This is a genomic window from Anoxynatronum sibiricum, assembly GCF_039414295.1.
Lineage (GTDB): Bacteria > Bacillota > Clostridia > Peptostreptococcales > Tindalliaceae > Anoxynatronum > Anoxynatronum sibiricum.
On record NZ_JBCITM010000016.1, the window covers coordinates 1 to 57,671 of the forward strand.

53 protein-coding genes, 5 tRNA genes, 1 pseudogene and 1 riboswitch (1 of these 60 running past the window's edge) are annotated in these 57,671 nt (G+C 49.1%); of the genes and pseudogenes, 17 read left to right on the top strand and 42 right to left on the bottom strand.

What is annotated here, in order from left to right; translation table 11 throughout:
* Window positions 1-101 precede the first annotated feature (101 nt).
* The 3 genes from AAIG11_RS13280 to AAIG11_RS13290 all read right to left on the bottom strand — a co-directional run bounded on the left by AAIG11_RS13280 (window position 102) and on the right by AAIG11_RS13290 (window position 2,263).
* Window positions 102-866 carry a DUF6997 domain-containing protein gene (locus AAIG11_RS13280; RefSeq protein WP_343186719.1) on the bottom strand — a complete coding sequence of 255 codons (765 nt, stop codon included), beginning with the start codon at window positions 864-866 and terminating at the stop codon, window positions 102-104.
* An 85-nt stretch (window positions 867-951) separates the two neighbouring features.
* Window positions 952-2,067: an HNH endonuclease domain-containing protein gene (locus AAIG11_RS13285; protein ID WP_343186720.1), complete on the bottom strand. Its 1,116-nt coding sequence runs from the start codon at window positions 2,065-2,067 to the stop codon at window positions 952-954.
* Window positions 2,039-2,263 (bottom strand): hypothetical protein, encoded by a 225-nt coding sequence (locus tag AAIG11_RS13290; RefSeq protein ID WP_343186721.1) that lies wholly within the window; start codon window positions 2,261-2,263, stop codon window positions 2,039-2,041. Before AAIG11_RS13290 ends, AAIG11_RS13285 begins: the two co-directional genes overlap by 29 nt.
* Before the next feature lie 304 nt (window positions 2,264-2,567).
* Window positions 2,568-2,656, top strand: a riboswitch (cyclic di-GMP riboswitch).
* 153 nt (window positions 2,657-2,809) lie between these two features.
* Here AAIG11_RS13290 and AAIG11_RS13295 point away from each other — a divergent pair.
* Window positions 2,810-4,345 (top strand): stalk domain-containing protein, encoded by a 1,536-nt coding sequence (locus tag AAIG11_RS13295; protein WP_343186722.1) that lies wholly within the window; start codon window positions 2,810-2,812, stop codon window positions 4,343-4,345.
* 118 nt (window positions 4,346-4,463) lie between these two features.
* Here the strand turns inward: AAIG11_RS13295 and AAIG11_RS13300 are convergent, their stop codons facing one another.
* The 12 genes and pseudogenes from AAIG11_RS13300 to AAIG11_RS13350 all read right to left on the bottom strand — a co-directional run bounded on the left by AAIG11_RS13300 (window position 4,464) and on the right by AAIG11_RS13350 (window position 19,704).
* A complete protein-coding gene (locus AAIG11_RS13300) occupies window positions 4,464-5,264 on the bottom strand; it encodes a DUF4412 domain-containing protein (RefSeq protein ID WP_343186723.1) in 801 nt (266 codons plus the stop codon).
* Between the two features lie 152 nt (window positions 5,265-5,416).
* Window positions 5,417-5,962 carry a CZB domain-containing protein gene (locus AAIG11_RS18185; RefSeq protein WP_425499425.1) on the bottom strand — a complete coding sequence of 182 codons (546 nt, stop codon included), beginning with the start codon at window positions 5,960-5,962 and terminating at the stop codon, window positions 5,417-5,419.
* Window positions 5,945-6,802: pseudogene (locus AAIG11_RS18190) on the bottom strand (methyl-accepting chemotaxis protein); the annotation flags it as partial. The pseudogene AAIG11_RS18190 and the gene AAIG11_RS18185, both read right to left, overlap by 18 nt.
* 308 nt (window positions 6,803-7,110) lie before the next feature.
* Window positions 7,111-7,752, bottom strand: coding sequence for a cyclase family protein (locus AAIG11_RS13310; protein ID WP_343186725.1), 642 nt, complete (start codon window positions 7,750-7,752; stop codon window positions 7,111-7,113).
* Between the two features lie 53 nt (window positions 7,753-7,805).
* Window positions 7,806-9,278, bottom strand: coding sequence for an APC family permease (locus AAIG11_RS13315; RefSeq protein ID WP_343186726.1), 1,473 nt, complete (start codon window positions 9,276-9,278; stop codon window positions 7,806-7,808).
* 98 nt (window positions 9,279-9,376) lie between these two features.
* Complete coding sequence (locus AAIG11_RS13320; protein ID WP_343186727.1) at window positions 9,377-10,603, bottom strand: M20 family metallopeptidase; 1,227 nt, start codon at window positions 10,601-10,603, stop codon at window positions 9,377-9,379.
* A gap of 82 nt (window positions 10,604-10,685) precedes the next feature.
* Window positions 10,686-11,420, bottom strand: a complete 735-nt coding sequence (locus tag AAIG11_RS13325; protein ID WP_343186728.1) for a YczE/YyaS/YitT family protein — start codon at window positions 11,418-11,420, stop codon at window positions 10,686-10,688.
* A gap of 149 nt (window positions 11,421-11,569) precedes the next feature.
* The gene (locus tag AAIG11_RS13330; RefSeq protein WP_343186729.1) at window positions 11,570-14,308 is read right to left on the bottom strand and encodes a PAS domain-containing hybrid sensor histidine kinase/response regulator; all 2,739 of its coding nucleotides are present in this window, start codon (window positions 14,306-14,308) and stop codon (window positions 11,570-11,572) included.
* Window positions 14,309-14,322: 14 nt separating this feature from the next.
* Complete coding sequence (locus AAIG11_RS13335; RefSeq protein ID WP_343186730.1) at window positions 14,323-15,501, bottom strand: HD domain-containing phosphohydrolase; 1,179 nt, start codon at window positions 15,499-15,501, stop codon at window positions 14,323-14,325.
* Between the two features lie 142 nt (window positions 15,502-15,643).
* Window positions 15,644-16,828 carry a sugar ABC transporter permease gene (locus tag AAIG11_RS13340; RefSeq protein ID WP_343186731.1) on the bottom strand — a complete coding sequence of 395 codons (1,185 nt, stop codon included), beginning with the start codon at window positions 16,826-16,828 and terminating at the stop codon, window positions 15,644-15,646.
* A 28-nt stretch (window positions 16,829-16,856) separates the two neighbouring features.
* The gene (locus tag AAIG11_RS13345; RefSeq protein ID WP_343186732.1) at window positions 16,857-18,395 is read right to left on the bottom strand and encodes an ATP-binding cassette domain-containing protein; all 1,539 of its coding nucleotides are present in this window, start codon (window positions 18,393-18,395) and stop codon (window positions 16,857-16,859) included.
* Between the two features lie 130 nt (window positions 18,396-18,525).
* The gene (locus AAIG11_RS13350; protein WP_343186733.1) at window positions 18,526-19,704 is read right to left on the bottom strand and encodes a sugar ABC transporter substrate-binding protein; all 1,179 of its coding nucleotides are present in this window, start codon (window positions 19,702-19,704) and stop codon (window positions 18,526-18,528) included.
* Window positions 19,705-20,117: 413 nt separating this feature from the next.
* On the opposite strand from AAIG11_RS13350, the gene AAIG11_RS13355 reads away from it, so the two are divergent.
* The 3 genes from AAIG11_RS13355 (at window position 20,118) to AAIG11_RS13365 (ending at window position 22,669) form a co-directional block, all read left to right on the top strand.
* A complete protein-coding gene (locus AAIG11_RS13355) occupies window positions 20,118-21,155 on the top strand; it encodes an oxidoreductase (RefSeq protein WP_343186734.1) in 1,038 nt (345 codons plus the stop codon).
* 14 nt (window positions 21,156-21,169) lie between these two features.
* Window positions 21,170-21,559 carry a large-conductance mechanosensitive channel protein MscL gene (gene mscL / locus AAIG11_RS13360; RefSeq protein WP_343186735.1) on the top strand — a complete coding sequence of 130 codons (390 nt, stop codon included), beginning with the start codon at window positions 21,170-21,172 and terminating at the stop codon, window positions 21,557-21,559.
* A 93-nt stretch (window positions 21,560-21,652) separates the two neighbouring features.
* Window positions 21,653-22,669, top strand: coding sequence for a pirin family protein (locus AAIG11_RS13365; RefSeq protein ID WP_343186736.1), 1,017 nt, complete (start codon window positions 21,653-21,655; stop codon window positions 22,667-22,669).
* Window positions 22,670-22,703: 34 nt separating this feature from the next.
* On the opposite strand, the gene AAIG11_RS13370 is transcribed toward AAIG11_RS13365, so the two are convergent.
* From AAIG11_RS13370 to AAIG11_RS13415, 10 genes are all read right to left on the bottom strand, one after another.
* Window positions 22,704-25,385: a cation-translocating P-type ATPase gene (locus AAIG11_RS13370; RefSeq protein ID WP_343186737.1), complete on the bottom strand. Its 2,682-nt coding sequence runs from the start codon at window positions 25,383-25,385 to the stop codon at window positions 22,704-22,706.
* Between the two features lie 147 nt (window positions 25,386-25,532).
* Window positions 25,533-25,898 carry a hypothetical protein gene (locus tag AAIG11_RS13375; protein WP_343186738.1) on the bottom strand — a complete coding sequence of 122 codons (366 nt, stop codon included), beginning with the start codon at window positions 25,896-25,898 and terminating at the stop codon, window positions 25,533-25,535.
* Window positions 25,899-25,960: 62 nt separating this feature from the next.
* The gene (locus tag AAIG11_RS13380; RefSeq protein WP_343186739.1) at window positions 25,961-27,409 is read right to left on the bottom strand and encodes a Sapep family Mn(2+)-dependent dipeptidase; all 1,449 of its coding nucleotides are present in this window, start codon (window positions 27,407-27,409) and stop codon (window positions 25,961-25,963) included.
* Window positions 27,402-28,418, bottom strand: a complete 1,017-nt coding sequence (locus AAIG11_RS13385; RefSeq protein ID WP_343186740.1) for an ABC transporter ATP-binding protein — start codon at window positions 28,416-28,418, stop codon at window positions 27,402-27,404. The genes AAIG11_RS13380 and AAIG11_RS13385 overlap by 8 nt, the downstream gene beginning before the upstream one ends.
* Entirely contained in the window at window positions 28,411-29,376 is a 966-nt protein-coding gene (locus AAIG11_RS13390) for an ABC transporter ATP-binding protein (protein ID WP_343186741.1), read from the bottom strand. Before AAIG11_RS13390 ends, AAIG11_RS13385 begins: the two co-directional genes overlap by 8 nt.
* Before the next feature lie 3 nt (window positions 29,377-29,379).
* A complete protein-coding gene (locus AAIG11_RS13395; protein WP_343186742.1) occupies window positions 29,380-30,258 on the bottom strand; it encodes an ABC transporter permease in 879 nt (292 codons plus the stop codon).
* Window positions 30,259-30,269: 11 nt separating this feature from the next.
* On the bottom strand, window positions 30,270-31,238 hold the full coding sequence (locus AAIG11_RS13400) for an ABC transporter permease (protein WP_343186743.1): 969 nt from the start codon (window positions 31,236-31,238) through the stop codon (window positions 30,270-30,272).
* Window positions 31,239-31,358: 120 nt separating this feature from the next.
* The gene (locus AAIG11_RS13405; protein ID WP_343186744.1) at window positions 31,359-33,110 is read right to left on the bottom strand and encodes an ABC transporter substrate-binding protein; all 1,752 of its coding nucleotides are present in this window, start codon (window positions 33,108-33,110) and stop codon (window positions 31,359-31,361) included.
* 76 nt (window positions 33,111-33,186) lie between these two features.
* Entirely contained in the window at window positions 33,187-34,134 is a 948-nt protein-coding gene (locus AAIG11_RS13410) for a S66 peptidase family protein (protein WP_343186745.1), read from the bottom strand.
* A gap of 211 nt (window positions 34,135-34,345) precedes the next feature.
* On the bottom strand, window positions 34,346-38,509 hold the full coding sequence (locus AAIG11_RS13415) for a PAS domain S-box protein (protein WP_343186746.1): 4,164 nt from the start codon (window positions 38,507-38,509) through the stop codon (window positions 34,346-34,348).
* 474 nt (window positions 38,510-38,983) lie between these two features.
* Here AAIG11_RS13415 and AAIG11_RS13420 point away from each other — a divergent pair, with 474 nt between their 5' ends.
* Entirely contained in the window at window positions 38,984-39,307 is a 324-nt protein-coding gene (locus AAIG11_RS13420) for a hypothetical protein (protein ID WP_343186747.1), read from the top strand.
* A 29-nt stretch (window positions 39,308-39,336) separates the two neighbouring features.
* Here the strand turns inward: AAIG11_RS13420 and AAIG11_RS13425 are convergent, their stop codons facing one another.
* Complete coding sequence (locus AAIG11_RS13425) at window positions 39,337-39,969, bottom strand: stalk domain-containing protein (protein ID WP_343186748.1); 633 nt, start codon at window positions 39,967-39,969, stop codon at window positions 39,337-39,339.
* A gap of 714 nt (window positions 39,970-40,683) precedes the next feature.
* A complete protein-coding gene (locus AAIG11_RS13430; protein WP_343186749.1) occupies window positions 40,684-41,487 on the bottom strand; it encodes a hypothetical protein in 804 nt (267 codons plus the stop codon).
* Between the two features lie 136 nt (window positions 41,488-41,623).
* On the opposite strand from AAIG11_RS13430, the gene AAIG11_RS13435 reads away from it, so the two are divergent.
* From AAIG11_RS13435 to AAIG11_RS13475, 9 genes are all read left to right on the top strand, one after another.
* Complete coding sequence (locus AAIG11_RS13435) at window positions 41,624-41,791, top strand: helix-turn-helix domain-containing protein (RefSeq protein ID WP_343186750.1); 168 nt, start codon at window positions 41,624-41,626, stop codon at window positions 41,789-41,791.
* 115 nt (window positions 41,792-41,906) lie between these two features.
* Entirely contained in the window at window positions 41,907-44,162 is a 2,256-nt protein-coding gene (locus AAIG11_RS13440) for a DUF3987 domain-containing protein (protein WP_343186751.1), read from the top strand.
* Window positions 44,163-44,457: 295 nt separating this feature from the next.
* Window positions 44,458-44,646 (top strand): hypothetical protein, encoded by a 189-nt coding sequence (locus AAIG11_RS13445; RefSeq protein ID WP_343186752.1) that lies wholly within the window; start codon window positions 44,458-44,460, stop codon window positions 44,644-44,646.
* 112 nt (window positions 44,647-44,758) lie between these two features.
* On the top strand, window positions 44,759-45,271 hold the full coding sequence (locus AAIG11_RS13450) for a BAR domain-containing protein (protein WP_343186753.1): 513 nt from the start codon (window positions 44,759-44,761) through the stop codon (window positions 45,269-45,271).
* Window positions 45,272-45,290: 19 nt separating this feature from the next.
* Window positions 45,291-45,467: a hypothetical protein gene (locus AAIG11_RS13455; RefSeq protein ID WP_343186754.1), complete on the top strand. Its 177-nt coding sequence runs from the start codon at window positions 45,291-45,293 to the stop codon at window positions 45,465-45,467.
* A gap of 94 nt (window positions 45,468-45,561) precedes the next feature.
* Window positions 45,562-45,789, top strand: coding sequence for a hypothetical protein (locus AAIG11_RS13460; protein ID WP_343186755.1), 228 nt, complete (start codon window positions 45,562-45,564; stop codon window positions 45,787-45,789).
* Between the two features lies 1 nt (window position 45,790).
* Entirely contained in the window at window positions 45,791-45,943 is a 153-nt protein-coding gene (locus AAIG11_RS13465; RefSeq protein ID WP_343186756.1) for a hypothetical protein, read from the top strand.
* Complete coding sequence (locus AAIG11_RS13470; protein WP_343186757.1) at window positions 45,936-46,109, top strand: hypothetical protein; 174 nt, start codon at window positions 45,936-45,938, stop codon at window positions 46,107-46,109. The genes AAIG11_RS13465 and AAIG11_RS13470 overlap by 8 nt, the downstream gene beginning before the upstream one ends.
* A 9-nt stretch (window positions 46,110-46,118) precedes the next feature.
* On the top strand, window positions 46,119-46,460 hold the full coding sequence (locus AAIG11_RS13475) for a hypothetical protein (RefSeq protein WP_343186758.1): 342 nt from the start codon (window positions 46,119-46,121) through the stop codon (window positions 46,458-46,460).
* A 229-nt stretch (window positions 46,461-46,689) separates the two neighbouring features.
* On the opposite strand, the gene AAIG11_RS13480 is transcribed toward AAIG11_RS13475, so the two are convergent.
* Window positions 46,690-46,896 (bottom strand): helix-turn-helix domain-containing protein, encoded by a 207-nt coding sequence (locus AAIG11_RS13480; protein WP_343186759.1) that lies wholly within the window; start codon window positions 46,894-46,896, stop codon window positions 46,690-46,692.
* A gap of 226 nt (window positions 46,897-47,122) precedes the next feature.
* Between AAIG11_RS13480 and AAIG11_RS13485 the strand changes: the two genes are divergently transcribed.
* From AAIG11_RS13485 to AAIG11_RS13495, 3 genes are read left to right on the top strand one after another with little or no spacing between them, the layout of a single operon-like run.
* A complete protein-coding gene (locus tag AAIG11_RS13485) occupies window positions 47,123-48,397 on the top strand; it encodes a tyrosine-type recombinase/integrase (RefSeq protein WP_343186760.1) in 1,275 nt (424 codons plus the stop codon).
* Window positions 48,398-48,411: 14 nt separating this feature from the next.
* Window positions 48,412-48,672 (top strand): hypothetical protein, encoded by a 261-nt coding sequence (locus AAIG11_RS13490; protein WP_343186761.1) that lies wholly within the window; start codon window positions 48,412-48,414, stop codon window positions 48,670-48,672.
* Window positions 48,673-48,691: 19 nt separating this feature from the next.
* On the top strand, window positions 48,692-48,829 hold the full coding sequence (locus AAIG11_RS13495; protein ID WP_343186762.1) for a hypothetical protein: 138 nt from the start codon (window positions 48,692-48,694) through the stop codon (window positions 48,827-48,829).
* Between the two features lie 435 nt (window positions 48,830-49,264).
* On the opposite strand, the gene AAIG11_RS13500 is transcribed toward AAIG11_RS13495, so the two are convergent.
* The 14 genes from AAIG11_RS13500 to AAIG11_RS13565 form a co-directional block, all read right to left on the bottom strand.
* Window positions 49,265-49,341, bottom strand: a tRNA-Arg gene (locus AAIG11_RS13500).
* Window positions 49,342-49,351: 10 nt separating this feature from the next.
* A tRNA-Gly gene (locus tag AAIG11_RS13505) sits at window positions 49,352-49,426 on the bottom strand.
* Between the two features lie 30 nt (window positions 49,427-49,456).
* Window positions 49,457-49,532: transfer RNA gene (locus AAIG11_RS13510), tRNA-Gln, on the bottom strand.
* 4 nt (window positions 49,533-49,536) lie between these two features.
* Window positions 49,537-49,612, bottom strand: a tRNA-His gene (locus AAIG11_RS13515).
* 64 nt (window positions 49,613-49,676) lie between these two features.
* Window positions 49,677-49,750, bottom strand: a tRNA-Gly gene (locus AAIG11_RS13520).
* Between the two features lie 68 nt (window positions 49,751-49,818).
* Window positions 49,819-50,328, bottom strand: coding sequence for a YfcE family phosphodiesterase (locus AAIG11_RS13525; RefSeq protein WP_343186763.1), 510 nt, complete (start codon window positions 50,326-50,328; stop codon window positions 49,819-49,821).
* 18 nt (window positions 50,329-50,346) lie between these two features.
* Window positions 50,347-50,961: an XTP/dITP diphosphatase gene (locus AAIG11_RS13530; protein WP_343186764.1), complete on the bottom strand. Its 615-nt coding sequence runs from the start codon at window positions 50,959-50,961 to the stop codon at window positions 50,347-50,349.
* The gene (gene rph, locus AAIG11_RS13535; protein ID WP_343186765.1) at window positions 50,958-51,719 is read right to left on the bottom strand and encodes a ribonuclease PH; all 762 of its coding nucleotides are present in this window, start codon (window positions 51,717-51,719) and stop codon (window positions 50,958-50,960) included. Before rph ends, AAIG11_RS13530 begins: the two co-directional genes overlap by 4 nt.
* A gap of 40 nt (window positions 51,720-51,759) precedes the next feature.
* Entirely contained in the window at window positions 51,760-52,281 is a 522-nt protein-coding gene (locus AAIG11_RS13540; RefSeq protein WP_343186766.1) for a DUF2179 domain-containing protein, read from the bottom strand.
* A gap of 45 nt (window positions 52,282-52,326) precedes the next feature.
* Window positions 52,327-54,552 carry an N-acetylmuramoyl-L-alanine amidase family protein gene (locus AAIG11_RS13545; protein ID WP_343186767.1) on the bottom strand — a complete coding sequence of 742 codons (2,226 nt, stop codon included), beginning with the start codon at window positions 54,550-54,552 and terminating at the stop codon, window positions 52,327-52,329.
* 138 nt (window positions 54,553-54,690) lie between these two features.
* Complete coding sequence (locus AAIG11_RS13550; protein WP_343186768.1) at window positions 54,691-55,677, bottom strand: AIR synthase family protein; 987 nt, start codon at window positions 55,675-55,677, stop codon at window positions 54,691-54,693.
* Window positions 55,674-56,369, bottom strand: a complete 696-nt coding sequence (locus tag AAIG11_RS13555) for a TIGR01906 family membrane protein (RefSeq protein ID WP_343186769.1) — start codon at window positions 56,367-56,369, stop codon at window positions 55,674-55,676. The genes AAIG11_RS13550 and AAIG11_RS13555 overlap by 4 nt, the downstream gene beginning before the upstream one ends.
* 37 nt (window positions 56,370-56,406) lie before the next feature.
* Window positions 56,407-57,336 (bottom strand): ketopantoate reductase family protein, encoded by a 930-nt coding sequence (locus tag AAIG11_RS13560; RefSeq protein WP_343186770.1) that lies wholly within the window; start codon window positions 57,334-57,336, stop codon window positions 56,407-56,409.
* A gap of 41 nt (window positions 57,337-57,377) precedes the next feature.
* A protein-coding gene (locus AAIG11_RS13565; RefSeq protein ID WP_343186771.1) for an ABC transporter ATP-binding protein crosses the window boundary here: on the bottom strand, window positions 57,378-57,671 show its 3' portion. It continues 459 nt past the right edge of the window; 294 of the gene's 753 nt are visible here — the last part of the coding sequence; its start codon lies off the right edge, out of view; it ends in the stop codon at window positions 57,378-57,380.

Consider the following 57,671-nt stretch of genomic DNA (forward strand, 5'->3'; position numbering starts at 1 on the left):
GATCAGATTATGAATGTATTCTTAAATGCAGTTCCCGATACGCTAAGATGTAGGTTATTTGCAAGTACATAACTTTCAGCCGATTTCGGACGGATTATCTGTCAAAAACTGGTGGGAAAGTTGAGTATATTATAAAAATACTCATCTCTTTCTTTAAACACCTGCATATATATGGGCACAATGTCCACATGTGGCGAAACATGTGATGCAACCGAAAGAATGGGGTAGACTAACTTATGTTTAGACAACGATCTTATGGTTGCCCCACTTTTTGCTTCAATAATAAAGAGTGTATCTCTTCCCTTTCTTTTTTCTACAAACAGAGCGTCAATCTCAACCTGCCCATTGCGGTGTTCAAATACTTGTTTGATTAACGAGTGGACTTTAAATTTAAAAGAAAACGTCGATTTTCCAGTAGTTGGAGCCCCAGGAACCATCTTCACATCAAAGCTTAATGCTTCGCTCAACAAACCACTGGTAAGCGCTAAATTGACCAGTGATGTTTCTGATAAAACAGGCATAATTTTGTAACCTTTCAATGAGTTGAGATTTTTTTTAGGATGAAAGATGTCGGGTTGACTCATCCTAAAAACTTCATCGTTTACGAGAAAAAAATCTTTCAAGCGATCTTTTACCTTCGCTAAGATAAACTGTGTACCCGTACCATGATTAGATGCTCCCAATCGGAGAACCATTGTATCATTGTCTCTTAATTGCTTAGGCAGTTTCTCATAGCAGTCGATTGAAATTGAGGGCGCAGTCGGTTTTCTTCCCAGCTTATTTCGCAACAAGTAATCTTGGAATGATTCTGGCCCATAAGTTCCAACATTGCAATCAGTTAAGTGAATTAGCGCATGTGACCACATATTTTGTTGCACTCCTCAATTATTTCATTGATTCAAGACAATGGATTTGCTTTAATTTATATCCAGTGTTTCAGAGTTTAAATCATTAATCATCAATATACTCCCATTCTAAGAAACCTTGGTTAGTGGCAATTTGAACTTGCGGTTCAATCGTCCGCTTAAGAGCAGCAATAAAATCTTTCTTCTCAAAATTACTTCTTCTTGTTAACATTTCAACCATTTTTTGATCAACAGTGTAGTAATCCTCCAAATATTTATGCATCCCAGTATTAATCATGCAGTTAACTGCCTTATACTGAACAATGCAGAAATCATCCAAATACTTATTCAGATTTGGGACATGATTACTTTTCATACTGTTAATTCGCTTGAATGTTGGAATCAAATTCCAAACCAGGTCATGTTGCACAAAGCTCCAGGGTACAAAATGATCAATACTAATTTCGCCAAGTTCTAGAGTGTGTTGTGAAGTCATTGGTCTCTTGGTATAGATATCCATTAGTTCAACATTCTCTTGAACAAGCCCCCAAAATCGTTTAGCTTTTGATAGATCACGCTTCATTGGTGGAAAGATCTTTAAAGGTATCGCTGGCACATTCGGATTTCTTCGTTGCAAATAGTTTATGAGAACGTGATCAGACCAGCCGCTAATTACTTGGCGGTTTTTCTGAATAAACGTTGCCCATCGATCATTAATATACAGACTTGTACCCTTACTACTAATTCTGTATAGTGCGTCTTGGTCTCCTTGACTAAGTTCTTGGATTTTTCTGTTTTTATCATGATCAGACAACCCACGAAGTTGTTCGGCATAAAATGGAGTTAAAAGTCTGAAAGTAACATATCTTGCTAAACGGTTAATTTTCGATCTAAAGTCTGCTGCTCCAAAAGATTTGATCGTATCAGCTAAATCATCTTTATTTCTGATAGCTGCCCCGGGATCCCTCTTTAAAACTTCACCAATGATCTCCTCTATTTTATCTAATTTCCCCAATGATAACTTATACTGTGTTACTGGATACCATGCTTCACTGATCATCTTGATCACATTATCTTCGATGTTAACTACTGTTTTTCCTTCTATCGCAGAATCAATTATCCCTCTGAGCCAAAATATTTTGTAGCTATTTGTCATACTCTTATCTGCAAGCATCTGCACCAGTTTAATGGCTTCAAAGGATTGCAGTGGAAGTATTTCCATTGTTTCGCCCTCCTAATAAAGTGTCAGTCAATAAATCAACCCAAATCAACCGACTATTTCCGTAGATGTCGGTGAAGGGATACTGGATGTAAATGTGCTGGGATTTTTCGGGACCAAAGGTGTCACAGAAGAGCTCCATGAAAAGGTCTTCTGCCAGGCTGTTCAGCGTTCCCGTAGAGGTGGCGGCTGGTGTCATCCGGTGGTCACTCCCGTCATTGGCGTTCAGGTGATCTTCTCTCTGCTCTGATGCTCGTGATTAATTCATTTCTTCCATTATATAATAGCTATTCGACCTGTGAAGGCATTTTTCTCTCTTTTTTTGTTTTTTCTGAACTTTTTTCATCAATTGACTTGCCGATGCGGTTTAAAGCAGCAGATTTGGGTAAAATTATCACATATCGAGAATGATTATCACACTCAAATACATATGCATGATTGCACCCTGTGACGCTTTCTCCCGCTCAATGTGAACGTCGGTATTTTGTAAGGATGAGTGAGCCAGTACCTTTGGGCAAACCAATCGAAAGATTGGGACGCAAAGTTTGGAGTCTGCCGTATCATCAGATGCAATGATTGTCCAGCTGCCCCGAGAGGAATGCTGGGCTTTTTTGCGTTTGACGGCTTTTTCTGCAGCGGGAGACAAAAAGGAATCAGAACTAATTGGTTTGAAATGGGAAAGGGGCGTGTTTGTGGCAATAACAAGCTGAGAGGCAACTGTGGATTTGAGTAAGGAGGAGAACTATTGAAAAGACGTATGATCGGATTCATCACGATTTTGCTGCTGGTGCTTATGTCAGTGAGCGGCAGTGTCACCGCCAATGATCTGCAGCTGGCACCGCTGTCTTATGTCAATCTAACTTCACCAACAGGCGGCGAGAGCTTTCAGGTAGGGGGTAACCACACCATTACCTGGCAAAAATCTGCTGCCGGGGGAAACACGCAAATCTATTTTTCTGCCAATGGCGGCGCCAACTGGACTTACATCACCTCGGTTTTAGGAACCAGCTACAACTGGACAGTGCCCGACCAGGTGACAAACCAGGGAAGAATTCGGGTGCGATGGTCGCCCAACAATGATACCTGGTACACCAGTAACAGCGCCAACTTTACTATATTCAAGGCGTTGGATCCCCAGGATTTAAACCTGATTTTGGTGCCACCGGCTCCCACTGATTTGTCGGCAAGCGCTGTTTCAGCTTCTTCCATCAGTCTCACCTGGAAAGACAATGCAGGCAATGAGACTGGCTACAAAGTGGAACGAAGAGTGACCAATCAGGCTGGCGGTTTTAATGAAATTGCTGTGCTGGATGCCAACACCACTCAGTTTGCAGATACCGGCCTGAGCGCCATGACCAACTACACGTACCGGGTCAGGGCGTATAATGGCATGGGGAACTCTGGCTATTCCAATGAAGCAGCTGCTACTACCCAGGCCTTGGGGCTGGCACCACCGCCGGCCAACGCGCCTGCTGCTCCCACTGATTTGATGGCAACGGCCATTGATGGTCCGGCTTTTTCACTGAGCTGGACAGATAATGCCGGCAATGAACAGGCCTTTCACATTGAAAGGCAGGCCAATGGCGGTGCCTTTAGTGAAATTGGTGAAGTGGGCGCCAACGTCACCGTTTTTGTGGACGAAAATGTCGCCGTAGACACGCTGTACCTTTACCGGGTAAGGGCGCGAAATGCCAATGGTTTTTCTGCTTACAGCAATGAAACCGGCGGTATCATTGAGCAGGATGCTGATCTTGAAGAGGAAGAACTGGAAGGACTGGAGGTTCCCGAGGTCTTAGAGGAGCCGGAAGTGCCTGTTGAACCGGAAACGCCGCCAGAATCGCCTGCCCTGCCGCCTTCAACACCTTCGACACCATCGGGTGACGGCGTTGTGATTCGATTCTTCATAAACCAGTCTGATTACTTTGTCAACGATTCGCTGAGAACCATGGATACGTCCCCCATTATCAGCGGCGGCAGAACACTATTACCCATTCGTTATGTGGCAGAGGCCCTGGGTGCCACGGTGGGCTGGGATGCCGGCGATCAGCGGGTGACCATTGAGTTCGGTGAAACCACCATTGATCTGTGGATTAACCGGAACAGTGCCCGGGTAAACGGTGTGATGCAACAGATTGATGCCAACAATGCCCAGGTGACGCCGGTGATTATTCCTCCCGGCAGAACCATGCTGCCGCTTCGCTTTGTTGCTGAGAATCTTGGCAGCAGTGTTGACTGGGAGCCTGTGGGTCAGGAGGTTATCATCGTTTACCCTGCACCTTAGCGCCTTTTTCGGTAAACTGTTTCAGTTAGAACTGTGACTGAATAAATAAGAGCTGTGCCCAGTGACAATGTCATCAGGCGCAGCTCTTTGATTGCAACGATTGAATTGACCGGCTTGTTCAGGAACCGGGTATGGCAGGCAGCCCCTGGAACATTTCGCTGAAGTCCATGATTTCATAATCGGAGGGAACGACGAAAAGATCGTTGGAGATGCCACCGGTTTGGAAGTTGGTGACCTCCATCAAAAACTGGTCTTCAGGATTGTTCCCCTGACCTTCCATCTTCATGGGGAATCCGTAATCGGTATGCAGCCACATTTTCATCTGAACGCCACTCTCACTGTCGGTGGTTTGCACCACATGGCATTGGATGCCGTTGACCATTTCTGTTCCCAGGTATTCCATGGTTTCGGTGTCTACGTCTTCTGTCAGGTCCTCTGCCGTGATGGGCTCCATGGTGCCATCCATTCCCATGTCAACGGGCATTTTCATGGCAGTTTTCTCCTGGGGATCAAGGGTGTAAACTGCTTCAGTGTCGTAGATCATGATGAAGTTAACGCCCATGGCTTCACTTTCACTGCGCATCCGCTCGCCTTTCAGCCAGATGCGGGTTTTCATGGTATCCATGGTGGGGCCGCTGATGTTCATTTCGTAGGAGACTTCGCTCATTTCCCTGCCGCCGCTGAAGAGGGCAGCAATTTGGCTTTCGTTCATGGTTTCGCCGGAGGAGACGGGGGTCTCTGGATCGGTTTCAGGCTCTTGGGAGGGTTCTGTTTCTGAGACCTGGGCAGGGGGTGCCTCTGCTTCGCCGGTTTCGGCCGGTGCAGAACCGCCGCCGCAGGCTGTCAGCAATAGCATCATTGCAAGTAGAAAGGTGGCCATCCATAGGGGGTGCCGGTGGTTGATGTGCTTTCTTTTCATCATCCTCATCTTCTTTCTTTTGTATTTGCTGCTTATTGTGCCTATTCCCGTTTCAGCCCCGGTTAAATCAGGGGATTTGGACCCGAATCTGCAGACAGCAAAAAAGCCCCGGAGGGCTTTTGATGGTTCGTGTGGATTAATTGTTTTAGCTGTTATTTTTTATGAAAAGCACCGCGCATTTCATCAAGGCAACGGAAGACTTCCTTGGAGTATTCATCCATTTTGAACAGGCAGCTCTCTGCTTCTTTGGTGTCGCCCGCCTTGTAAGCATCGGAGGCTTTTTTAGCCACCTGGTGAAGATGCATGTGGGGTGATTCCATGCCCTTAAAGGCAGGATGCTTTTTCAGCGTCTCATCACCCACGCTGTAATACCATTTACCCAAGCGACAGTCATGGTAATTGCCGATCATTTTTTCGTCTACCTGTTCGTAACCCAAGAGCATGTTGTATACCCGCCAGCGCCACAGCAGGTGGTCTGTTTTATAGATTTCGATGAGTTCGGTGTCGGTGAGGCAGCTGCTGTGATGCAGCAGAGCAAGGCGCAAGGCGTCCATTTTTTTGCTGGCATTGAAAATGGCTCGTCCGGTGTGATCACAGGTGCCTGCCAGAAAATCGGATGCCTGAGAAATCTGGGACATATTTTCATTAAGGGTTTCTGTGACGGCAGACTGCTCTTGCATGTTGGCTGCCACCTGCATGGTATGATCGTTCACCAAAGTGACTGAATCGCTGATGTCACTGATGGATCTAACGGCTTCTTCAACGATCTGCTTGCCGCTGTCCAGCTTGGAGGCAGTGAGGGTCATGCTTTTGGAGGTGTCATCGATGTGATGTTGTAGCTCGGAAATGCTCATTTGAACTTTTCCCACTGAGTCTTTGGTGTGCTCGGCCAGTTTGCGCACTTCATCGGCCACCACAGCAAAGCCCCGCCCCTGTTCTCCCGCCCGGGCGGCTTCGATGGCGGCATTCAGCGCCAGCAGGTTGGTTTGCTCGGCAATGCCCTTCACAATATCTATGATTTGATCAATATCCTGTGTTTTCAGTTTTACCTGCTGTATTTCGCCATCAATGCGTTTCACCTCTTCAAAAGACTGGGTGACAAATTCCATGGACTGGTTCATTTGAGCAACACTCTCCTGAACCTTGGCATTGGTGGCACTGGTCTGGTCGGAAACTTCGCTTGATATGTTGGCGACTTCTTCAATGGAGGCGCCCAGCTCTTCGCTGTTGGCCAACATGGTATGGAGGGAATCGGTTTGCTGGGTGACGCTCTGAATCATTTCCCGCACTGAATCCATGCGGGTAACTTCCTGCACCAGGTTGTTCACCTGCAATACCGCTGCCTGACGCTCTTTTGAAATGGTATCCATAAACGTGTTCCAGAGATCTGCCAATTCTTTTGAACCACAGTCTTCCGGATTAATTTTGACGCACTGCCCACTTGTGGCAGCCTTCAAGGCCTCTTCCATTGCTTTTGTGGATGATGCTTTTGGCGATACGCCTGTTGTTGCTGCAGATTTCTTCTCTTTAAAAAACATATTCGGCACCTCCCTTTGAACTATTAAAGCCTTATGCGACCAGTATGATCTGATCTATCATGTCATTTTTTGGAACCTTATTATTGAAGCGTTAGTTTATCCTAACTATTTATTGACTCTATTTTAACTTGATTTATTCTCATTGGCAAGCATTATTTTGGTAGGCCTAACTCTTAATTGCCATTTGATGACAGAGCAAAACCGCCTCGGGCGGGTTTTCAGTGGATAGGTGATAAAGAATAGTGGATAGAAAAGCAAAGCCATAAAAAAAACCCCCAGAAAGGGAGCCATGGGAGCGATCAAGGGAATCAGGGTTGCAGGAACACAGCTCGCAGGGGCGACCCGTCGGCACCTTTCAGCTTGAGCGGCAGGAATGCGTACAGGCCGCGGGTTGCCTTTACCTGATCCAACCCACAAAGGTTTTCAACAATCAGGCAGTCGTTTTTCATGAAAACTTCATGGGCAGGATATATTTCTTTCAACGTGGGATCCACATTCAGGGCGTCGATGGCAATTAGTGAAATCTGTTTCTCCACTATTCCTTGTGCCGCCTCCGGTGTGAGGTAGGGGTGCTGCTGGTAGTGATCGTGATGATGAAAATATTGGTCCCACCCGGTGTGGATGATGAGAAAATCGCCGGGATGTAGCTGTTCAAGGGCCGGTGACATCATGGCTGTGGTGATGGGTGTTTCTGGCTTTAAGCCAGTTAAACTCACTTTGACACCCATGCCTACAAAGCGGTGAATGGGAATGGTGTCAATAGGGTCACCCAAAGGGTCGATGTGATAGGGAGCATCGATGTGGGTGCCGGTGTGGCTTCCCATCAGGAGCCGGTTGACATGAAAGCTGTCTTTTTCGTGGGTGAAGGCGCTTTCTATGGATGGTTCCGGGTCTCCGGGAAAAATGGGCATGCCCTTTTCAATGAGATGGGACAAATCGATGACCTTCATGGCGTTGACTCCTTTGCTGGTTGAAGTGATGTTCACTGTGATAATCGCTGTGTTTATCCCGAAACAGCCTCTCTCTCAGCAGCCTGGAGAACGGCTCCTTCTTGGTTTAGGGAAGCTCGGGCGTATTTTTCACCAAAAATAAGGTACTCCCGGTCTTGATCTGAAACATCCGGGTAGCTTCTCTTGGCCCAAAGAGCCAGCACAAATCCGATGAGTGCCCAACCGAATATCATCATCCATTCATGGGGCCAGGCCAGGGAGCCAGGACCGATGGGTAGGTACAGGGTGATAAAGAGGCCAGAGGTGATCACAGCGAGAATCCCCATGAGTTTTCCTTTCTTGATCAAGAAGGGGCGTTCAAGATTGGGTTCTTTTTTTCGAATCATCATAAAGGAGATGGATACCATAAAGTAGGCCACCACCGTTCCAAAGGCACTGGCATTCACAAACCAGACGAGGGCGTTGCGCCCCAGAAAAGGCGCCAGGCAGCAGATGCCGCCGGATAACAGGATGGCTGCAGTGGGAGTTTTGTAGATGGGATGCAGGCTGCCGAAGATCTGAGGCAGCATTTTGGCCCGCCCCATGGCGAAGAGAACCCGGGTGCCGCCAACGATAAAACCGTTCCAGCTGGAGAGAATACCGCACATGGCTCCCAAAATCAGCATTTTTCCAAAGAGGGGGGAGCCGTAGGCATAGGTCATGGCATCAGCCACTGGAACGGAAGCCGCTTCACGCACTGCCTGCGGTGCTGCCATGCTGATGCCCACAATCATGATGATGTACCACCCCGCTGCCATCACAATGGAGATGACCAAAATGCCGGCTATCTGATTCAGTGGAATTTTCATTTCTTCTGCTGACTGGGGAATCACATCAAACCCGACAAACATGGCCGGGGCCATGAGGAGCACAGAAATGACGCCGGCGCCGCCGGTGAATACCGGCACCATGTAGGCTGTGTTGCCGAAGGAGACGCTGCCAAAGAAGAAGGCGATGCCTGACAGCAGGAGCCCGGTGGTGGCCATGATCTGAAAAATGGCGGAAGGTTTCGTGCCAACATAGTTGAGGTAGTGGAGGGCAATGGCAAAAACAATGCCGACGATGGCCCATGACAGATGAACATCGTACCCTGCCACAGTCCACAGATAGCCTGTTTCAGGCAGGGGGTACAGGTAATTAATGGCTGTTGAAATGGCTATTCCCTCCCAGGCGGCCACGCCAAGATAAGCCAGGCAAATGGCCCAGGCAGTCACCCACCCCCATTTGTATCCCAGCCCCCGATAGGCGAACACCATCTCTCCGCCGGCCAGGGGCAAGGCGGGGGTCAGCTCTGCATAGGTAAGACCCACCAAAATACACATGGTGGTTCCCAGAACAAATGCCAGAATAGCCCCTGCGATGCCTGCTTCTGCCACCCAGTAGCCGGCCAGCATCACCCAACCCCAGCCGATCATCGTACCAAAGGCCAATGCCAGCACGTCGGTTCGTGAGAGTACCTTGCTTAAACTGTACCGCTGCTCATTCATCTGAATCCTCCCGCCATTGATTCCTTTTCAGCTCTTCCGGTTAGCTGTCTTAAGATGAATGCCCTAATTAGTGTCATGATCAGCGTCATGATCCATGGCTATTTTTTAGTTACCACGCTTTGAAACTCATCCATGGCCGCTTCCCGTATTTCGGGCACTGCCAGAACTTCCCAGCCTGTGAGGGTAAGGGCAGCGATACTTTTCAACATGGCATCGTCGCCTCGGGGAGAGGCACTGGCAGCGGCAAACTCCCGGGTGTGACCTGCCACATCTGCTCCCACAATGGCCACATAGGGGTGAATGGTGGGCATGGCCCGGGAAACGTTGCCCACATCGGAGGAGCCGGTGGGTTCAAGGGGGTCGGCATAGGCCATGGTGATTCCCTCAGCAGCCAGATGCAGTTTGAACCGTTCTTCCAGCACCATGTTGGGGTACCGTTCGCTGTAAGGTTCGTCGTGATCAGAATGGAAGGTGGCCCCGATTTTGGCTGCTTCTTCTGCTGCCACCTGGTTCAACTCTTCCATCACCATCACCACTTCTTCCCGGGTTTCGCCGCGAATGAGAAACTTGCCGCAGGCATCGTCGACAATCACATTGGAAGCCGTGCCGCCGGCGGTGATAATGCCGTTGACTTTCACTTTTGAGGGCCACTTGGCTTGTCGATCGTCGATGGCGTTGAACACCTGAATAAGGGGACGCAGGGCGTTGATCCCCTGTTCCGGTTTGGATGAATGGGCCGTTTGGCCGCCAAAGGTCATCACCAGTTCACAGCAGGCAGTGCTGCCGCGACCAATGACTGACTGGTTGGAGGGGTGCATCATGAGAGAAAAATCAATGTCGTCAAAGGCACCAGCCTTCAGCAACAGGATTTTGCCGCCGCCGCCCTCCTCTGCCGGGGTTCCCATGAGCACCACCCTGCCACCGGTTTCAGGGACCAGGCGGCTGAGTACCAGAGCTGCTCCTATGGCACTGGCGGCAATGAGGTTATGCCCGCAGGCATGGCCGATTTCAGGAAGAGCATCATATTCTGCCAGAAATGCCAGGGTGGGGCCGGGTTTTCCGCTGTCGTACACTGCCTTGAGTGCCGTTGCCATGCCTCCCACTCCCCGGGTGACCTGAAAACCTTCCTGTTCCAGCAGCTGGGCGGCGCTTTCTGATGCCTGGTGTTCCTGGAAGGCCAGCTCTGGTGTTTCGTGGATGGTATGGCTGAGACTCACCAGTTGATCACGGTATGTCTTCAGCAGTTCTGCCACCTTCTGCCGGGGGGCCTTTGTTTCCCGGGGTGCTGTTGTGTCATTCATTTCAAGGGGTAATGTGCGGTCCATATGAGTTCTCCTTTTGACGGTCGTTTTTTTGACTGTTGATTTTTTGCCTGCATGGTTTATTGTTGCCTGATCCTATTTGATACTACTTGATGTTCTGAGCTGTGCCGTTTTTTCCGTGACAAAATGTCATTAGCGCGGGGCGGAACCACCTGGAAAAGAGACCAATCACCCGGCCGATGCCCAGGGCCGCTATAAGGGTGCCTTCCCGAACGCCCATCATGCCGTTGCCTGACAGGAATGAAAGCATTAAGGCAGCAGAAACGATGACACAGTCAAAAATAACTTTAACACTGGAAAAGGGCCGGTTAATTTTGGTGGCAATGGTCATTACCAGGCCTTCCGGCGGCTGGGGCACCAAATCACCCACCAGGTAGAACAGGATGCCCAGCCCAATGAGAATCAGGCTGACACCCAGCAGAGCCAGCTGCACTAGATAGCTTTCAGGGGCGGGGAACACCAGCAGCCGGTTGGTAAAGGAGACAAAGGTGCCAAACATGCTGGCCACCAGTACCTGAAACAGGTTTTTCAGCCTGAAGTTTCGGCGCAGCAGCAAGATTTGAATGACCACATAGCTGGAAAAAATCAGGGTGGTGATGATGCCCATATCCACGTTGATGATGCGGCTGATGACATAGGGCAATGAGTTCATGGGAGAAACTCCCAGGCTGGATTTAATGGAGAAGGATACTCCCAGGGCCAGCAGAAACATGCCCAGCACGTAAATGCTGATGCGCCGCACCCAGAGGTGGACCCCCGGAGTGGCCACAGGTACTGCCATTTCAGCGGCTAATGGTGGTGTTTTTTCCTGAACTGCCATAGACTCGTTCCTTTCTACTGTAAAGTGAGAGATGCGTTGGTATCTTTCGCCTGTTTTTCATTGTATCATTTTCCCTGATTTTTGCCTATGAAACCCGAAAAAACAGTCTTCGACAGACTGAAGACTGTTTTCATAAGATTTTTGTGTCACTACAGCCTGTGTTGCTTAAGCGAATGCAACATTCGTTCCACCAGCACTTGTGCCTCTTCAAAATCAAAGGCTTCCAGGTATGTGTGTGTTTGATGGAGCATGTCACCATCAATATCATTTTCAGTAAACAGATACGGCTTGACTTCATTGTATTTTTGAAGTGAACATGTGCTGCTTTGCCTGATGAGTTCCAACAGCTCTTCCATTTTCTTTTCAATCCATTCGCTGTCAACTGGCTGTGGAGCCACTGTGGTGGAGACATCTTCGGTTTCCAGTAATGGCCGAAGGGTCTGGACTGTCTTTTTCAGTTCTTCCATGAACAGCCGTGTGTGCTGCTTCCATTCGTGAGGGTCGGTGTGGGTGCGCATGTAGTGCTCCAAGTCTTGTGCCCTTTGATGTAAGGCTTCCAGTCCCAGTGTGCCTGCGCTTCCTTTATAGGCGTGTACCATTTGAAGAACCTCCGTGAACCGGTTTTCATCCAGATTCGACCTCAGAACGGTCACGTCTCTGGTCCCCTGTTCCACAAATTGTGTCAACAGTTTCATATACATCTGCCGGTCTCCGCCAACCATTTTGACTCCCCGTTGGAACTCCAAATCGGCCACCATCATTGATTTTGCCGGTTTTTCAGGGACAGAGGTTTGCGTTTTAGGCTGCTCTTCCCGGTTGGTAGTGGCTTCGGGTTGCTTCGGCAGCCATTTCAGCAGCATTTGATACAAGTCTTCAGGATCAACCGGTTTTGCCAGATGATCGTTCATGCCTGCTTCCAAGCATTTTTTCACGTCACTTTCAAAGGCACTGGCAGTCATGGCAATGATGGGAAGCTCCCGAAGGGTATCGTTCTGACGGATGCGTTGCGTGGCTTCCAGTCCGTCCATTAAGGGCATTTGAATATCCATGAGAATCAGGTCGAAATGCTCTGAGAGGGCCGTCTTCACCGCCTCTTCTCCATTCTCCACCGCCTTGTAGCTTAAAGCAGCATTTGTGATGAGCTGCATGTTGATTTCACGGATCAGGGGATTGTCTTCCACAATGAGGATGTGTCTGTTCCTGAATTTTTGCCGCAGTATGCCTTCGAAGCTTCCGGGCTGACCAGTCATGGTTCTGTCTTTTTTGAGATCTCCGGTGGTGTGAAAGAGTTGCGAAAGGGCATCATACAGACGTGAAGGGGTAATGGGCTTCAGCAACACATGGTCGATCTTTGCCCGATGCAGCTCCTGTTCTCTGATTTCGTGACCATAGGCTGTTATCATCAACAACTGGGGCGGCTTGATCAACTGGTGGGATTGGGCCAGCAATACTGTATCAATCCCATCCAGGCCCGGCATCTTCAAATCAACCACCATCAGCTGAAAGGGCTCACTTTTACCATCAGCCCGAACAAGCTTTTCCATGCCATGGTATCCGGTTTCAGCTGTTTCCACCACCATTTCCAAGTCTTCCAGCATGCTGGTGATGATCTCTCTTGCTTCTGCGGAGTCGTCAATCACCAGGGTTTTAACGCCTGCCAGATGCCGGTAATGGACATCTGCTTGATGGTGCATACCGTATTTTTCAAAGGGAATCTCCACCCAAAAGAGACTGCCCTGGCCAGGCACGCTGGATGCACCTATTTTTCCACCCATCAGATCTGTCAATTTTTGACTGATTGCCAGACCAAGCCCGGTGCCTCCATAGTTTCGTGTGGTGGTATCATCTGCCTGCTGAAACTCACTGAACAATCGTTTCATCTGGTCGTCTGTGATGCCGATGCCACTGTCTTCCACCTCAAATCGAAGCCAGACTTTCTCATTTTCTTCTTCAGCGAATCGACTTCTTATTCTAACGCTCCCTGAGTCTGTGAACTTAACGGCATTGCTGGTCAGATTCAGCAGAATCTGGCCCAGTCTGACGCCGTCTCCCCGCAGCCTGAAAGGAATATGGTCGAGATCAACAAAGAAATCCAGCTTCTTCTTTTCAATTTGTTCGTTAATCATGCTGCAGACATTATCTATCATTCTGGCTGGTTCAAAGTCATGGATGTCCAGTGACAGTTTATTGGCTTCAATTTTTGACAGGTCAAGGACATCGTTGATGATTTGCAACAGATTTTTGGCGGCAATGGTCAGCTTGTCAATCTGATCCATTTGTCTGTCTGTCAGCGGATCTCGCCTAATCAGGTGGGCATAGCCCACAATGGCATTCATGGGTGTTCTGATTTCATGACTCATGTTGGACAAGAAGGCACTTTTTGCCTGGTTGGCTTTTTCTGCTGCCTGTTTCGCTTCTTCCAGTTCCTTTGTCCGTTGCTCCACCATCTCAACCAGATGGGCCCGGTATTCTTCCAGTTCCTGTGCAATCATTTGTTTTTCTGTGATATCCTGAACGGTTCCCACCGCAAAAGCCGGATGGCCTTCCGCGTCAAGCTCGATTTCTCCTCTTGCTTCAAGCCATTTAGTCTTTCCATGAATGATGACCCGGTGAATGATTTTGTAGGAACGCCCCTGTCTGCCACGTGCGATGGCTTCATCCACAAGTTCTTGATCATCTGGATGGATGGCATTGGCAAAAATGTCCATGGTGATGGGCGCCTCTGGATGGATCCCATAGATACGACGGGTTTCTTCCGACCATTCCATTTGCCCGGTCTTCATGTCAGAACGCCAGTGACCGGTGCCTGAAAGCCGCTGTGCCCTGATGAGATTGGCTTCGCTTTGCTGCAGTTTTTTCAGCATTTGGTGATGATCTGTTTCAGTCATTGTGGCGGCCTCCTTCACCCTTCGTCTGTGATTTCCCGCAGCACCTTTTGGAACGAGTCCTGTTCTGTCTGAAATGCTTCCACCACATCAGGGTCAAAGTGTTTTCCTTTTTGCCTGATGATCATTTCAGATGCCTGGCGCATGGTCCAGATACTTTTATAGACCCGGGGGGTTGTCACGGCATCAAAGACATCTGCCAGAGCCATCAGCCGGGCGGCCAGTGGTATTTCTTCGCCCTTCAGTCCCGATGGATAACCGGTACCATCCCATTTTTCATGATGAAAACGGGCAATGGTTTCTGCCTCTTCCAAAAAGAGCAGTGACAATGGCTTAAACTCTTCTCTCACCAGATCATTCACTTCCATCACCTGCTTGATGGCGTTGCGGATGGCGTCTCCTCCGATGATCACATGGTGCTTCATGGTCTCGAACTCCTGCTCTGTCAGCTTGCCTGGTTTGAGAAGAATGTGGTCGGGGATTCCGATTTTCCCAATGTCGTGCAACGGTGCCGCCTTCACCATGCGCCGGATGGTTTTTTCCTGCAGAAAGTCTGTATATTTTGGAATTTGTTTCATTCGTTCTGCTAAAATCTTCATGTATGCCTGTGTTCGCGTGATATGGTGTGCTGTATCGGCATCACGGGTCTCAGCCAGCTGGGAAATCATGCTGAGGGTGATATCCTGAATGATGGTGTTCTCACGAACACGACGGGCCACTTCCTGTTCCAGCCATTCATTTTGACTGACCAGTTGATCCCTTGCCTTTTTCAGGTCCAAGTGAACCTTCACCCGCTTCAGAACGATGGCTGCGACAAATGGCTTTGTGATATAGTCCACTGCGCCCAACTGGAACCCTTTCTCCTCATCAAGACTGCTGTCAAGGCCTGAGATGAAGATCACGGGAATCTCTTTTGCGACTGGGTTTTGTTTGATCTGTTCAAGAGTTTCATACCCGTCCATTCCCGGCATGAGAATATCCAGCAGAATGAGATCAGGGATTGGCTCAATGGCTATGTTTCGAAGGGCAGCTTCACCGCTTTTACAGGCACGCATGGCATAATGAGGGCTAAGAAGTTCATTGAGCATGGTCAGGTTTACGGTATGATCATCCACAATCAGAATAGTTGGATTCTCCATCATTTCACCTCTTTCAGTTCGGCGACTTCCTTGATTTTCAGTTCTGAGTCTTAACATCTGGTTAGTATGTCATATACCTCCATCTCGCCTTCTGAATCGCTCCAATGATAATTTGTGTGAAAAAAAACCGATTCCAACTTCGAATCGGTTTTTGCTTCCAGCAACCACCAGTTCATTCGCAAGTTAAACAGGCTTCATCTCAGTGGCCGCCGGCAAAACGGTTGCGGGTCATCACATCAAAGATGACGGCGATGACCAGAATGCCACCCCTGATCATGTACTGGTAGCTGATTCCCACACCCATGAGGTTCATGCCGCTGGTGAGGGAAGCCATCACCAGGGCGCCGATGATGGAGCCGGTGACTTTTCCCACGCCACCGGCAGCGGAAACCCCGCCCACATAGGCGGCCGCAATTGCGTCCAGCTCAAAGAGGGTGCCGGCAGTGGTGGTGGCCGACTGGAGCCGGGAAGTGTAGAGTATGCCAGACAACGCCGCCAGCATGCTCATGGAGGCGAAAACAAAATAGGTGATTTTATTGACATCGATCCCCGAAAGGGCTGCTGCCTCCGGGTTGCCTCCCACGGCGTAGATGTACCGGCCCAATACCGTTCTGTTGGTGATGAAGTGATAAATGGTTACCACGATCAGCACGATCACCACTGTCCATGAAAGCCCGTTGTACATGGCCAGAATGCGGGTGACATAGCCAATGAGAAAAGAAATGAACAGCAGCTTTGCCACAAAAATGGGCAGGGAAGGAATTTCAAAATTGTACCGGATTTTGGTGTTTCGGTTGCGGATTTCCATCAGTACAAAGGCGGCAATGGCCAGGGCGCCAACAAGCAAGGTGACAAAATGATAGCCCGGCAGCATATTGATGTCGGGAATAAACCCGTTGCCAATGGCGTTGAACTGGCGGCTGGGAACAATGATGGTGCCTGTACGGCTGGTGACCTGTAGCAAGGCTCCCCGAAAGATCATCATGCCGGCCAGCCCCACCACAAAGGCGGGAATGTTAAGCCGCGCCACCAGAAACCCGTTCACCAGACCTACCAGACTGCCCAGCAGCAAGACTGCCATAATCACCAGGGGAAGGGGGAGACTGGTGCGGGTAATGAGAATGGCTGCCACTGCGCCCAGAAACCCGGCCAAAAATCCCACAGAAAGGTCGATGTGTCGAATGACTATGACCAGGGTCATGCCCACCGCCAGCACGGCGATGTATCCCATGGAGTTGATCAGGTTACTGATGTTGCGGGGTGACATGAAGACCCCGTCAGTGAGGATTGAAAAGGTGAACATAATGACAAAGAGTGCAATGAACATCCCGTAGGTACGGATGTTTTTATTCAAAATCGTTTTCAGTTCATTAAAGAAGTTCATAGGCAACCTCCTACCCCGAAATCAACCACTACATGGTGGCCAGTTCCATGATTTTGTCCTGGGTGGCTTCAGCGGCATTCATTTCACCGGTGATGCGCCCTTCTGACACCACATAGATTCTGTCACTCATGCTCAGCACCTCCGGCAGTTCCGATGAAATCATGATAATGCTCAAGCCCTGGTCTATCAGTTTGTTCATGATGGTGTAGATTTCGTACTTGGCACCCACATCAATGCCTCTGGTGGGTTCGTCGAGAATCAGTATTTTAGGCTCTGTGAAGAGCCATTTTCCAATGGAAACCTTTTGCTGATTGCCGCCGCTGAGGTTGCCGATGGTTTGTTCCAGCGAGGGAGTTTTGATGGTCAGGGCATCTTTATAGTAAACCGCTGTGTTGATTTCATCGTTTTCATTAACAACTCCCCTTTGGGAAAGCTTTTTAAGATTGGCAAGTGAAAGGTTGTTTTTCACGTCCTGTATGAGAATCAGGCCTTCCCGCTTTCGGTCTTCGGTGACATAGGCCAGCCCTGCCTGAATGGCATCCCGGGGCTGGCGGAAAGTCACCGCCTGGCCATACATGTACAGCTCGCCGCTGATCTGGTAATGGCGGGGATTGCCAAAAAGGCTGTATGCCAGCTCGGTGCGCCCGGCACCAATGAGCCCGGCGACTCCCACCACCTCGCCTTTATGAACCCTTAAATTCATCTCTTTCAAGATGGAACGGCCTGCCGCCGGATCATATGCATTCCAGTTTTTCACTTCCAGCACCACTTCACCGCGCTCTTTGGGAGCGCGTTTGGGAAAGATATCGTGGATGGCCCGCCCCACCATATTGCGAATCAGTGCCTGTTCTGTTACTTCGCCGGCAGCGGCATCAAGGGAGCAAATGGTCTGGCCGTCCCGAATCACCGTCACCGTATCAGCAATTTTAATGACTTCCCGCAGCTTGTGAGAGATCATAATGGAAGTGATGCCTTCGGCTTTCAGTTCCTTCAGTAACATCATCAGGTTTTCTGAGTCATCGTCGTTGAGGGCAGCGGTGGGTTCGTCGAGAATCAGCAGGTCAATGTTTTTGCTGAAGGCTTTGGCAATTTCCACCAGTTGCTGTTTGCCCACTCCCAGCTCTTTGACTTTCACTTCGGGATTCACTTTCAGGCGCACCCGCTCCAGCAGTTCCCCTGATTTAATGATGGTTTCGTTCCAGTCAACCAGACCCCTTTTGTGAATCTCATGACCCAGGAATATATTCTCATACACTGATAATTCCGGAATGAGGGCCAGTTCCTGGTAAATAATGGCGATGCCTGCCCTTTCGCTGTCCTGGGTATGATAAAAGGTTTGCACGCCGCCGTTCAGGAGAATGTCACCACGATAACTGCCATGGGGCCATACCCCCGACAAGACTTTCATCAACGTGGATTTTCCTGCGCCGTTTTCTCCCACCAGGCAGTGAATTTCGCCTCTTTTGACTCTGAAGTTAACCTTGTCGAGGGCTTTCACTCCTGGAAATTCCTTGGTGATGTCTTTCATTTCAAGTATATAGGGGGATTGTTGGGTTGTCTTGTCCATCTTCACTCACCTCTGCTGATCAGTGGTCTTTCACCAATGACATAAGAGAATAGTGAAAGCAGTATGCCTCCACTATTCTCTTGATCACTGCCATGGGCAAAGCTTTTCACTTTAGCCCGAAAGCCGCTCTTTACAACCCGGTAAACTGGGAAGCTTCGTAGTAGCCGGAATCAATCAATGCTGCCTGCACATTATCCTGGTCAACCACAATGACCTCTGTCTGTTTGGCGGGCACATCGGTAACGCCATTGTCATAGCTGCCGGTGGTGTCAGGTGTCTGGCCATCCAGTACTGCCAGGGCCATATCAATGGAATCTTTTACCAATGACCGCACATCCTTGAAAACAGTCATGGACTGGCGCCCATCGATGATGTACTGAACGGAAGCAACTTCAGCATCCTGCCCGGTTACCACAAAATTGGTCACATCGCCGTCGGTGGCGAAGGTGTCGGCAATGGAGCGGGCGGTACCGTCATTGGGTGCCAGAATGTAGACGTCGCCTTTATCAGCAGCACCGGCTGAAGTCAAGTGAGATTCTGCTTTATTGCGGGCTTCGTTAAAGTCCCAGTTGGTGGTGACCTGGTTGATGATGCGGCCCATTTCATCTCGGGTAAGGATGGCCTTGTCTTGAAGATTAACAGCCTCAGAGGAGTTGATGATACGGAAGGTACCGTCTGCCACTTTGGGTTGCAGCACACTCCACGCGCCTTCAAAGAATAAGAAGGCATTGTTGTCGGAAGCTGCACCAGCGTAAAGATACAGCGGATTGTCAGTTCCCTGGGCCTGATCCACCAGGTATTGTCCCTGGGCGGCTCCCACAGCAATGGAGTCAAAGGTGACATAGTAGTCAACTGATTCAGTTCCGGTAATGAGGCGGTCATAGGAAATAACCGTTACCCCTTCGGCCCGGGCAGCGTCTGCTGCTGCTGCCGCCGCATCGCCGTCATGGGGGCAAATGATTAGCACTTTAATGCCTTTGGTCAGCAAGGACTCCACGTTTTGCAGTTCATTGGAGGAAGAACCCTGGCTGAAGAGAATTTCCACAGAGTAATCACTGTCTGCCAATGCTTCATTAAACCGGGTTTCATCCTGCACCCAACGGGGTTCATCTCTGGTGGGGAGAACAATGCCCACCTCAGGACCAGTACTGGCAGACGGCTCACTGGGAGTCGCAGGCTCTGCCGGTTCTGCAGGTTCCGCCGGTTCGCTGGGAGCTGCCGGTTCGCTGGCCGGCGCACAACCTGAGAGGAGCGTCAAACCCAAAAGAAATGCAACCAAAACCGCCATTATTTTTCTGTTTGTATACATACATCTAACCCCTTCCTTAGACACTATCCGTTAAAACGTTCAGGTTAAATCGGAATATTCCGACTTTTTAAGCCGTCAAAGGACTATCCCTTTGTATTCCTCTGCTCAGGTTATGGCGCCAAACGAACCACCTCCAATGGTGTCCTGTTTCCGGCGAACCAGCGTTACGATTCCTCAGCTGTTAATTTTTGAACTTTTGAGATTCCACGATCTTTTTGAGTTTCCACCATCATCATACCCGCTTCCATTGATTTTATTCATCATTTTATTGGCTGATGTGTCTACCAGTGATTCTATCAGTCATTTCAGGGTAATGAACGAATGACTATCATATCTACTTAAGAGCTTATGAACTTAAAGATTAATGGCTTAGGAGCTCAAGATTTAAAATTAATGTAAGTGAGGCGATGCGGATGATTCAGGTGGGTATTGTAGGATACGGGCTATCTGGTCAGATTTTTCACGGAGCATTGTTGGAGACGCTTCCCGCCTTTCAGGTTCAGGGAATTGTCACCAGCGACGCCGCCAAACAAGCAGTGGCTGCCAGGCACTACCCTTCTGCCACAGTGTTTTCTGATCCTGATCAGCTTATTTCACTGGAAACCATTGATCTGGTGGTCATTGCCACTCCCAATCGATTTCACCACGACCTGGCCAGGAAGGCCCTCTTGGCCGGCAAGCATGTGGTGGTGGAAAAGCCCTTTACCGTTTCTGTTGCAGAGGCTATTGATCTGATGGAAACAGCCCAGCGGACTGGACGTTTGCTGACGGTTTACCACAACCGGCGGTTTGACGGTGATTTTTTGACTTTGAAGGAAGTGCTTTCCAGTGGTGCTTTGGGGGAAATTCGGCTGTTTGAAGCTGCCTATGACCGGTTTCGACCAGATGTGAATCCTGATGCCTGGCGGGAGCAGCCCCACCCAGGTGCCGGCATTCTTTACGACCTGGGCTCACATCTCATTGATCAGGCCCTGGCACTCTTCGGAATGCCAGAGAGTCTCTATGCCGACATTCGTTCCCTGCGAAGCGGGCAGGCTGACGACCATTTTGAAATCATTCTTGACTATCCTCAAATGAAGGCCACGCTGTTGTCACGCCCCCTGGTGAAGGAACCCCTGCCCCGATTCGCCGTGCATGGCACACGCGGGTCTTATGTGAAATATGGTCTGGACGTGCAAGAGGCGGATTTACGGGCGGGCCGACGCAAAGAAAACGACTCCTGGGGACTGGAACCGGAAGACCGATGGGGCATACTGCATACCATTGATGAGCGCCGACGGGTTACCGCCCTGCCTGGAAATTATTACGCCTTTTATGAAGCCCTGGCGGCAGCCATCACCCAGGGAGCTCCCCTGCCCGTCACGGCCCGGGAGGGCCTGCAGGTGATTCAACTCATCGAGCATGCCCGGGAAAGCCATGACAAAGGGTGCCGGGTGAAGGTATCCAACTAATTTGGAGGTGGACCATGAAAAACTTTTTTGCCGAGTTTAAAGCCTTTGCCGTGAAAGGAAATGTGATTGACCTGGCGGTGGCTGTGATTATCGCCGGTGCCTTCGGGAAGATTGTCGCGTCCTTTGTCAACGATTTAGTGATGCCTCTGATCGCCGCTGTTTTTGGGATTCCCAATTTTTCAGAGCTAACAGCCACCATTAACGGCAGTGAAATCATGGTTGGTCTCTTTATTCAAACCGTGGTGGATTTTGTTGTTGTTGCTTTTGTGATTTTTGTCGCCGTTCGCCAGATTAACCGCCTCAAAAGGAAGGAAGAGGCCGCACCTGCACCTGCACCGGTAGCATCTCCCGAAGAAATACTGCTTTCAGAAATACGTGATCTTTTGAAGGAAGATCGCCAGTAATCCAGTGCATCTGAGAGTGTACCTTGTTCAAATGCTGTGTATCTGTTATGTGTATCCGTTAATGGAATAAACTTTCTGAAAAGAGGTGTTGCTTTGAGTAGTAAAGTCGTACGAATCAATGAGTTCAAATTTCGTGAAGATGTGGGAGATCCCTATCTTGCCCGGATGCACCATTTGGATTATTTCACCAAAGGCAACGGACAGCAGGGGGTGCCCCCTGAATTGCTGAAGAATAAGCCGGCGGGCGAAGATTTTGACTTATCAAGTGACTGGAAAATGTATTACGGCAAGGATGTTCCCGGATTCCCTGTGCATCCTCACCGGGGATTTGAAACGGTAACCATTGTGTTGCAGGGTTTTGTGGATCATTCTGACTCAAATGGATTAACCGGTCGGTATGGTGCCGGCGATGTGCAGTGGATGACAGCCGGCAGTGGGATGCAGCATGCCGAGATGTTTCCCCTGGTCCATGATGACCGGGAAAACACCATGGAACTCTTTCAGGTCTGGCTGAACCTGCCGGCTAGAAATAAATTTGTTCCACCTTCCTATAAAATGCTCTGGGACCAGCAAATTCCAACGGTTGTGGAAGAGACCAAAACCGGCAGCCGTGCCTTTATCAATGTCATTGCCGGCGCTTACAAAGATACCCTGAGCCTGGACCCCAACCCAGACTCCTGGGCGTTTGAACGGGAGCATCATGTGGGAATACTAACCATTAAAATGGAGCCGGAAGCACAGTTTTCACTGCCACCCGTTTCCGCCACCCTAAACCGAAACCTCTACCATTACCGGGGCGACAGTATTTTTGTGGAAGAAACCCGCATCAACGGCAACAGCAGCATCAAGCTGCGGGGAGACGTCGGTATTACCATCACAAACGGCCCTGCTGAAAGCTTTCTGATCTTGCTGGAAGGGGAACCCATCAATGAACCCGTGGTCAATTATGGCCCCTTTGTGATGAATACCATGGAGGAAATTAAGCAGGCTTATCAGGATTATGAGACCACCCAATTCGGCGGATGGCCCTGGGACCGGAAAGACCCGGTGAACCCCAAAGACAGCGGCCGGTTTGCCCGGTATGGACCAAACGAAATTGACCGTCCATGAATTTTAATATCTGATATGGATAAGATTTCAGTTTTCAGTTATTCATTACCCTGCGGATCAATTTATATATTTCACTGACAAGCAAAGGAACGACAGCAAATAATATGACCAGTGCCCAATCGAAACCAGAGAGCATCTGCACCTGAAACGCCCTGGCCAGAAATGGCACGGAAACAACCATCAACTGCAGTGCAAAACCGGTGAGCATGGCGCCAATGAGGTAAGGGTTGGACAACAGGCCAATTTGGAAAATGGACCTTGTTTTACTTCTCACTGCCAGGGCATAAAACAGCTGCGTGCCGGCCAACACCATAAATGCCATTGTTCGGGCATAGGTCATGACCTCCACTGGTATGTTTCGGGCACCCACCCGATACCCATGTTCGGATAATCCGTAGTAAAAAGCCGCCAGAGTCAAAGTGCCAATCATCAATCCGCCAAATAATACGCGAAATCCTGCGCCACCGGCAAAGATGCTTTCTTCGGGTGGCCGGGGTTTTTTTTGCATCAGCTCTGGTTCTTCCGGATCCAACCCCAGGGCAATAGCCGGGAGACTGTCTGTAATCAGATTGATCCATAGAATCTGGGTTGGCAGTAGCGGCACCGGCCACGAAATCAGAATCGCCACAAAAATAGCAACGACCTCACCCAGATTGCAGGACAAGAGAAACAGAACGGATTTTCGAATGTTGTCGTAGATAGTTCGCCCTTCCCGCACAGCACGAATGATGGTTGAAAAATTATCATCTGTCAGCACCATGTCACTGGCACCCTTTGAAACGTCAGTGCCGGTGATCCCCATGGCGACACCAATATCAGCCGCTTTTAAAGATGGCGCATCGTTCACACCGTCTCCTGTCATGGAGACAACATGCCCGTGTGCCTGAAACGCCTGCACAATCTTCACTTTATGTTCCGGTGAAACACGGGCGAAAACACGGTATTGATGAATGTTCTGATTAAACTCCTCCACTGTCATTTGATCAATTTCTCTACCAGTGATGCTCTGGTCAAGTGATGCGGCAATTCCCAGTTCTTTACCTATTGCAACCGCTGTGTTCTGATGGTCGCCGGTGATCATCACCGGTGTGATGCCGGCGGCTTTTGCTTCGTTGATGGAATCCATTACCTCTGGTCGCGGCGGGTCAATCATGCCCACAAAACCAAGCAGCACTAAATCCTGCTCCATCTCTTCTGGAGCAATCTGTGTTTCCACGTCTTTGTAGGCCGCTCCCAGCACCCGCAGTGCTTCATTGGACATCTTTTCCATCATGGCTTCAAACTCTTTTTGAATCTCCATGGTCAGTGGAATAATTCTTTCGCCGCTGCGGACAAACTTTGAGATTTTAAGCAGATTGTCCATCGCACCTTTGGTGTGCACCCTGTACCCCTCACCTTCACGGTTCAGGGTAGACATGAGTTTTCGCTCTGAATCAAACGGTTTTTCTGAAACCCGCTCATGCGCTTCTGTCAACAATTTCCATGAAATGTTGTTTTTGCCGGCCCATACCAGACCGGCTGCTTCGGTGGGATCACCTGTCATTGTGCCGTTCTCCCATGTGGCATCTGCGCAAAGTACAAGGGTTTTCATCAGTTCTGTGTCAGCAGCTGCCATGGGCGTTTTGCCTTGTTCCTTTGTCTCCATTGGGTCGATTAGTTCATTGGTTGCCCTTTTTGACATTTCATCGGTGTAGTATTGGGTTACTGTCATCCGGTTCTGTGTCAGGGTTCCTGTCTTATCTGTACAGACAACGCTCACGGACCCTAACGTTTCCACCGCTGGCAACTTTCGTACAATTGCATTGGCTTTTGACATTCGGGTGACTCCCAGTGCCAGTACGATCGCCACGATGGCGGGTAACCCTTCTGGAATGGCCGCCACCGCCAGGCTGATGGCCGTCAGAAACATCTCAAAAATATCCCGTCCCTGGAACACTGAGATAGCCAGAATCAGCGAACAAATACCGACAGCCAGAAATCCAAGTGTCCGCCCCAGCTCCTCCAACCGTTTCTGGAGGGGGGTCAATGGCTCATGATCTTCATGGAGCATGCCCGCAATTTTTCCGATTTCTGTTTCCATGCCTGTTCTCACAACAATGCCTTCACCCCGGCCATAGGTCACTGTGGTGGACATAAAAGCCATGTTTCTCAGATCACCAAGGGATGGGTTGGTTTCTGCTTCAATCATATCAACCGTTTTTTCTGTGGCAACCGATTCACCTGTTAGCGCCGACTCATCAATCTGCAGGTTAATGCTCTTTAACAAGCGCAGATCTGCCGGAACCAGCCGTCCGGCTTCCAATATCACCAGATCTCCCGGCACCAGTTCTGCTGCGCTGATTTCCTTCACTTCGCCGTCACGCCTGACCAGTGTTTTTCCCTCTGTCATTCTTTTCAATGATTGGATGGCTTCTTCCGCTTTATGTGCCTGAAACACGCCAATTCCTGCGTTGAGGATTACGACCAGGAGAATAATCACCGCATCCACGTACTCTCCGATCACCATTGTCACCACCACTGCTGCCAGCAATACATAGATCATCACACTTTTCAGCTGATCAACAAACAGACTCAGCAGACTTGCGGGTGGTTTTTCTTTCAGCTTATTGAAACCATACTCTGTGAGCCGACGGGCTGCCTCTTCCTGTGGCAGCCCTGTTACATCGTCTGATTTTAAGTCGTCCAGAATTTTTTTCTTCGAATCTGAAAACCACATGTATTAACCTTCTTCCGAGATGGATTTATTATGACTATGCAGCTTTGCAGTCATTTCTAATATACCCATTTATAACGTCATCCAGTTCAGATATTCAGACACTATCAAATTCTCATCTTATCTATCAGGTGAAGCCACAACGGGTTTTCAAAATCCTGGCGGCTTGAGATAATAATGTTCCAGATGCATGTCTTCGGTAATGGTGTTCACAGCGGCACAATTATCCTCAGCATTTTGCGAAACGATCTCACCTTCTCTCAGGCTTTTTAACGCCGCCTCTTCCGTCTCATCCAAATCGCCACGTGCTGTCTGAATGATTTCGTGCAGCAACAGCGTCCTAAATCGGTTAAGATCCTCCAGGCACAGAACGCTGCTCTCGTTAATCTCCGGATAGTCCTGCATAATTCGATGCAACAAAGAAGGTTGCAGGCTTCTAACTTTTACCATGTGTTGTACTTTGAAGTAGTTATTACAAATTTCACAGCGTTCATCACTTTTCTGTCTCGCATTCAAGCGGATTCCTCCTTAGTAATCATTGATAATTCGGAATGGCAACTCTTTTGCAGTGTTATATTTTACGACTTCACCGCATCTGCCACCAGGTACCGGGCGTATATCTCCGCCGCCTTCATTAAACTGTCGATATGAATGCGTTCGTTTTCCTGATGGCAGGTGTCTGTCTCACCGGGAAAAATCGGTCCCCAGGAAACCATATTGGGAAGTGCCTTGGCGTAGGATGTCCCATCTGCCAGGGCAAATTCACTTTTTTGGCCGGTAACATACTCATAGGCCTGGTGCATTTTCTCAAAAAAGGGGAGATGACGAGACACATATAGGGGGTCCTGGTAGTTTCGAATCTGAAAGGTGAACCCGTACTTCTGGGTCAATGCCTGAAATTCCCTTTCCAGATCCTGTAAGCTGACGCCGTACCGGTGGCGGATGTTCAGGTTCAGCTTGACTTTGTCTTCTTCAAATAAAAAAACTGTTGGCACTACACTGTTTTCACCCATATACTCTCCCTGGTACAGGCTGTGACTGTTATCAAAGCCAAGGGTGGAGCCATCATGGCAGCCGTTGAAAAGCTGGATGAAATCCATCACCCTTCTGAAGGACGGGTGCAGCAGCTGTTCTTTTTGGTCCAGTTCAGCCAGTATTTCCACGAGCAGGCTAATGGCATTCACACCCTTTTGGGGCAGCGAGCTGTGACTGGAAATGCCTTTCGCATTAAGCTGGAAGCGGTTCTCCTCGCACCTCACGCCGACAGATGATGGTATGCCTCCCATGGGAACAGCCTTCGCCTGGCGACTGCCGATGACCTGTTGAGCCTGCCTGGAAAGCCTGCGACACTGGTCTCCCGTATCTGTTTTGATCACCAATAGCCCGCTGGAAGGAATGGTGTTTTCGCTGTCTCCAGCTGTCAGGGTGATTATTTCATACGCCGGCTGCTGTTCCACGTCAAAGGTCAACTGCACATCGGCGTAGCCCTTTTCCATGTGGTGCACGGGAAAGTCACCATCCGGTGTAAACCCGTAATCCGGCGGTGTGAAGGCCTGTCTGAAATGTGCCATGTCTGTCCAACTGCTTTCTTCCTGGGTACCGATGATGAGCCGGATCCGCTTTTTCATGGGCAGATTCAGTCGATGCATCAGACGAAGAATGGTATAAATCACAATGGTGGGCCCTTTGTCGTCCACAGCGCCCCGACCAATAATCCACTCACCGTTAACCGTACCTGTAAAGGGATCCGTCTCCCATTTCTGAAGGTCACCGACTCCCACCACATCCACATGGGTAAGGATGCCAATGGTTTCTTCTCCCTGTCCAATTTCAATAACACCGCAGTCTTCCTCAGGCGTATGGCTGACCCTCATGCCCTGTTGTGCTGCTTTTTCAAGGATCCAAAAGAGCGCCAGGCGGTTTTCTGCCTGGTTTGCTGTGATGCTTTGAAAGCCGATGAGTTCCACCAGGTCTTTGATCATGTCATTCTTTTCTTCCTGAAGGCACTGCAGTAATTGATCAATCATGGCTTTTCTCCTGTGTTTTCTTTTTTTCAATGAGATGACAGGCCGCCAGGTGGTGTGGATTGACCGCCTGCAGTACTGGCTCCTCTTCCCGGCACCGGTCAAAGGCATGCGGGCATCGGGGATGAAAGCGGCAGCCTGCGGGGATGTTTGTCGGGTTGGGCGATTCGCCGGACAGGACTTTCCGCTGACGGTGCCGGTTGACTTCCGGTATGGGCATCACGTCAAGCAATGCTTGGGTATAAGGGTGTTCAGCCTGTTTGATGACGGTGTCTGATTCGCCAATTTCCATGATTTTTCCCAGGTACATAATGGCGATGCGGTCAGAAATCAGCCAGGCCAGGGAGAGGTCATGGGTGATAAAGAGAAATGCCAGGCCCTTGGATTCCTTCAGTTCCACCAGCAGTTTCAGAATGCCCGCCCGAATGGAGACGTCAAGCATGGAGACCGGTTCGTCTGCCACGATGAATGCCGGGTCGAGGATCAGGGCGCTGGCAATGGCCACCCGCTGCCGCTGACCACCGCTGAGTTCATAGGGGTACCGGTAAAGATAGCTTTCCGGCGGGTCCAGGCCGGCGTCCTGTAAGGCTTTCATCACCCGCTCCTTCCGCTCCGCTTCGGTTTTAACCAGCCCGTTGACCTCCAGTGGTTCTGCCACAATATCGATAATCAGATTTCGGGGGTTTAAACTCTGGTAGGGATCCTGAAAAATCACCTGGGCTTTTTGCCGAAAGCGGCGGGTCTCCTTTTTGTGTTTAAAATTCACCGCCTGATTCTGGAAAAGAATTTCGCCTTCAGCAATGTCCACCAAATGCAGAATAGCTTTTCCCAGGGTGGTCTTGCCGCTGCCGCTTTCCCCCACCAGGGATAGTATTTCCCCTTTTTTGATGGTTAAATCCACACCGTCAACGGCCCGTACCAGTGGCATTTCTTTCGTCAGCAGTTCTTTCAGGAACGACTGTTTTTCCACAAAGGTGACTTTCAAGTTTTTCAACTCCACCACCTTATCCATTGAACGCACCTCCAAAATGACAGGCATAGGCATGGCCGTCTCCGGCAGCTGTCATACCCGGCTCCTCTTCCCGGCAGATTTCTTTGGCATAATCACAGCGGGGATGGAACCGGCACCCTGAGGGGGGTCGAATCAGGTCCGGCGGTGTTCCCATAATGGGCTCCGGCATCTGTTTCGGTCCGCGGATATGAGGGAAGGCCCTGAGCAGTCGATAGGTGTACGGATGCATGTGCTCGTGGTATATGTCTTCTGTGCTGCCCATCTCCACAATCTTCCCTGCATACATGACGGCGATCCGGTCACAGGTTTCTCCCAGAATGGACAGGTCGTGGGTGATGAGGATCAGCCCCATGTTCAGGTTTTGGCGGAGTTTGTCCAGCAGGTTGAGAATCTGAGCCTGCACCATCACGTCCAGGGCTGTGGTGGGTTCGTCACCGATGACCAGCTTGGGGTCACAGGCAAGCGCCATGGCAATCATGGCCCGCTGCTTCATGCCACCGCTGAACTCGTGGGGGTAGCCGCTGATGCGGTCTGGCTCCAGCTCAACCAGTTCAAAGAGTTCCTTTGCCCGGCCCCAGGCCTGCTGATGGGACACCTGCTGGTGCAGCACCACCGCTTCGGCAATCTGCTCACCGATTTTCATCACAGGATTCAAGGCGTTCATGGCTCCCTGAAAGATCATGGAAATCTCTTTCCAGCGTCGTTTGCGAATTTCGTCATCTGACAGTGCTGTCAAATTAACCGCTTCCAGGTATATGTTGCCACTCTGGATTTTCCCTTCTGGGGGCAGCAATCGATTGATGGAAAGGGCCGTGGTGGTTTTTCCACAGCCTGACTCCCCCACCAGGCCCAGGCACTGGCCGTATGCCAGGGTAAAGCTGACGTCATCCACCGCCTTGACGATCCCCTGAGAGATATGAAAATAGGTTTTCAGATTTTCCACACGCAGCAGTTCCATGGCTTATCTCCTCCGCAGCTTCGGGTTCAGGATTTCATCAAAGGCATAGCCCAGAAAGGTGAAGGCCAGTACCACCAGCACCACACAGAGCCCGGGGGGAAGAAAAAACCAGTAGGCACCGGAACTGGCCGCCCCGGACTGAAAGGCGTAATGCAGCATCATGCCCCAGCTGGGCCGGGTGGGATCCCCCAACCCCAGAAAACTCAGGGTGGTTTCGGAGATGATGGCCACTGCTGTCACCAGGATGGTGTTGGCAAACACCAGGGGGAATACGTTGGGCAGGATATGCCGCATCATAATGGTGCTGTGGTCGGCGCCAATGGCCCTGGCCCGTTCAATAAAGGGACGTTCTTTCACCGACAGAGTCTGCGAACGGACAACCCTGGCGGTGCCTGCCCAGCTGGTAAGGCCGATGACCAGGATGATGATCCAGACACTGGAGCCCAGAATGGCGGCCAGCACCAGCACCAGGGGCAGCCAGGGGATCACCAGGAAGAAGTCGGTAACCCGCATGAGGATGCTGTCGATGGCTTTGCCAAAATACCCGGAGATGATCCCGACGGAGGTACCCAGAAACATGGAGATCAGTGTTGCCAGAATGCCCACCATCAGTGAGATGCGGGCGCCGGAAAGCAGGTTTCTGAAAATGTCCCTTCCCAGGTTGTCCGTTCCCAGAAAATGAGTGGTGCTGGGGGGCTGAAGAATGGTTTCCACGGTTCCGAATTCCATGGGGTTATAGGGGAAAATCAGTGGCCCGATGATGGCAGCCACTGTGAAAAACCCCAGAATAAGAGCCCCGGAGATGGCCATCCCGTTGCTTTTGAAGCTGGTCCAGAAGTGTGCCAGCTTTTTTAGTCTCATTTCCCGATAGATTGAGCTCATGCTGTTCTCCTTTATTCCCGCACACGGGGGTCCAGGTAGCCATAGGTCACATCCGCAATCAGGTTGGCTACAATCACGCTGAGGGTGATCAACAGAAAAATGCCCTGAAGCAAGGGATAATCCCTGGCTTTCAGCGCATCAAACATCAGCCTGCCCAGACCTGGCCAGGAAAAGATGGTTTCCACCTGTATGGTGCCGCCGATGACCAGCCCCAGGTTGATGGCAATGATGGTGATCATGGGGAGCATGGCATTGGGAAGGGCATGTTTTCGTATGAGATAAGTGTCGTCAAACCCTTTTGCCCTGGCGGTGGTCATGTAGTCTTCAGTCAGTACATCCAATAAAGTATTCCGCATGGTGAGGGTGTATTCACCAATGAGCACCAGGCTCAGGGTCATCACTGGCAGCACCAGGTGCCGGGCGGCATCCTTTATCATGGCCAACTGATTGGGGAAGGACTGCCCCGGCGTTAACATGCCGGAAGTGGGAAACCAGCGCAGGCTGACGCTGAACACGGCAATCAGAATGATCCCCAGCCAGAAAGTGGGCATGGAATAAGTCACCAGAGAAAAACTGAGGGAAGCTATGTCAATGCGGCTGCCACGTTTCCAGGCAGCAAGCACTCCCAGCACCATACCGGCGATGGTGGCCAGTATCTGGGCCAGTCCCACCATCAACACTGTGGGCATGATCCGGGCGACAATGACCTGGGTCACCGGCTGGCGGTAAAGAAAGGAGGTGCCCAGGTCACCGGTAAACAGGTGCTTAAGGTAGATCCCGAACTGTACATACCAGGACTGGTTCAGCCCAAAAAGTTCCCGGGTCCGTTCAATGGCTTCCTGAGATGCCCGGGGATTGCGCATGATCATGGCCAGGGGATTCCCCGGCATGATTCGAAAGAGCACATAATTAAAGACCAGCACAAAAAAGATGGTTGCCAGTGACTGGATGATCTTTTTCCCCAGGTATTGTCGTTTCACTCAACCACCCCCTCGCGTCTCGCTAAAGCAGCCTTCAGTCGTTTCACGGTACTTGCCTGTTTTTAGATCGCTGCCCTCTTGTGCTGCTGACAATTGATTTTGCATGATTTCCTTCTATTGCTAACGATAGGAGTTGGCTGCTTTCTTCTTTCGGAAAACAAAGAAGGCAACGACTGCCATTATTCCCAGGCCGCCGATGATATGACCTAAAGAATCGGAACCTCCCGTTGCTGGCACCGTTGCATCGCCGGCACCGGCCACAGGCTGAAGGTTCAGGTAGTTGTAATTGGTCAAATTAAAGAAATAACCGCCTTCATCAGGTATTCGTCTCCAGCCTGTCCATCTGGATGTATTCACTGCCTGCAGGCTGTTATCGTAGAACAGGATGATGTAGGGTGCTTCTTCATAAAGAATCTGTTGCATTTTCCACACTACTTCCCGCCGCTCATCTGGGTCCATGATGGTCTGCTGTTCCATAAACAGCCGGTCATAGGTTTCGTTGGAATAATTGGAATCACTCATGTTTCCGATCTGACTGGTGGTCATCACATTGAGAATGGTGGTGGGGTCAAGGTCAGCCCCCCATCCCCAGATAAACATATCAACATCACCGGAGTAGATCTTATCCATTAACGCACCGTCATCCACCGTTTCGATGTTGAACTTGATGCCCGCTTCTGCCACCATGCCGGCAATCATTTGGCCAGCCTGCACTTCGTTGGCATTATCCGCCCGCAGGGTTAGCAAGAATTCCAGAGGAGTACCATCCGGAGCCTGTCGAATACCGTCGCCGTTCAGGTCTGCAAAGCCGGCTTCTTCCAAAACCTGGTTGGCCATCAGTACATCGTAATCACGCAGCTCAGCTGATGTGGGCTCGTAATGATAGAACCCTTCCGGCGGTACCAGGGTGGTACCCACACTTCCCTGGCCGGAATACACCATATCTAAAATCCGCTGTTTATCAATGCTGTATTCAATGGCGTGACGGACAGGAGGTTCGAGCAGCAGTGGGTGTGATGTGGAAGAAGGGTCGTCCCAGCTGTTAAAGGAGAGTTCCACAAAGCCCAGCTCCACTGCAGCAATGGCGTCAATGCTTGCATCGCTGTTTAACACCTCCAACTGGCTTGGGCTGAAGTTGGTGGCTGCGTCAATTTCCCCCAGCCGCAGGGATTGGGCCATGGTGTCTGTGTTGGCATAAAGCACGAAGATCAATTCGTCTATTTGGGGGCGGCCATGAAACGTCTCTTCGTTGGCGGCGAGTTTCAGGTACTCCCCCGGCCGAAACTCTTCAAACCGAAAAGGACCTGTGCCGACCGGACTACTGTTAGGCCAGGCGTCATATTCATCAGGAGACACTTCTGACCAGATATGGGCCGGCAGAATGGGACAGGCATTCAGCAACATATTGGCTTTCGGCAGTTCCGTACGGATGACCAGGGTTGTTTCATCCGGGGTCGACACTTCCGTCATGCCTCCCAGGGAACCGGAATACATGCCCAGTTCATTTTCCATCAACAGCTCATAGGTGAATTTCACGTCGGCCGAGGTAAAGGGGGTGTCATCGTGCCATTTCACATCATCCCGCAGGGTAAAGGTCCACTCCAGCTGGTCATCACTGATCTGCCAATCTGTTGCCAGCCCCGGAGCTGTTTCCAGGTTTTCATCAAGCATCACCAAGGGATCGTACACCAGCTGAAACACTTCATAACCAATCTGGCTGTAAGAAATCAGAGGACTGAGTGAATCCACTTCCACCGTTACGCCAACCCGCATGGTATTCAGCGGCTCTTGTGCACCTGTGACAGGTGCTGCCAGCATCATCACCGTCAAGGCCAGGATCACCGCCATGGATACGCACCTTTTCCTTTTCACCTTTCATTCTCCTTTTTTTCTCGTGAATGGTTGGTATTTCTTCTGTGGATTTGATTCTTCCGGCGGCCCCTGTTTTCTATGGTTCCACGGCACTTTCCAATATTTCCAGCTCTTTTTTATCGGCATTGAGCCGTGCCCGAACCCCCAGCGGAAGGGTGGCCATATCCTTCGTATGACCGATGGGAAGCCCGTAAATGGCAGGTTTTTTCAAAGGCTTCAGGTATTCCTGAAGGAGGTCTTCCGTACTCAAATCCACATAATATCCCGGATTATGCTGACTTGGCCGGCAGTTGATGCACTCACCCACCACGATGCCCACCGCCTCCTGCAGCTTGCCGGCATTGGCCAGGTGAGTAAGCATATGATCGATGATCCAGGGTTCTGTGTCCAACTCTTCAAGAAAAAGTATTTTGCCCGCAGTCTCGATCTCATAGGGTGTTCCAAGGGTGGCGCAGACCAATGTTAAATTACCGCCTGTTAAAATACCTTCCGCTTTTCCCGGGTAAATAAGATCGATATATTTTTTCTCATCCGCCAGTTGTATTTTCCCCATGGGCTCCGGTTTTGTCAGGGCTCTGAACAGTGATTCCTTGGTGTAACTGGTGAGTTCTTCCGCATTGAAACGGGACATACTGGGACCATGAAAGGTGATCAGTCCTGTATTTTTAAGAACAGCCAAATGCAGTGAAGTAATGTCACTGAATCCGATAAATATTTTGGGGTTCTGGCCTACCACTTCGAAATCGATGTATTTTAACATTCTGGCAGATCCGTAGCCGCCCTGAGTGACAAAAATGGCATCAATGTCTTTTCTGGCAAACATGTCATTGAAATCCTCCGCCCGCTCCAGATCGGTTCCGGCTACAAACCCCTTACGCTTGTTGAGATTTTTCGACAGCTGAACCTTATACCCCCATTTCTTCAGGGTTTCAATCCCCCGAACCACATCGCTGCTCCGGTAAGAAGGGCTTGCTGGGGAAATCACACCGATGGTATCTCCTGGTTGAAGCATTTTGGGTTTCATCCTTATTCCTCCAATGGATTCATGACACATTTATCTGGGAAAATCGGTGGACGCCAGCAAGTTATGTCTGCATTTTTCGCATGAAACTGTGTTCATCTCTAAGACAAAGATACCCGATATCATCGTTCATTATCATCACCCTGATGGGCTTATATTCATAAAAAAAACTGCAGATCTCCATTGGATCCGCAGCATGTTCTTTTCACCCCGGTTATGACTCTTCAGCTTTCATGTGATCAAGAATGGCCTGAATTTCAGCCAGTGTCTCACCCAGTTTTTCTCTGTCTTTTGCTGCGACCTGTACTTTTGCTTGCGAAGCCAGTTCTTTGAATGAGACTGCGCGCAGATTGGCGGTGGATCCGGTGAAATTGTGAAGTTTTTGCTTTAATGTGTGCCAATCTTCTATTTCAAGGGCAGCTACCATATCGTCAAGCAGTTCTAACCAAGCGTTCGTACCCTGCTTCAGCAGTATTTCTGCAGTTTCTTTATCAAAATCGGTTTCACTCATTAGCTTTTGTATGATTGTTGTCCGAATGTCAGGGCTATTGGCAAGCGCGGCTTCAAGTTCAGTTGATTCCGATGATCCCGCCGAAAACCCTTCATCTTCATTTTGGATTGCCTGGTTGACATCTTCATGGAGCAGGGCGTTGATTTCCATAAAGTCCAGCGGTTTGGCCAGGTAGGCATCCATGCCGGCTTTCAGGCATCTGGTTTCATCTTCCTTCATGGCGTGGGCAGTCATGGCGACTACTCGGGGTTGTTTAATCCCTTTCAGCCGCCGAATCTGCCGAGTGGCTTCCAGGCCATCCATCACGGGCATCTGTATATCCATTAACACCAGGTCATAGCTTTGGTGTCGACAGGCTTCTATGGCTTCAAGACCATTCTGGGCTACATCACAGCTCAAGCCCCTATTTTGCAGCAGCTGCACTGCCAAAGCCTGATTGACAGGCTGGTCTTCCACCACCAGCACCTTGATCCGCTGGTTGTCGTGGGCTTCCCTGAGGCTGTGGCGGGTGACGAGGGATGAGCTTCGGGATTTTTTCAATCCTGTCACCAGACTGGCAACGGTGTCTAACAGGTCACGCCGACCGAAGGGTTTGGGCAGGTAAGCGCCAAAGCCTATATCACTTGCTGTTTTGGCACTGCCAGGTTCCATGACAGAGGTCAGGAGGCACAAGGGAATATCTTTGGTATCAGGTATGGCTTTCAAAGCCAAGGCCATGGCTTCTCCTGCCATGCCGGGCATTTGCTGGTCCAGCAGGATGCAATGGATGTTTTCCCGATTGGCAGTTTTTGCAATAATCTGTTCCAGTGCATGGGTTCCCCGTGCATTTTCTGTCACCCGGCAACCGGCTTCTTCCAGATAGGTGCGGATAATCTCCCGGTTTGACCCATCATCGTCCACCACCATGATGTGCTTGCCTTTTAAAATCTGGTGACTGGCCAGCTGAGGTAGGGGCGTTTGGTCTTTTTCCAGGGGAAGGGTCAGGGTGAAGGTGCTGCCTTCTCCAGGGGTACTGTCTATGGTGATGGTACCCTTCATCAGGTGGGCCAGATCGCGGCTGATGGCGAGACCCAGCCCGCTGCCACCGTATTCCCGGGTGTTGGAAGCGTCTGCCTGGGTAAAAGATTCAAAAAGACGGCTGATGGCTTCTTCGGAGATGCCGATACCTGTGTCTCTCACCTGAATTTCAACGGTGCTGATGGTATCACTTTCATCTATCTGACTGCATTCAACAGAAATATTTCCGATTTCGGTGAATTTCACGGCGTTACTCACCAGATTGGTGACAATTTGCCTGAGCCGAGTTGGATCTCCTTTCACCTGGTAGGGCAGGCTGGGACGCACGAGAAGATTCAGCTCCAAATTTTTACTGTGAGCCCGGTGCGCCTGAGGAATTACGGCGGCTTCAAGAGCTGAGCGCAGGTCAAAGGGGATAGTTTCCAGTTCCATTTTTCCCGATTCGATTTTACTCAGGTCAAGAATATCATTGATGAGACTCAGTAGAATTTCGCTGGAAGTTTTGATGTAGTTAATGTAGGTGGCCTGCTGCTTGTCTGTTTTGGTTTCCTGCAGCAACTGTAAAAATCCCATGATGCCATTCATCGGCGTGCGTATTTCGTGGCTCATGTTGGCCAGAAACTGGCTTTTGGTTCGATTGGCCTGCTCTGCCTGGTGAGCGGCCACATCCAGCTCCAGGTTTTTCATCTCCAGCATGGCAGTGAATTCCAGCAGTTTTTCTTCCTGCTTAAACTTTTTTGTGACGTCCCGCGCCACAGAATACAGCACTTCTCCCACCGGTCTTGACCGCCATTCAATCCAGCGGTAGGTGCTGTCGGCGCAACGGTATCGGTTGGTAAAGCTGCTGACTTCCTCCTGACTTTTCAAATCCTGAATCACTTCCAAGGTAGCCGGTAAATCTTCCGGGTGAACATAGTCCAGAAACTTTTTTCCTTCCAGGTCATCCAAGGAGTACCCCAGCACTTTCTCCCATTCCGGGTTCAAGCGGATGAAGGTTCCGTTTGTGTTGGCGATGCAAAGCAAGTCCAGACTTGAGGTGAAATACGTTTCCAACTCTTTTTGCTTGGATGCCAGCGTTGCTTCCATTTCCTTGCGTTCAGAAATATCTTCCACAATCCCCATGGTTTCGTTTTCGTTGATGATGGAAATGTGAATGCGGCCCCAATAGCGTTCACCATTTTTTTTAAGCCCAATGAATTCTGCGGCGACAGTACGTTTTTCTTGTGCTTCGCTTTTTCGAACCTGATCTTGGTCTTTGAACTCTGGTGGCGTCAGATCATTAATCGTCATTCTTGTTAGTTCTTCTTCTGTATAGCCCGTTAAAAAGCAAGCCGCCGGATTTGCCCGCAGATACTTTCCCTTTGCATTGGTAACAAAGATGGCCAGTGGTGACTGTTCAATATAAGCTCGATACGCTTTTTCGCTTTCTGCCAGGGCTTTTGCCACCAGTTTTTTTTCAGTGATATCTGTATGAGTGCCACTCATCAGGAGCGGCTCGTCGTCTGTTGTCCATGAAGTGACATTTCCCCGGTCCTGCACCCAGACCCAGTGGCCATCCCGATGCTTCATACGGTATTCAATGTCATAGTGGTCTCGCTGATGGCTGAACACTTCTTGCAGCTGGACTTCAGAGGCCTTCAGATCATCCGGGTGGACAAAGAGTTCTCTGGTGTCAATGTTGGTTGGTTCCAGTTCTGCCAGGGTGTATCCCACCATTTCGGCCCATCGCTCATTTAACATGATTTTTCCGGTCTGCACATTCCACTCCCATGTACCCACACGTGTTCCTTCAATGATATCTGCCAATCGCTGTCGTTCTTTCACAAGTGAATCCTGCGCTTCTTTCAGCGGTGTCTGGTTCATCAGATACCCACGATGTTCCAGGATTTCTCCTTCGGGATTTATGATGCACCGGGTCTGGTCATAAAACCAGTGGTATGCGCCAGATTTTGTTTTCAGACGGTAGGACTGGTTGAAATTTTCGACTCTTTGCTTCCGATAAGCAGCAGATTCAGTGCGAACCCGCTCCACATCCCCCGGATGAATCAGTTCATCATAATTAAAAGTATCATCCGCCATTTCTTCGGGAGTGTACCCCAGTATTTCTGTTGCGTTTTCGGAAACCTGCATGACATTGCCTGTATCATGTGGGTTCCATGCGATGGTCAAAACCGGACCTGAGACAAAGAGGTCCCGCTCCTGCTGCAATCGGTGCATGGCATTCTCCCGGTCCAGATACAATCCCACCTGTGTCGCATACAGGATCGACAGTTCCGGGTTTCTTAATTGGCTGCCCAAGGGCATGATCAGGGTGAAATCCCCAAGCATTAGTTCTTTCTTCATGATTTTGACCAGGTTCACCTGACCAATGCCAAAGATTTTTTCAAACAGGCGGATCAATGGAATCGGAAGCACCTTTCCTGTCAAAGCTTCCATGCTCTCAAAGGTGGTCAGAGTCTTATTCCGGATTCTGGCCTGACGTGCCGGGTCATGGGGCCACTTCTTATTAATGGGGTCAAATCCCAGCATTTCAGTTGCTTTCAACAGATTTTCTGAGGCGCCGGCAATGGCAAGTGTGGTAAAGTCGAGTCCCTTATCATCAAACCGATTGAAGACAACATAGGCTGCGCCTGTGAGGTTATGCATATCTTCTGCTATTTTTTGAGGGGTGGTTGTGTCCATTAAGTCAAACATACTGTCAGTGATACGCTGTAACAGTTCTGCTTTTTCTGCCAGTGCTATCTCTACTTTCCGAAGATGAGCTTCCTCCGAATGATGTATCGTTTTTAAAGCAGTTGACTGATTTTGTTTGCCCTGTTGCTGCGTCCTAAGTTCTTTCTTTCGTTTCATTTCTGTTCATCCTTTGCATTGATCAAACCTCAACCGCGGTCATCCGTCGGAGGCAGTGTTTCGTTCTTCTTAACTTGCACTGCACTTTTTGGAAAGACAGGGGATTGTATTTTTTCTGAATACGTACTCATTCTTGTTGCATGACAGATAAGTATACCATAAACATCGTATTTTTGCAAGAAATTTCTGAAATTTCTGGTATTTTTTTGCCCTAAAGCTCCCCCACTTCATTGCACATTATTTCCATCATGGCTTCAACCAGTTTTAGGATAGTTGTCAGAGGCCTCCTAACGTATAGTTGAAGAAATGAAGCCCACAAGGAGATAAGAGCACATGGTACATACGATTATTGTTAGGCTATAATACTCAGGGTACACAACGTTTTGGGACACATACGCATAATGGAGAGAAAGGGGAAGCATATGCACTTCATTGGTCTGACATCGATGTTTTGGCAATAGAGAAATATAACTTTTGGCAGTCAAACAGTCTTTGTCAAAATCAAAAGATGGGAATCCTTTAGATCATTCAAATATATCATACCAGCATTTCAAGCCAAATCTTGTAAAAGCAAATCTTGTTGAGTTTCGACTTTATGATCTGCATCACATGTGTGTCACGTTGATGCTCACGGCTGGTACTCATGTAAAAGTAGTAGCCGAAAGGCAGGGACATGTAAGCGTCATGCTTGCTTTGGACGCATACAGTCATTGCTTGCCCGATATACAATCGGAAGCTTCAGAAAAGCTTAATGCATTGATTATTGATCTATCAAAAAAAACGCCAGTTACATCATAGCAACTGGCGTTTTAACATTCGCTTTAAGTCTATTCAACTATAATTGTTGTGTTAGTAACTGTTTCAAATTTGTCACCATACTTCATTTGAAAAGCAAGCTTGTAGTTACCTGGAACTCTTAAAGCAAGATCCTCAATTTCTAAAACACCATGTGCACCGTAGTTGTCTATTACTAAATCTTCAGATACGGATGTCTTCAACATGTTTCCCGACGGATCAAATAAGGCGATTCGATAAGTGTATAGTTGCTCAGGCATAGGACCAATATCAAAATATGCTAAAAGATAATTGTCCATCCCAACAGGAAATATGTTTGCGCCAGGATTTACAAGAACCCAGACATCATCATCATAGATATCTTCATACTCATAATAATCATCGAAATCAATTACAAGTAGTTGCACTTCAGGCTTAATAATATCAACAGTCTGAGTGCTAGAATTCCATTTCACAACTGCATCAAACTGTTCTGCTATAGCTTTAACTGGTAACATTGTTCTGCCGTTCAAAACAACTCCTGGCACATCAGACACCAATTCCTTGTTATTGATGACCACTTTCACGATAGGTAATCCTTCAAAACTTCCATACATCCCTGATGCAAAAACAATACCCGTCATCAATAGCAAAAAGACGAACACACCAGCAATTGTTTTCTTCATACACATGCCTCCTCTTTTATGTTTTACAGGATTCAGAAAAACTCTGTATCCCTGTAAACAACTAAATTGTATCATTTTTCTATCAGTCATTCAACTGGGCAATTATTACACTTCTGTTGCATTTAAAGTCTCTTTTTAAATGCAAAGATACAACTATCTATTGGTTCCGCGACTTCCATCCCGTCGAGATTCTTGACACTTCCTTGACGCTTTATGCAAAAACAGAAAATACCAACGCTTGAAAACGTTGGTATAGCTGGCGCGGCATGCAGGACTCGAACCTGCAACCAACTGATTCGAAGTGTGAAACCTTATTGTTTTACGTAGTTTTATATAGTTTATGTTAGGTGTCAATATCGAAGTATTTTCAACGTATTGATGGCTATTGACTGCCCTCATAATTGAGTATAGTTTACCTTTCTTTTTTATGCTTATTCGTGTCACGTGTCATGAATGTGTCATGAAATAGCGCTTTTCAGGACTTCATTTTATATATCACTTGTTATCTCAAACTTTCAAGTTTGTGTATCTGGTGCATGGTACTTTCTTTCTTCTATGTCTATACACAAAATACACAAATTAAGGAAAACAGCCTGTAACCGTTGAAATACCAACGTTTATTTTGTGTTTTTTCTAATACACAAATTCATCACGAAACCCCTTCAAACGTTGAAATACCAACGTTTATTTTGTGTATCACAAATTAAAACCGCCCTATTCCTGGGCGGCTTCTTTTGTTGCTTCTCTCTTTCTTCTTCTATATTCCCTTATTTTGTTAGTGTGTGTGCAAGGTGAAACTTCTTCCCCTGGGGCTGGTGGGCAACAGGCGCCACGACCAGCGTGCAGCTGGTGACACACTGGGCATTCTTTCAAATCCTTCTTTTCTTCAATAACTGAACTGTATAGCTTAAACCATATAGCAGGCAATAGGTGGGTATAGTCACGTTCTGGGGTGTACCTATATTCATTGGTGCGCTTATTGTATTTCAAAACAGTGGATATACTTCTTCCTTTAATCTTGTTACTTATAACTGAAGCGGCTTTATCCCTGCTGATGTAGTGGCGCTGGCGCTTATATTCTTCAACGTTCAACCTGGCCAGGCTTTCTATTTCTTTTGTTCTGTCCGGGTATGCTTCGGGGTTTTTTATTACTTCTTTGACCCGGCGCATATATTCAACTTCTTCCATTATTCTATCAATCGAATCATAAGACATTATTCCCTTTTCACCTATGATTAACAGCCTACGTTCTTCATCACTTAATAAGGAAACCACTTCATCAAACACCCTCAAAGATTCGTTATCACTGGGCGCCGCTGAATGCCGCTGGTTGATACCTATTAAGCCGTACCTACTGGCAAACTTAAGAAGTGATTTATCATCTTTGATTTTTGTAAATTCGCTGAAAACATCATCCCCAAAATTAGAAGATTCCGGGTCATAGGAACTGACCACAGGCGCAAAGCCTACAATATAACCATCTACAATCTTATATTCTGATAACACTTTGAATTCCATCACATCGCCGCCCTTCTTTGGTTTGTATACTTTTATGTATACCGTTATACCTTTGTAATCAGTATACTACTATGATATATTGAAGTCAAGTGAGATACATTAACCACTAGAAAAAAAAAGAAAGGTGTGAAAATTGATGGAAAAAAGATATCTGGTTGAGGAAGTAGCAATGGAAACACGGCGCCCGGTTTCGACTATATGGCGCTGGATTAGGGAAGGGAAGCTGGAAGCGGTGAGAACTGGAAAGCGCTATCTTATTGCAGAATCAGCGTTAAATGACTTTCTAAACAATGGCACAAAATAGGGAAAAGCGCCCAGGGGCGGCGAACCATCCAGGCGCTTTTCATAGGTAAAACTAGTGGCGTTACTTTCTTCTATTATACCACGCCACAGGCAAACAATCAAAAGGTGGTGATTCAGTGAATGAGAACATAACTATTAGCCATGTTAGACATTGTAAAGAAACAAATTGCAGGCCGGAAGAAACCACCTGGCCAGTGTTCATAGAGAAGTTAAGAACGCCGGAAGTAATTGAACAATCTATCTATGAATTTCATGAAATGGATGACAAAGAACAGAAGCCAATCAAAGACGGCGCCGGGTTCGTGGGCGGCTACGTGAAAGGTTCACGAACAAAAGACAATATAAAATACAGGGATGTAATCGCCCTGGATGCCGACAATGTACCACAGGGCGCCGACTTCATAGAAGCTTGTAAAACGGCGTTATCTGGTACAACCTTCATCATTTACAACACGATTAGACACACAGACCACGCCCAGCGCTTCAGGCTGCTGGTACTCACTGAACGGATAAGCAGCCGGGAACAATACAAGCTAGAAGCCAGGCAAATAATGAACATGGTAGGCGCTGAATACTTTGATGATTCATCTGATGAATGGGAACGGTTCATGTACTACCCTAAAGTCTGTAAAGACGCTAAGTATGTATTTCATCATAATGACGGGGCAGCATGGCAGCCAGGAAGCGCCGCAACAGTGGCAGCAAAACCACAGATAAACAGTAACCCGGTATTACCTGAAGAATTCCAGCGTGATATACCAGAAGGCGAACGGGATAAAACATTCACCAGACTGGCTGGCCTGATGCTGAACAACATGCCACCTGAAGCGGTGCTGGAATTCCTTCTATACCAGAATGAAAAGTATTGCAGCCCACCAATGGACCCGGCACAGGTGAAAAAAATTGTTAAAAGTATAGGCAGCAAAGAAATGGCTAAGGCACAGGCAGAATTCACGGAAGTGAAAGACTTTAAGAAAAAAGCCCTTCCATGCTTCCCGGTGAACGCTCTACCACCTGAATTGGCCAACTACGTGGAAAAGCTATCAACGGCGTTACAGGTGCCGCCTGATCTACCAGCTTCCCTTCTTCTGTCCATCCTGGCCACGTGCTGCGCCGGAAAAGTAAGGGTTCAGGGTGTCCCTGGGTGGATTGAACCGACAAACTTATTCACGCTGGTTATTCTACCACCAGGTGAACGCAAAAGCGCCACGCTTTCAGCATTAAGGCGGCCAGTGGATGAATTCGAAGCGCTGGAAACCGAGCGCCTGGCGCCGGAAATTGCTAAACAGCAAGCCGAATACCGAGCGCTGGAAAAGGTGGTAACGAAACGTGAAAACACACTGGCCAAAGAACCCAACGATTATGGGGCGCTGGCAGACCTTCAGCAGGCAGCTGAAAAGCTATTGAATTTTGAAGTCATGAAGGCGCCACGATTGACAACAAGCGACGCCACGCCGGAAAAGGTGGTAAACCTCATGGCAGACAATGGCGGTAGATTAGCCATATTAAGCGCCGAGGGTGGCCTAATTGAAATAGCAGCCGGGCGCTACTCAAACGGTATGAGTAATTTTGAATACTTGCTACATGGTCACGCTGGTGACACTATACGGGTTGACCGGGTAGGCCGACCAGCGGACATAATCAAAAAACCAGCGCTAACGGTAGGAATCACGGCACAGCCTGACGTTCTCAAAGTGATTCAAAAGAACGCCCAGTTTAGGGGGCGTGGACTATCTGCCCGGTTCATGTATTCATTACCCCGCCCAATGGTGGGCAACAGGGACACACACCCGGAACCCATGCCGGAAAACCTACAACGTGATTATGAAAACATGATTTATATGCTGCTGAAAACACTTGATGGTGACGTTGCACTCATGTTATCGCCTGAAGCTGCGGAAGTATCGCAGCGGTTCGCCGCCTGGTTAGAACCCAAACTGAAACCGGAAACAGGCGAATATTCAGCGTTCGCCGACTGGTGCGCCAAAGCACATGGGGCAGCGCTAAGGATTGCCGGGCTGCTGCATATGGCAGACCTGAAAGATGATTACAAGATAGACGCTGAAACAATGGAAAAGGCTTTCAAAATCATTCTTTATTACACAGAACACGCTAAACGGGCGCTAGGGGCAGACGAACAGGCAGAACATGACAGCGCTAGAAAGGCCATTAAGATTATTAAGGCTGAAGGTGTCGAACTGGTAACCCCACGCCTACTAATGAAGAAAAACCGGATTGAATGGCCTAACGCTGAAGAAGCCCTGGAAACCCTTGAAACGTTAGAAGCACACGGCTATTTATCAGCGGTGGAAACAAAACGCCGGGGCAGACCATCCCCCACGTTTGCGGTAAACCCTGACTATTTCAAATAGCGCCCGTGTCATGAATGTGTCATGGCGTTATAAGATACAGTAATTGCAAGCTATTCACTAGTGGCCTATTGATTGGGAATCAGAAAGGCGGTGAAAATATGGGCGGCGAAACCAGAAATAAAACACCAGCAAAATAGAACATTTATTATATAGTTTCAAACAGCCGAAAGGGGAGGAAGCTCAAAATCTAAAATGAAATGAGTGGATTCCAATGAAAGGTTTTACACCATCTACAAAGAACGCCGTAATTTATTTTGAAACAGACGAGGCACAAGTACCAGACGGGGCAAGAACCATGCCGGGATGGGGAATACGGGGCAAAGACGGTGCCACGGTTGAAGTTCACATGGGGCAATATGAGTGCAAGTTTTACGTAATCCACGCAACACCAGACCGGGATCCCTGGTTACTATTGTTCAAAGACCCACTGAAGCTGGCGGAATACATGGCAAACCTAAAAATAATAATGGAGGTGGGCGAATGATTAGAAAAATACTATCTGAATACTGGCAAGTCATGACAGAGATACACGGCGAAGTTGTGAACAGTGTCATGCAGGCGTTAAACAAAAATATTAGAAAATTGGAGGGTTAAATATGACAAAACTTGAAATGTTTATCGAACAAAGGCAGACAGTGGCCACAAAGGTTCAGCAATTCCAACAGCGACAACAGGAAATAAGCGATCAACTGGAACAGCTTGACGAACAAATACAGAAGGCCATGATGGATGGTAAAAGTATTGACGGGCTGCAGACCGAGGCTATGAAACTAACCAACGAACAGCAAAACATGGCGAAGGCTTCAGCGCTCTTAACAGGTGGGCGGCTGCAGGAACTTGCACACCAGGCACTTGTAGAACAGAAAGAATATTTTGAGCAATCACAGGAGAAGTTACACGATTTAAGACAACAAGACCTTGAAAACTACCAGACCTACCTTGACCAGCAGGCGAAAATAATCAAACAGTGGAACACCGTTAAAGCGGATTGCAACCGACGTTATCAGGCAGCCAGTGACCATCTACAAGGCCATGTGAACATGAATACATTAAAAGACTATGCAGGGCAAAAGCTGGAAAAATACGACGCTGGAAAGGGGATTGGATAACATGCCTAAAGGGTTAACGATGAAACAATACAAAGAATGGTTTGAATCAGGCCGTGAACCGGTGGCATCCGGTGAAGGTGTACGCAATGAAGGCGACGTTATAATCACCACGGTTGATGATGGGGAAAAGATAACCGAAACACGGCGGGAAAAACTACCGTACAAGGAACGAATCATTACAGTAAAAGACGAATAATAGGTGCCAATATTTGGGCGGTTTGTGTCGAATATGTACCAGTGAAAACGGCACAAATCGCACAAAATACACAAAATAAAGGAGGTGGGGCCTTGTGGCCAGACCACGGATTAAAACCAGTACCGACGTATTAAGGATATTGAACCGGCTTGTGGTGGCCGTTGAAAAGGATGAAATGGAGCTGGACAAAGCACGGGTGTTAATCTATGCCGCCAGTACAGCCGGGGCAATCCTAAAGAATATCGAAATAGAATCACGGCTCGACACATTAGAGAAGGCCGCAGAACAGGCCACAGGCGGCAATCTAAAGGCGGTGAGGTAGTATGTCCAATGCACGACTAAAGCGATTAGAAAAGGTGTTACAAGCAGACCCAACCATGACACCGGTGGTAATCATTAGACCGGGTGAACCTATTCCAGAATGGGCCCGTGTGGTTATTATTGACGATATACCGGAGGTGGCAGACGATGAGTAACGCACGACTAAAGCGACTGGAGAAGGCTTTAATGTCCACAGGCTTCAAAGCGATAATAACATCACATGATGAAACCGGGGCCTTAATTGATTGGCACACCGGGCAACCAGTGACAGCGGATGACCTGAAACGGGCAGACCTTCATATATCTGTATTGTGGGAATGAGGTGACAGTATGAATCATGCACGACTGAAACGATTAGAGCAGACATTCAGCGGCACGCACAAAGGGCCGGTATCTTATACGGAATACTCAAAAGCACATAGCCGCCAGATTGAATTATATATAAGACTATTGTGTCATTTAGACGGTGAACCAATGCCACCGGTTGACCTGGAACAGCAGGCCAAAGACCGGGAAACCATGTTGACCTTCAGAAAATACAATCCTTCTAAGCATGAGGGGTGGCAGCCGAAAACAGATATATTTGATAAGTATTTGCACAAAGACCGGGACACACCAGAAGAACGACGCAAGGACGAACTTGCAGAAAAGTATTTAATCACACTGGTATAACGGAACATAGCGGAACAGTTTTGACCTTGTTTGACCTTATGCCATAACCGGACCCGGGGAACCCAACCAATAAAATAATATGAATATACGTTATGGCATTGAAAAGGGAACGCTTTAACAATAATAACCGGGTAGCCGTGGCCGTTAAGAATAGGGGGTAATATGCAAGACCTGGGGTGGCGCTGCCAATGGTGGCGCCGTTCTGGTACATATGAAAGTCAAATAAAGTCTAATTTTCTTCTACCTCAAACAATTCCAGGGGGTTTACTTCCAGCGCTGCTGCTATCTTTTCCAGGTGGCGAAGGTTTACGGCGTCTTGTTTATTCCTGGCCAATGCTGAAAGACTGGATTCCCTGACCCCTGAAAGCTGCGCTAGTTTGTATTGAGTTAACCCCTTCTCTTTCAGTAATTCTTTAATACGAAGGCGCATTTTCATTATAAAAAACCCCTTTCTTTCATGCTTTTATATTGCGTTATCCTGTATTATGAAGTATAATGAAGTAAGTAAAAGTAATACGGTATCAGTAGGCCATAGCTGAACGCATTGAAACCACTTCTTCCTATATGGCCATGACACATTAATGACACGCTATTGACCACCATTGACCAGGTAGGGCGGCGAAACCATGACCTGTTCAAACAATCCAAAGGAGGTAAAACTAGTGGCAAAACAGGGCAATATAACCAAACTAGGTAAGGACAAATTTAGGGTACGGATTCATTTAGGCACAGATTCAACAGGCAAACGCCGGGACTGGACAAAGGTAGTAAACGGTGAACACAAAGACGCCGTGAACGTTCTATCTGAAAAGCTGCTGGAACTTAATAAGACTGGTGAAATTAGCGAACCATCAAAACAGCCATTGAGCGAATATCTGGAAGAATGGAAAAAATCCACTCTCATTACACGGGTAAGGGCTAAGACATATGAAAGCTATTGCTTCAATTTAGACCAATATGTAATACCTGAAATGGGTGATACGCCTATCAGTGGCCTAAGACCTGAACGGATCCAGCGCCTATATAATGACATGCTACACAGTAAGAACCTTTCAGCGCAGACGGTACGTTATACCCATACAGTGCTAAGGAACGCCCTACAGCAGGCCGTAAAATGGAAAAAGATAGACCATAACCCTTGCGACCTGGTAGACCTTCCAAAGCGAACCAAGACAGAACAGAAAGCCATGACACAGGAACAGGCTAGGGCGGTTCTAAAGGCTGCGGAAGGAATACGCTATAAAGTATTATTTGAACTTCTTATCTTAACTGGCCTAAGACCTGGTGAAGCCTACGGCCTGAAATGGCAGGATATTGATTTAAACGCCGGTACTCTATCAGTACGCCGGGCGCTATCCCGAACAGAATACGGCGCTGTCTGGGAACTGACAGAACCAAAGACCAGCAAAAGCCGCCGATCAATGCCCATCCCAAAAGGGCTGGTTGACAGCCTGAAACGGCAAAAGGCACAGAACGCCGCCGATAAAATGGCTGCCCAGGTGGAAGCCGAGCGCATACGGCAAGAAGTGGCCAAAGGGGAACGGGATGAAGCCACAGCGGAAGCCTACCTGGAACAAATCAAATACCATGAACACAACCTTGTTTTTCCGTCACTCAACGGTAACCCATTAGACCATACAAACGTTGCAAAAGGTTTCAAAAGGGTTTTAAAGGCCGCTGAAGCCCAGGCCATTGAAGTCGCCAAAGAGGCTGGCACTTATGACGCTACACAGCCGGAAAAGTACCAGTATAGCTTCAGGTTCTATGATATGCGGCACACGTGCGCCACGCTGTTATTACAGGCTGGTATCAATCCAAAGGTAGTGGCTGAACGGCTAGGCCATGCCAGTATAACCCTAACGCTGGACACCTATAGTCACTGTCTGCCTGATATGCAAGGGGAAGCCACAGACAAGCTATCGGCTATGATCTACTAAAGGGGGCGGCATGAATGTTAGATTTAGCGCAGCACATAGAAGAAACAGCTTTTAGGCTTGACGGCTGGGAAACAGGAACCCTAGTATTTGATGAACCCGGCGTGGCCTTCCTGATGGACCCCGAAACAAGGCAGGAAAAACCAGTAAACATAGGCAGCCATGTTGTGGAAGTTGAAACCGTGCAAGGCTGGCACAGGATGAAGCAAAGTGATTATGAACGCATTTCAACAGACGGAACGCTATTGTTTGCTGGTGCTAGATGCCGGATGAAATAACAGATAAGGGGTGGCACTTATGACCATTGAAGAAAAAATAGTACACGTTACTAGGCTGATGCTGGCACACGTTAACACATACGATGAACAGCGCCGGGCAGACCTTAAACGGCAGATACACCAGCTGAAAGCTGAAATAAAAGCCGCTGATCATTGAAAAAGATATTGTATCGATACACTTCAAAAGCCTTATCCGCGGATAGGGCTTTTAATTTGTGATTAATTCGTGATACACAAATTAAACGTTGAAATTCCAATGGTTACAGCCGTTTTAGAATGAATTTGTGTATTTAAGAAAACACAAATTAAACGTTGAAATACCAATGGTTTGAGGGTGTTTTCTTTAATATGTGTATTTTGTGTAGTGGCGTGTATATGTGTGTTTGTGTACCAGGGGAGTTGAAAGAAAAGTTATATAGCAACTATTAGATATATAAATACAGGGTATTTTCAGTAGTTTTGACCACCCTAGATGGTACTGGTAAAGGTAATACCAATGGCGCTGGTGTCGTTCGTGTCATGATTCGTGTCATGATTCGTGTCATGAAAAAACGGTTCCAACGTGTGTGAACGCTGAAACCGTTGGTACGTCTGGCGCGGCATGCAGGACTCGAACCTGCAACCAACTGATTCGAAGTCAGGTACTCTATCCGATTGAGCTAATGCCGCATAATAATATTGGAGCGGAAGACGGGAATCGAACCCGCGACCCTCGCCTTGGCAAGGCGATGCTCTACCGCTGAGCCACTTCCGCATATTGGCGGGACAAACTGCCCGCCGGTTTTGGCTGGGATAGCAGGACTCGAACCTGCGCATGACGGAGTCAAAGTCCGCTGCCTTACCGACTTGGCTATATCCCAATGGTGGGGTGGATGATGGGATTCGAACCCACGAATACAGGAGCCACAATCCTGCGTCTTAACCACTTGACTACACCCACCACGCGTTGGTGTCCTTCACTGTCAAACTGGCTCGACAGCTGGATGATATAAGCTTGAATAAAATGGAGCGGGCGAAGGGAATCGAACCCTCACGGTCAGCTTGGAAGGCTGAAGTTCTACCATTGAACTACGCCCGCAATGTGGATACTTCGTTTTGTCACATCTACTAATTTACCATCGATTGCCTCTATTGTCAAGCACAAAATTACTGAAATTGAAGCGGCTGATATGCCACTGGCTGGGCGGTTTTCAAACTCAGCAATGTAAATGCTGATTCAGTACCCGTCTCCAGTATTCCACAGGTGCAACCGTGTTCACTGCGCGGTCGTGAGGTGCTGCCAGGATTGATGATGATCAGCCCCTGCTGCAGTACCAGCGGAACGTGGGTATGGCCAAAAATCACCACATCTGCCTTCTTTTCAAGCCCGAAATAGTACAAACTGGTGAGGCTGTGCTGCACCCGCTGAATATGACCATGGCATAGCAGGATGTTCAGGTGGTCAATCTTCAACAGCCGGTGATCTGGTCCGGCTGTTACCGGGTCACCATTGCCAATGACGGCTTCGATCTGCTGATGAGTCTGGGTTGACAGCCACTGGGAATCCTGGTAAAGATCGCCCGCGTGGAGAATGCAGTCTGTGTCTCGGAGCAGCTCGAGTGCCTGTAGTATACTGTGAGAATCGCCGTGGGTATCACTAATGAGTCCAATCTTCATGATGTCAGCCTCCCAGGTTCAGGGTGTTTCTGCCAGCAGCGACACCAGTTTTTCTTTCATGGCTTCAATGGCCTTGCCCCGGTGACTCATGCTGTTTTTGATCACTGGCCCCAGTTCTCCAAATGTCTGTTGATAAGCGGGTATGAGAAAAAGGGGATCATAGCCAAACCCATGGGCGCCTATGGGCTCAAAATCGATATAGCCTTCAACCGTGCCCCGAACCACCAACTCCCGGCCGTCAGGAAAAACAGCTGCCAGTGCGCAGACAAAACGCCCCTGTCGATTCTCCAGCGGAACATCTTTAAGGGCTTCCAGCAATTTTTCATTATTGGCTTCGTCGGTGGCACCTTCACCTGCATAGCGGGCGGAATAGACGCCAGGGGCACCGCCCAGGGCATCCACTTCAAGACCGGAATCATCGGCCAGGGCCAGCATGCCGGTTTCTGCCGTTACTGCCCGGGCCTTGATGAGAGCATTTTCTTCAAAGGTGGTGCCTGTTTCTTCGATCTCCATACCGGCCAGCCCCACCTCTTTCATGGTACGAACAGTGATGTGAAAGTCTGCCAGCATGGTGCCGATTTCTTCCAGCTTGTGGGGGTTTCCTGTGGCAATGACGGCTGTCAGGTGTTTCATGCCTTTCCTCCACCCTGGGAAGCAATGAGTTTTTCCCGGTAAATTTCGTTGACCGTTTCTTTCTGTGCTTCAATGAGGGCCGTGATGCCTTCCCGCGCCAGGGCAATCATGGTGTTCATTTCTTCAAGACTGAAAGTGGCTTCTTCGCCAGAACCCTGAATTTCCACCACTTGTTCATGCTCGGTCATCACCATGTTCATATCGACTGAAGCGCCGGAATCTTCTTCATAGCACAGGTCAAGGAGGGGAACCCCTTCCACGATCCCCACACTGACAGCTGCCAGGTAGTGGGTCACAGGAATTTCTTTGATTTGCCTGGCGTCACGCAATTTAATCAGCGCTTCCATTAATGCCACGAAAGCGCCGGTGATGGAAGCGGTGCGGGTACCGCCATCAGCCTGAATCACGTCACAGTCGATCCAGATGGTGCGTTCACCCAGCTGGCTGAGGTCTACCACTGAACGGAGGGCACGACCAATGAGACGCTGGATTTCCTGGGTGCGGCCCTCCACTTTGCCACGAGTGGATTCTCTTATTTTTCGGGTATGGGTGGCACTGGGAAGCATGGCGTATTCGGCGGTAATCCAGCCTTTGCCGCTGCCCTTGAGAAAGGAGGGCACTTTTTCTTCCACAAAAGCTGTGCAGATGACTTTTGTATTGCCCATTTCTGTCAGTACTGAACCCATGGCGTGGGAGGTAAAGTTGCGGGTAAAGGTGACCGGCCGCAGTTGATTCTCTTTTCTTCCGTCTATTCGCATCTATGTCGCCTCGTTTCTATTTGATGGGATTTGTGTTGGATTATTTGCGTTTCAGGCGGCTGAAAAATCCGCCTCTGATGGCTCGGGTGTCCATCACGGTGACAAAGGCCTTTTGATCGTGTTCGTCCAGCAGCTGGTTCAGTCGGCCCAGCTGTTTTCGCTGGATGGTGACATTGAGCAAGTGATTGACACCGCTGCGGCCATAGCCTTCCACAACGGTAACCCCATAGCCTTCATCCCGCAGGATGGTCACCAGTTCTTCTGCTTTTTTATAGCTGATCACCTGGACCACCAAACTGCCCAAAGCCATTTTTTCTTCAATCATGATACCCACGTAGTTTCCGGTGGCAAAGCCGGAGGCGTACATAATAACGTTAATAGGATCATCCAGATTGCTGAGTACCGATCCCACTGCCAGAATCCAAATACTGACTTCAAAAAAACCGATAACTGCCGCGTGGATCCGCTTTCCCTTCACCACCATGATCATGCGAATGGTGGCCAGGCTCACGTCAGATACTTTTGCCATAAAGATTAACAGATAGCCGATAAGGCCTTCCACAATAATTCTCCTTCCAGTTTCCAAAAGGAACCAGACCACAGGGTGCTATGGTCTGGTTGATAAATGGGTCAAGCTTGCTTCGAAATATCGAATGGTGGAGTTCAAAATTCCCTGAGCCGCCAATCGGCGGTACTCGCTGGTGGCCAGCAGTCGTTCTTCGTCGGGGTTGGTGAGGAAGCCGATTTCTATAATGATGGCCGGCATTTTGGTTTCCCGCAGCACCACCAGTTTGTCACGGGCATTGATCCGGTGACTGGCGGCTCCGAGAGTACGCACCATTTCATCCTGGAATATTTCTGCCAGATACTTATTGTTGCGGAAATCCATGGGGTTTTCTTCGCTGGGATAGTAGAGAGTCTCCACACCCTTAATATCTGTGCGTCCGGCAGCGTTGGCATGTATGCTGATAAACAGGTCTGCTCCCAGCTGATTGGCCACTCCGGCCCGGTCCTGCAAGCCCACATAGGTGTCCCCGGTGCGGGTCATGTACACGCGGAAACCGGCTGCTTCCAGCATTCTTCTGGCTTCCAGTGCAACTTCAAGATTGACATCTTTTTCATTCATTTTCAGGTTGGGTGAACTGGCTCCCGGGTCACTGCCTCCGTGTCCTGCATCAATCACGATCAGCTTTTCCCTGTATTTCAGGTCTCTGTTGGTAAACTGAAGAATCAGATCCTGCACATTTGACAGGGTGCCTGTTGCCACTTCCACACCAGGTTTAACGTGAATGTTGGCCACCAGATTGCGACCGTCATCGCTGGTGGTCATTTGGATAAACTCCAGCATCACATCATCCACATCCAGCAGTTCAAAGGGAATGTCCATGTTGTCTGCCGGCATGGTTACTTTGATGAGTTCGCCGCCCACTTCTTTTGCCACCTGGTAATCCGTTCGTCCCTGACCGAAGAAAGTGAGGCGGGAGGTGGTCCAGCCAGTTTCTTCATAACGATAGCCGGTTTCCGGTTCGCCCTCCATGTGTATAATCAACTGACCGTTTCGCTGCTGCACATAAAGGTCTTCGGCACTCACTTGTTTATTCAGGTCAACCACAATGCGCACCATCATTTCTGAAAGACTTCTGTTATCATCGGGATCAACTCCACTGACCCGGATACTGTTGATAACCCTCCCCCCGATGGTGCGGTCGGCAATGGGTCTTCCCGGGTTCAGGATGGACTCCTTCACAAACACCTCCAGACGACGGGAACCGTCCATTTGCAGGTGGTAATTTTCCAGATGACTGCCCTCAATCACCAACACGTCTTTTGTGTTGAACTGTTCAAAACGCACATCATCCACATAGTTGACCAGCCGAATCACCATTTCGCCGGCGGCTTCGTCATAAGACATGTGATAGCCGGTGGAATCTGTCAGGTCCAGCACCACCCGCACCACATGGGGATCGATTTCAAACTGGGATGAACGGACTGTCGACAAATAGCTGTTGCTGGGAGCCGTCACCCGAACGGTTTTGTCATCTCTGACTTTAGCCGGATCATCCATAAGAAGCTGGGTATTGTTCAAATCGAAAATGAGCCGGTGGGGCTCTGTCAGCCGGGCTGTGGCGTAGTCCACCTTTCTGTCGGTTTTAAGCCGAATTACCGGTACATCGCCTTCCAGGGTGACGTTGATGTCTTTCAGAGTTCCTTCAATCATGGTTCCACTGGAATCCAGAGGTTCGCCATAATGGCCCGTGCTGTTGTCCGGCTGCCCTTCAGGCTGTTCCTGTGAAGGTGCTTCTGGTGCCGGTGTGTTCACTTCTTCAGGTTCAGGAGTGGTGATTTTCACAGTGCGGGTGGCTTCATCCCAGCCCACTTCCAACCCCAGTTCCTGGCCAACAAAAGCAACGGGTACCATGGTGCGTCCCCGATTTTGATAGGTGACGATTTTGGCGGGCACCTGGCTGGGGAGAATTTTATCTTCACCATTCACCTTCACCACAGCACTGTTAATGGTGAGTACAATGGTGGTATCGTCTTTTTCGATGGTGACCTGCTGGGTGTCACCATTCCAATTCACCGTTGCACCTGCATAGCTGGCAATGGCTGCTACAGGCACCAGGGTACGGTATTGTTCCTGGTACTGAAACAGCACCGGCGGTACGTCGGAAGCCAGGTACTGGTTATCCAGCGTCAGGTTGACGGTGTACAAGTTGACTTTGCGTTCATCCACTTCTGCGGCAATTTGAGGCTCGTCTCCCCATGCAGCAGCAGGAATAACCGACAACAAGAGCAAAAAGACCATCAACACCATAAGCATTCGTTTCATCATTAAAAAGCCTCCCGGCGTGTTTTTTGAATATGATTCTCAATGTTGTTCTGTGTATCATTTCCTTTATAACACTCTTGACCGGGAGCGTCAACGGATTTAGGAAAGCTGTAAAGAAGCTGTAACCTCATTGGCGGTTCATCAGACCAGTGCCCGGTAGAGTTCATCCACATCTGGCGGGTTCATGGGCAGTGTTTTGCCATCTTTCACCAGCACTCGATCACCCTGGGTGACGGTTCCCAGTGTCGCCCAGGGAATGTCTGCTTTCGACAGGGCCTCTTCCATGGCTTTCTGTCGCTGGGGAGGTACTGTTAACACCATGACGCCACTGGAGATCAGTCTGTAGGGATCGATCTGAAACACTTGGCAGACAGCCCTGGTTTCCGGCAACACGGGAATGTTGTCCAGCTCAATTTGAATCCCCTTTCCCGAAGCTTCTGCCAGTTCCCATAGCGCTCCCAGCACACCGCCTTCGGTGGCATCGTGCATGCTGTTGGCACCCACTCTTCCGGCGATCATTCCCTCAGGCACCACGCTGATCTGGTATTTTAGTGACTTGGCCCTCTCCAGGGTTTCCAGCGAAATGTGCTGTTTCAATTTGTCTTCAAAATCGTGTGCCAGAATGGCGGTGCCTTCCAGCCCGGCAGATTTGGTCATGAAGACTACATCGCCTTCCTGTGCACCGGCGGTGGTGACCATGGCATCACGACTGTGTTTGCCAAGGGCCACAGTGCTGATGAGCACCCGGTTCACCACGTCGGTGATTTCTGTATGGCCTCCCATGATTTCCACATTGATGCGCTTGGCTGCTCCGGCGGCATCTTCCATGATTTGGGAAAGGTCTTCAGCGGTGGTGCCCTCCGGCGCCAGCACTGTCATCATGACTGCCACCGGTTCAGCTCCATTGGAGGCAATATCATTGCAGGCAATGTCGATGGCCAGACTGCCAATTTCAGCCACGGCTCCGGTGATGGGATCGGTACTGATGACGCACAGGTCATCACCAAAATCCAGGACGGCACAGTCTTCACCCACGGCTGACCCCACCAGCACTTCTTCACGGCGGGTGGTGATGCGGCCAATGATCAGTTTTTTTAATATGTCCACTGGTACTTTGCCAATTTTCATGACATGGTTTCTCCTTTCCTCAGGCGTTTTTCCAGAATCCAGCCTGCCACTCCCAGCCCCAGCAGGGTTCCCATGGCCCAGAGGCCAATGGCAATGGCAGTGTTGATAAAAAAGGTTTCTGGCAGCAGTTGTATGAGCACATGACGCGTTGGATCAAGAATCCAGAGGTCATTGTCAAACAGCAGCAGGTGAAAATAGGTGAAGTACTTGGTAAAGTCCAGCCAGATGAGAAGCCCCAGCAAGATCATCAGATCCACGTTTGCCAGTCCGGTGAATAGAAGTGTTCGCAGCCAGTGACGCTTCCAGCGGGGATCTTTCAGGATCATCCAGCAGGTAATCAGCAGGATCCCAGCCAGTGACAGACTGCGTAACAGCCGGGCCTGGTTAAACAGATCCAGCACATCTTCCATGTGTACCCGTTCCCGCTGATCATAAAGGGGCTGCAGCACGCCATCTTTCACGGCAGTCGTCTGAAAATCGTCTTTTTCACCTTTCAGATATCGGATAATTTCCTCTGCTGTATGTGCCAGGTTTTCCTGATCCATTCCTGCCTGTGGAACCCAACCCTGTTTTTCAAACTGTGTCATGTAATGGTTCACATCGTAGGTGACCCATTCCAGGGCTGATACCCAGACGGTGATGGTGAGGCAGATGCCCATGATCACATATAGCAGTCTTTTCCCCCAGGTCATGTTCCTTCCTCCTGTATCACTCATTTGTTGCCAAATATCATTCACCTGCCAACGGCTTCTTCTCAATGGTTCGTACCAGCAAGGTCAGTACCCGGTTCACGGGCGTTTCTACGCCCAGCCGAAGACCTTCTGCCACGATGGCGCCGTTGATGACATCAATTTCTGTCCGGCTGCCCCGGGTAATGTCCTGAAGCATGGAAGATCGGTTTTCTGCCGTTTTTCGACAGACGCTTTTCACATAGGCCACCGGGTCTTCCTCTTTGACGGTAATGCCCTTCACCCGCGCCACTTCTCTGGCTTCCTGAACGGCTTTTTCCAATAATTCTTCTGTCTCGGCATATTGTAACAGCTCACCATTCTGAAGACCCGTGATGGCGGTGAGTGCGTTGATGCCAATATTCGCCATGAGTTTTCCCCAGATCAGTCCCATCACATTGTCATCCACGATGGTTTCCAGACCCGCCTGTTGAAAGGCTGTGCAGATTTTTTCCAGACGGTTGTCTTGCCTGGGTACCAGGGGGCCTATCACCGTGGGGCCCTGACCTGCATGACGAATGGCACCCGGCCCCAGCAACGTGGATCCGTGGGCGGTTACGCCTGCGATCACTTTGTCTTCACCCACGGATTCGCTGATGGCCTCCGCATTTCCCAGCCCATTTTGAAGCGTCAATACCAGGGTATCCGCTCCGATGAGTGGCTGGGCATGCTGCACCGCCAGTCGGGTGGCCGTGGATTTGACGAAAACGATCACCAGATCACAGATGCCCACATCCATGGCACTGGTGGTGGCACGTATGGAAGTGATGCGGCGGTCGCCACTGACACCGCTGATGCTGAGACCCTTTTGATTAATGACATCCACGTGCTCCTGCCATACGTCCACCAGAAATACCTGATTACCTACGTCTGACAGCAGTCCGCCGTAGAGACATCCCATGGCACCCGCTCCAACCACTGCAATTTTCATCGATCCATTCTCCTTCCGATGGTGACACTGGTTCATTAGCGTTATACATCCCGTTGAAAACAGTCCAAAATGGTTTCTTTTAAAGCAATATACGTGGCATCGGTGAAAAGGTTCAGTTGCCGGGGGCGTTTCAGCGGAATTTCCACCACTTTTTTCACCACCGCCGGCCGGCGGGAAAGAACGTATACCCTGTCAGACAGCCATATGGATTCATCCACGTCGTGGGTAATGAGCAAAACAGACGCTTTCAGTTCCTGCACCACTTCCATGAGCCAGTGTTGCATGGATTGGCGTGTCATGGCATCCAGTCCACCGAAGGGTTCATCCAAGAGTAG

Bases quoted from the DNA above. Each gene is read 5' to 3' on its own strand.
- AAIG11_RS13280 (WP_343186719.1), bottom strand. From the start codon at position 866: ATGTGGTCACATGCGCTAATTCACTTAACTGATTGCAATGTTGGAACT.
- AAIG11_RS13285 (WP_343186720.1), bottom strand. From the start codon at position 2,067: ATGGAAATACTTCCACTGCAATCCTTTGAAGCCATTAAACTGGTGCAG.
- AAIG11_RS13290 (WP_343186721.1), bottom strand. From the start codon at position 2,263: ATGACACCAGCCGCCACCTCTACGGGAACGCTGAACAGCCTGGCAGAA.
- AAIG11_RS13300 (WP_343186723.1), bottom strand. From the start codon at position 5,264: ATGAAAAGAAAGCACATCAACCACCGGCACCCCCTATGGATGGCCACC.
- AAIG11_RS18185 (WP_425499425.1), bottom strand. From the start codon at position 5,962: ATGCAGGTGGCAGCCAACATGCAAGAGCAGTCTGCCGTCACAGAAACC.
- AAIG11_RS13310 (WP_343186725.1), bottom strand. From the start codon at position 7,752: ATGAAGGTCATCGATTTGTCCCATCTCATTGAAAAGGGCATGCCCATT.
- AAIG11_RS13315 (WP_343186726.1), bottom strand. From the start codon at position 9,278: ATGAATGAGCAGCGGTACAGTTTAAGCAAGGTACTCTCACGAACCGAC.
- AAIG11_RS13320 (WP_343186727.1), bottom strand. From the start codon at position 10,603: ATGGACCGCACATTACCCCTTGAAATGAATGACACAACAGCACCCCGG.
- AAIG11_RS13325 (WP_343186728.1), bottom strand. From the start codon at position 11,420: ATGGCAGTTCAGGAAAAAACACCACCATTAGCCGCTGAAATGGCAGTA.
- AAIG11_RS13330 (WP_343186729.1), bottom strand. From the start codon at position 14,308: ATGACTGAAACAGATCATCACCAAATGCTGAAAAAACTGCAGCAAAGC.
- AAIG11_RS13335 (WP_343186730.1), bottom strand. From the start codon at position 15,501: ATGTTAAGACTCAGAACTGAAAATCAAGGAAGTCGCCGAACTGAAAGA.
- AAIG11_RS13340 (WP_343186731.1), bottom strand. From the start codon at position 16,828: ATGAACTTCTTTAATGAACTGAAAACGATTTTGAATAAAAACATCCGT.
- AAIG11_RS13345 (WP_343186732.1), bottom strand. From the start codon at position 18,395: ATGGACAAGACAACCCAACAATCCCCCTATATACTTGAAATGAAAGAC.
- AAIG11_RS13350 (WP_343186733.1), bottom strand. From the start codon at position 19,704: ATGTATACAAACAGAAAAATAATGGCGGTTTTGGTTGCATTTCTTTTG.
- AAIG11_RS13355 (WP_343186734.1), top strand. From the start codon at position 20,118: ATGATTCAGGTGGGTATTGTAGGATACGGGCTATCTGGTCAGATTTTT.
- mscL (WP_343186735.1), top strand. From the start codon at position 21,170: ATGAAAAACTTTTTTGCCGAGTTTAAAGCCTTTGCCGTGAAAGGAAAT.
- AAIG11_RS13370 (WP_343186737.1), bottom strand. From the start codon at position 25,385: ATGTGGTTTTCAGATTCGAAGAAAAAAATTCTGGACGACTTAAAATCA.
- AAIG11_RS13380 (WP_343186739.1), bottom strand. From the start codon at position 27,409: ATGATTGATCAATTACTGCAGTGCCTTCAGGAAGAAAAGAATGACATG.
- AAIG11_RS13385 (WP_343186740.1), bottom strand. From the start codon at position 28,418: ATGGATAAGGTGGTGGAGTTGAAAAACTTGAAAGTCACCTTTGTGGAA.
- AAIG11_RS13390 (WP_343186741.1), bottom strand. From the start codon at position 29,376: ATGGAACTGCTGCGTGTGGAAAATCTGAAAACCTATTTTCATATCTCT.
- AAIG11_RS13395 (WP_343186742.1), bottom strand. From the start codon at position 30,258: ATGAGCTCAATCTATCGGGAAATGAGACTAAAAAAGCTGGCACACTTC.
- AAIG11_RS13410 (WP_343186745.1), bottom strand. From the start codon at position 34,134: ATGAAACCCAAAATGCTTCAACCAGGAGATACCATCGGTGTGATTTCC.
- AAIG11_RS13415 (WP_343186746.1), bottom strand. From the start codon at position 38,509: ATGAAACGAAAGAAAGAACTTAGGACGCAGCAACAGGGCAAACAAAAT.
- AAIG11_RS13425 (WP_343186748.1), bottom strand. From the start codon at position 39,969: ATGAAGAAAACAATTGCTGGTGTGTTCGTCTTTTTGCTATTGATGACG.
- AAIG11_RS13430 (WP_343186749.1), bottom strand. From the start codon at position 41,487: ATGGAATTCAAAGTGTTATCAGAATATAAGATTGTAGATGGTTATATT.
- AAIG11_RS13435 (WP_343186750.1), top strand. From the start codon at position 41,624: ATGGAAAAAAGATATCTGGTTGAGGAAGTAGCAATGGAAACACGGCGC.
- AAIG11_RS13445 (WP_343186752.1), top strand. From the start codon at position 44,458: ATGCCGGGATGGGGAATACGGGGCAAAGACGGTGCCACGGTTGAAGTT.
- AAIG11_RS13450 (WP_343186753.1), top strand. From the start codon at position 44,759: ATGACAAAACTTGAAATGTTTATCGAACAAAGGCAGACAGTGGCCACA.
- AAIG11_RS13455 (WP_343186754.1), top strand. From the start codon at position 45,291: ATGAAACAATACAAAGAATGGTTTGAATCAGGCCGTGAACCGGTGGCA.
- AAIG11_RS13465 (WP_343186756.1), top strand. From the start codon at position 45,791: ATGTCCAATGCACGACTAAAGCGATTAGAAAAGGTGTTACAAGCAGAC.
- AAIG11_RS13470 (WP_343186757.1), top strand. From the start codon at position 45,936: ATGAGTAACGCACGACTAAAGCGACTGGAGAAGGCTTTAATGTCCACA.
- AAIG11_RS13475 (WP_343186758.1), top strand. From the start codon at position 46,119: ATGAATCATGCACGACTGAAACGATTAGAGCAGACATTCAGCGGCACG.
- AAIG11_RS13480 (WP_343186759.1), bottom strand. From the start codon at position 46,896: ATGAAAATGCGCCTTCGTATTAAAGAATTACTGAAAGAGAAGGGGTTA.
- AAIG11_RS13490 (WP_343186761.1), top strand. From the start codon at position 48,412: ATGTTAGATTTAGCGCAGCACATAGAAGAAACAGCTTTTAGGCTTGAC.
- AAIG11_RS13495 (WP_343186762.1), top strand. From the start codon at position 48,692: ATGACCATTGAAGAAAAAATAGTACACGTTACTAGGCTGATGCTGGCA.
- AAIG11_RS13525 (WP_343186763.1), bottom strand. From the start codon at position 50,328: ATGAAGATTGGACTCATTAGTGATACCCACGGCGATTCTCACAGTATA.
- AAIG11_RS13530 (WP_343186764.1), bottom strand. From the start codon at position 50,961: ATGAAACACCTGACAGCCGTCATTGCCACAGGAAACCCCCACAAGCTG.
- rph (WP_343186765.1), bottom strand. From the start codon at position 51,719: ATGCGAATAGACGGAAGAAAAGAGAATCAACTGCGGCCGGTCACCTTT.
- AAIG11_RS13545 (WP_343186767.1), bottom strand. From the start codon at position 54,552: ATGATGAAACGAATGCTTATGGTGTTGATGGTCTTTTTGCTCTTGTTG.
- AAIG11_RS13550 (WP_343186768.1), bottom strand. From the start codon at position 55,677: ATGAAAATTGGCAAAGTACCAGTGGACATATTAAAAAAACTGATCATT.
- AAIG11_RS13555 (WP_343186769.1), bottom strand. From the start codon at position 56,369: ATGACCTGGGGGAAAAGACTGCTATATGTGATCATGGGCATCTGCCTC.
- AAIG11_RS13560 (WP_343186770.1), bottom strand. From the start codon at position 57,336: ATGAAAATTGCAGTGGTTGGAGCGGGTGCCATGGGATGTCTCTACGGC.